The sequence below is a fragment of the Flavobacterium profundi genome, from assembly GCF_006491645.1.
Lineage (GTDB): Bacteria > Bacteroidota > Bacteroidia > Flavobacteriales > Flavobacteriaceae > Flavobacterium > Flavobacterium profundi.
The window spans coordinates 173,015-230,685 of record NZ_VDCZ01000003.1; the positions used below are offsets into that span (position 1 = coordinate 173,015).

Here is a 57,671-nt window from a genome sequence, read left to right on the forward strand (position 1 = left end):
TTACAGACAATTTAAATCATACTTTTTCCATTAGTATTCGTTATTTCATTGATTATAACCAAGCTAAAAACTGGATTAAAAAAAGCTAAAAATCCTTTAGAATTACTCAATCGTTTTCGCATTTTTATTGTGAAATTCAACTATCTTTTTTCTGTGCGAATTTGTCAAATAGCTATATTTGTAGAAACACATCCAAAATGAACAAGAAAGTAATTTTAATGATATTAGATGGTTGGGGAAAATCTCCTGACCCAAAAGTTTCAGCAATTGATAATGCACATACACCATTTATTGATAGTCTATATACAAAATACCCCAATGCACAATTAAGAACAGATGGCCTAAATGTAGGATTACCGGAAGGACAAATGGGTAATAGCGAAGTAGGTCATATGAACTTAGGTGCTGGAAGAATTGTATACCAAGATTTAGCAAAAATAAATTTGGCTGTAGCCAATAAAACCATGCATCAAGAAAAACCATTGACGGATGCATTTGAATATGCAAAGAAAAACAATAAAGCCGTTCATTTTTTAGGATTAGTCTCTGATGGCGGTGTTCACAGTCACACCTCTCATTTAAGAGGTTTAATTGATGTAGGACAAAGTTTAGGAGTTCAAGATATGTTTGTTCATGCTTTTACAGATGGTAGAGATGTAGATCCAAAATCTGGAGCGCAATATATTGAAAATCTTCAAAGTTATTTATCTCATACTAATGCGAAGTTAGCTTCTGTAATTGGAAGATATTATGCCATGGACCGAGACAAAAGATGGGAAAGAGTTAAACTTGCTTATGATTTAGTGGTAAATGGACAAGGTACTGCATCTAAAAATGCAACACAAAGTATCCTAAACAGTTACGAAAACAATATCACCGATGAATTTATTCAACCTATTGTAATGACGGACTCTAATGATCAACCCATTGCAACTATAAAGGAAGACGATGTTGTAATTTTCTTTAATTTTAGAACCGATAGAGGACGTGAATTAACAGAAGCATTATCGCAACAAGATTTTCATGAAGAAAACATGCACAAATTGAATTTGTATTATGTTACCATGACCAATTATGACGAAACGTATAAAAATGTACATGTGATTTATGACAAAGATAATATCACAGAAACCTTAGGAGAAGTTTTAGAAAAAGCGGGTAAAAAACAAATTCGTATAGCCGAGACTGAAAAATATCCACACGTAACTTTCTTCTTTTCTGGCGGTCGAGAAGAACCCTTTATAGGAGAAAGTCGTATTTTAAAAAACTCACCAAAAGTAGCTACTTACGATTTACAACCAGAAATGAGTGCTTACGAATTAAAAGACGCTTTAGTTCCTGAATTAAAAAACGGAGCAGTGGATTTTGTATGTCTTAATTTTGCGAATGGTGATATGGTTGGACACACTGGTGTAATGGAAGCAGCCATTAAAGCTTGTGAGGCTGTAGATGTTTGTGTAAAAGAAGTTGTAGAAACTGCTTTGGAAAATGGTTATACTACTTTACTTATTGCTGATCACGGGAATTGTGAAACCATGATTAATCCAGATGGCTCGCCTAATACAGCACACACTACGAATCCAGTACCGCTTATATTAATAGACAAAGAATTAAAAATCATTCATGATGGTGTGTTAGGCGATATTGCTCCAACGATTTTAGATTTGATGGGTATTCCACAGCCAAAAGCTATGAGTTGTAAATCGTTGTTGTAAATGAAAAAAACACTTGTATTAGTAACTTTTTTACTACTTCTTTTTAGTTGTTTTACATTATTTCAAAAAGTCTCTACAGAAAATTTTGTTACCTATAAAGTAAATCCAACTAAAGAAACGGTTTCTTTTTATTGGAAAAACGAGAACAATTTAAATTTTGGAAGTCTCGGTAGCTTAAAAAACTGGTTGGCATTAAAAGATAAAGAATTGATTTTTGCAACCAATGGAGGTATGTATACAAAAGAATTTTCACCTCAAGGTTTATTTATTGAAAATTATATCAAAAAGACACCATTAGACACTACTACAGGTAAAGGTAATTTTTATTTAAAGCCTAATGGTGTTTTTTATATTACGAAACTAAACAAAGCGTATATCTCTAAAACTGAAAACTTTGAATATTCAGAAAATATAAAGTATGCCACACAATCAGGCCCAATGCTTATAGCAAATGACAAAATACATAATGCTTTTACTAAAGGTTCGAAAAACCTAAACATTAGAAATGGCGTAGGCATATTAGATAATGGCGACATCATTTTTGTAATGTCAAAAAAAGAAATCAATTTTTATGATTTTGCAACTTATTTTAAAAATTTAGGATGTAAAAATGCCTTATATTTAGACGGTTTTGTATCTCGCACTTATTTTCCAAAAGAAAACTGGATACAAACTGATGGTAATTTTGGAGTTATAATTGGTGTTACAAAAAACAAATAAATTATGAAAAAAATTAGCTTATTCTTCCTTCTCCTAATTATCAACAGTTGTGCATTACATTCTAAAGGTGAAGACGGAAAACCTGGAACAAATGGAACAAATGAAAACAATGGAATAGATGGAGCAAACGGGAAAGATGGAAAAGCTACTCTTGGATTGAATTTGGCTAAAAAAGACAACCCAAAAGAAATTGTCGATGGAATTCTTGTTGGTAAAACCAAAAAAACTGACTTATTACAAGAACCTTTTAAGGAATGGTTTGAAAATGGTTTTACTGATTACCAACCTGATTCTGAAGCAATCAACTCCTTGAAAGAAATCAATATAAACTATACTATTACCATTTTTATGGGAACTTGGTGTGAAGATAGCCAGAATCAAGTACCCAAATTTTATAAAATTTTAAACAATATTCATTTTCCAGAAGACAAGGTAACATTAATTACCATGTTAAGAGATAAAACAACTCCTGAAACATTCGAAAAAGATTTAAACATAACAAATGTACCCACATTTATTTTCTTTGAAAACGGCAAGGAATTAAACAGAATTGTAGAATCTCCAGTTGAAAATTTAGAAAAAGACATGTTTACTATTCTATCCAAAAAGCCGTATCGTCATATTTACAGCGAATAAACTACGTTAAAAAACGATTTATGTAACAATAAGTCCTTGTTTTTTATATTTTTGTGACCAAGTTTATTATTGCTATGAAATCAATACATTTTACACTGATATTCAGTTTTTTAGTTAGCTTTTCAGTATTTGGTCAAGGAGGAGCTTCTTCTTGTGCAGAATTAGCTGCAAACCCTGAAGCCTATCAATCTTGCGCAACGAATGTTCCCTTTTCAAACTCAGTGGGTCAAAATGGTGAAAACTTTAATACTACTTGTATTGGAGAAAATTTCCAAGGTCCAACGTGGTTTTTTATAAAAATTCAAAATTCTGGTCCTATTACTTTACAAATTAGTCAAACCGATTTATCTGGCAATGGAACAGATGTGGACTTTGTACTTTGGGGACCCTTTACAACACTGAATAATGTTTGTAATCAATTAAATACTGGAACAGAAGTAGATTGTAGTTGGTCTGCAGCAAGTATCGAAAATATTAACATTCCAAATGCTACTACTGGACAATTATATGTTATGCTAATTGACAATTACTCTAATATAGCTGGTAACATAACTGTAACTCAAATTTCCGGTTCGGGATCTACAAATTGTGACTTTCTATCTCTAACGAAAATTACAAATACTGACGGAACAGATATTACTACTACCGATTATTGTAAACCCGCAACTAAAGACATAATGGCAACTGTTGATGTAACGAACTTTAGTGGTTTGGTCTCTAATTTAAGATTTAGCTATACTTGGTATAAAGACGGAGTTCAAATTGGAACTACAATAACAGATTCAACCAGCCCAACTAACACCATTACGGTAAGTGAAACTGGAAATTACAGGGTAGAAACAACTGCCTATGATATTACGAACCCTAGTATTGTACAAGATAGTAGCACAGACATTGATTTAAGCTTTCATGTTGTTCCAGATATTAGTATTCAAAATTCGAATACCGCTTGCTTGAATACAAATCCAGTGTTGAACACCACTATTACAAATAGCGCTTTATTAGATCCTATTGTAGATGTTTTAAGTTACCAATGGTATGTAAATGCTGCTCCAATAACTGGACAAACAAATGCTTCAATTACTCCAACTCTTCCAGGAGATTACTATGTTATTGTTTCTAACAATTCCTGTTCTAATGTACAATCCAATAGCATTAGAATAATCGCAAATCCTAATATTACGATTCAAAGCGACCAGACCATTTGTGAAGGAGATACTTTTACAATTACATCTAACAATACAAATGCATCATTAAATACGAATGTAACTTATGAATGGTATAAAGATGGTCTACCAACAGGAATTACAACACCAAGTTATGATGTAAATGCAAGTAATCAAACTGTAAACACAACAGCTACTTATTATTTGGTTGCAACCGAACAAAATACATGCACTTTTATATCCAATACAGTTTCTGTTACCATAAATGCTCTTCCTGTAGTAAACACTACACCTATTCTTTTTGAACAATGCGATTATATTCCTTCTACTTTAGATGGAATTGCTGAAATGAATTTAACCAGTTTATATGATATAATTACAAATGCAACTCCTGGATTAACACTTTATTATTATCAAGATGCAGGTTTAACTAATGCAATTACAAATCCAACCAATTATAGTAACACGAGCTCGCCATTTAACCAAACTATCTATGTAAAAGCAGTTAATGAAGCTATTACTCCAAACTGTACCTCATCTGGAACAGCGGTAATTACAATTCAGGTAAACCCAACAAACTTATCTAATTATCCAGATATGGCTCCGGTTTGCCCTGAAATAAATCAGACTTATGGTTTTGTTGATTTTGAAGCCCAAAGAACTTTTATAAAAAACACTTATTTTCCTTTATCAAATGTAATTATAACATTTCATGACAATACCTCAGACGCTTCTACTGGTTTAAATGGTTTAACCAATGCCAATCAAATGCCAATTGGAACCACAACAGTTTATGCAAGAGTTATTTCAGCAACTACAGCTAGTTGTCAAAGTGTAGGTACATTTGATGTCATTGTATCAACACCACCTTTACAAACTACAGTAAGCACAGCAATGATTTGCGTGTTAGATAATTATCTATTAAGTTCTAATGACACAGAAGCATTAACAGGACAAAATCCTACTGTAGTTACTTCCTATTTTAATTCTTTCTCAGAGGCTCTAAATAATCAAAACGCTATAAATAAAAACGCAGCATTACCTTTAGCACTTGGAACTAAAACTTATTATATTCGATTATTTGATACCGCTACGCAATGCATTTCAATAATTAATTTTGACATCAACGTATTTCCTAATCCAACGGTTATTCAACCTAATCCTATTACTCATTGTGGTGAAACTACAGCATTTTTTGATTTAGAATCTAGAATTAATCAAATCACAGCTGGAAATACAAATTATCAAGTTACCTTTTACGAAACACTTGCCGATTTAAATACAGGTAATGCAATTGCAACTCCTTCGAATTATGAAAGCGCAACTACTACTGTTTACATTAATGTAATCGATACTGCTAATAATAATTGTGCCGCAACAACCACTTTAGACCTTGCTGTACTACCAAACCCAGGTGCTTCGAATAACCCAACACCTTTAGAAATATGTAATGATACTGGGTTTGATGTTTTTGATTTAACCGTTAGTGAAAACGAAATGGCTGGTTCAACTCCCATAACAGATATCGTTTTTAGTTATTACATCGATTTAAATGACGCATTGAACAATACGAACACTTATATTTATAACCCAACCCTATTTACTAATACAGTTGCCAATTCACAGACAATATATGTTCGTTTGAACAGCAAAGTAAATAGAGATTCAGAACTTAATATCGCTTGTTTTAAAATTTTAGAATTAGATTTATATGTAAGACCTTATCCTGAAAATCTCATATCTAACGAACCATACATTATATGTATAGATCAAGAAACCAATACAATTACTCCCGTAGAAGTTAAAACTGGATTAGATACAACCAACTATAGTTTTACTTGGTATAATGGTTTTGATGCAATAACTGGCAATGAAATAAATAATGAAACAAACCCTTCTTTTGTAACCTCAACAGTTGGAGAATATTCAGTTATGGTTACTAATATTTCTAATGCAGCAATGTGTTCTAGCATTTTCAATTTTACAACAGCAACATCATTAGCTCCTAATTCCATAACAGCATCTCCGTCTGAATTAATTGCTTTTGATACAGAAAACACAATTACTGCTATTGCATTACCTAATTCTTCCGACTATTTATATAGTATTGACGGAACATCTTGGCAAGAAGACCCAATTTTCACAAATATTCTACCTGGAAAATACACTTTAAGCGTGAGAAGCAAATTTGGTTGCGGAGATGCGTATACCGAATTTATTATTGCTGATTTTCCACGTTTTTTCACACCTAATGGAGATGGTTTTAACGATACTTGGAATATACAAGGAAGTGAAACTATTGATGTTTTAACCATTTATATATTTGATAAATATGGAAAGCTTTTAAAACAATTAGCTCCTAATGGTACTGGCTGGGATGGAACATTTAATGGAAAGCCATTACCATCCACTGATTATTGGTTTAAATTAATCTATACAAAAGACAATATTACAAAAGAATTCAAAAGTCATTTTACTTTAAAACGATAAATAAAAATCATTTTTAATCCTGGTTCTTCCAGGATTTTTTTGTAACAATTCTAAAATAAAAGTTAAACTTTCAATAATTGATAGTATTACTATTATATTTGTAAGTATAAATATCAGTTATGACTAATTTACTTGCCAATCTTAGTATAAGTGTGAATGAGAAACTTTATGTTAAAAACCCTGAAACTTCAGATTTAGGAAAAAAAATTATTGAACATAGCATTTTATTAATTCACGAAATTGGATTTGAATCTTTTACGTTTAAAAAGTTAGGCGATAAAATTCAATCCAATGAAAGTTCGATTTACCGTTATTTTGAAAACAAACATAAGTTGCTTCTTTACTTATCTTCATGGTACTGGTCTTGGATTGAGTATCGATTGGTTTTTGCTACTACAAATGTTTCTGATCCTATGGAAAAATTAGCCAAAGCGATAGAGATTGTAACAGAAGAAATAAAAGATGACCTCTCTATAACACACATTAATGAGTCTATTTTAAATAAAATTATCATTGGGGAGTTTACCAAAACATTTTTAACGAAAGAAGTAGACGAAGAGAACAAAGAAGGCTATTTTTTAGTCTATAAAAGTGTAGTGAACCGTATTATTTTAATGATTGAAGAAGTGAATCCTGATTATAAATATGCAAAAACATTAGCTTCAACCCTAGTTCAAGGTGCATTGCATCAACATTATTTAAAAGAACATTTTAAAAACATCACCAATTTATCCGAATCCAATTGTTTAGCTGATTTCTATATCGACTTAATTAAAAAAACAGTACTATGACACCATTAGAAAGATTTAAAAACTTAATTCTAATTGATAAACGAGATATTTATCAAATTTTTCTTTATTCCATTTTTGGTGGTTTGATTAGTTTAACTTTACCATTAGGAATTCAATCGATTGTTAATTTTATTCAAGCGGGAAAAGTATCTACTTCTTGGGGAATTTTAGTTATTGTAGTGGTCATCGGGGTAATTTTAGTAGGCGTATTTAAAATTATGCAATACCGAATAACGGAGAATCTGCAACAAAAAATATTTGTGCGTTCTTCCTTTGATTTTTCATTCCGTTTCCCAAAAATAAAATTCAATCAACTATACAATCAATATCCACCAGAATTAGCGAATCGTTTTTTTGATACCTTGTCGGTTCAAAAAGGATTTTCAAAATTATTATTAGATATTTCTGCTGCCATTTTACAAATTCTCTTTGGCATTATACTCCTTTCTTTATACCATCCTTTTTTTATTCTTTTTGGAATACTTCTACTAGGATTACTCTATTTTATCTTTAAAGCTAATTTTAAAGTAGGATTAGAAACAAGTTTAAAAGAGTCTAAATACAAATATAAAGTAGCGCATTGGATACAAGAAATTGCACGAAATCATTTGAGTTTTAAAAATCAAAATCTATTTGAATTCTCTCTAAATAAAAATGATGATTTAGTAAATGATTATTTAAATTATAGAGAAAAACATTTTAAAATTTTAAAGCGTCAATTCATCCAATTGGTCGGATTTAAAACCATTATTACTGCTGGATTATTAATTATTGGAGGTATTTTGGTTTTAAGTCAACAAATGAACATTGGTCAATTTGTAGCGGCTGAAATTATTATTTTAACTATCATTACAGCCGTTGAAAAATTATTTGGTGGGTTAGAACTTTTTTATGATGTATTAACTTCATTAGAAAAATTAGGAGCTGTTTCTGATTTAGAAATTGAAAAGGAAAGCAATTCACAAAATTTCTTTTTAGACAATGAAGGCATAACCTTAGAAGTAAAAAATGTATATTATAAATACCCCCAAGCTGAAATTCCTATTTTAAACAACATTAACTTAACCATTCGCCCAAAAGAACGTGTTGTTATTAAAGGTGAAAACGGTTCAGGAAAAAGTACGCTTATTCGATTGTTAGCCAAAATAATAGATCCAAGTACAGGTACATTATTTGTAAACAATGTAAATATTGACAAGATCAACATAGGAAATTATCGATCCAAAATTGGTTTAATTACAAGGGATGATTCCACTTTTGAAGGAACTATTTTAGATAACATTACGTGTCAGAATGAAAACCTTAAAATAAATGAGATTAATACTGTTTTGGAGCAAGTCCAATTAATTGATTTCATTAAAACATTACCTTTAGGTTTAGACACTCCTTTATTTCCTGGCGGCAAACAAATAAATGCTTCTGTAGTACAGAAAATTATTTTAGCAAGGTGTATTTTATCTAAGCCAGAAATTATTTTATTGGAAGATCCTATTACTAAAATTGATAAGAAACAGTCTCAAAAAATCATTGCTTTTTTAATGGATAAAAATCATCCTTGGACAGTTGTGGTAAGCGCATCAAGTAAAGATTGGTTACCTCAAGCCACTCAAATTATTACATTAGAAAATGGTCAAATTGTTTAAAGTCTAAATTGAAAAAATAATGCTAAATATAACTAAGAATAGAGTAGATTCCTATCTTGATTTATCAAAATATAAATCCAATAGTGTTTTTGCAGAGAACAAAGGCTATTTATTTATTAAAAGACTTTTAGGTGCGATGGCCATTTTGGTCTTACTTTTCCTTTTTCTCCCTTGGACGCAAAACATATCGGGTTCTGGTTTTGTAACTACTTTAAAACCGAATCAAAGACCACAAAACATTCATTCAGCAATTGCAGGTCGAATTGAGAAATGGTATGTAAATGAAGGTGATTTCGTTAAAAAAGGAGACACCATTTTGTTTATTTCTGAAATTAAAGAAGATTATTTAGACCCTAATTTAGTAGAAAATACTGGAAATCAAGTAATTGCTAAAGAAAACGCAGTCAATTCTTATGCCAGCAAAGTAAAAGCTCTTGAGATGCAACTTGGTGCCATAGAAAGCGAAAAGAACTTAAAATACAAACAAGCAGAGAACAAATTAAAACAAGCGTATTTAAAAGTAAAAAGTGACAGTATTGATTTAGAAGCTGTAAAAACACAATTAAAAATTGCAGAAACACAATTCAATAGAGCTGTAAATTTAAACAAAGAAGGCTTAAAACCACTTACAGACGTTGAAGAGAAAAGAGTTAAATTACAAGAAATGCAGGCTAAAATAATCACCCAAGAAAACAAATATTTAGCCAGCCAAAATGAAATTTTAAATGCTTCTATGGAATTGAATCGTATTGCTGCAGAATATGCAGAAAAGAGAGCCAAAGCCAGTAGCGATAGACAAACCGCTTTGAGTTCGCAATACGATACTGAAGCCCAAGTGAACAAATTAAAAAATCAATACACCAATTATCAAATCAGAAATGGTTTATATTACATTACTGCACCTCAAGATGGTTATGTAAATAGAGCCATTCAATCAGGAATCGGTGAAACGATAAAAGAAGGCACATCTATAGTAAGTATCATGCCTGCCAATTTCGAAATTGCTGTAGAAACGTATATTGAACCTGTAGATTTTCCTCTGATAAACAAAGGTGAGAAAGTACGGGTTTGGTTTGATGGTTGGCCAACAATTGTCTTCAGCGGATGGCCAGGAGCTTCTTATGGTACTTTTGGAGGAATTGTAGTTGCAAAAGAAAATTTCATCAGTGAGAACGGCAAATACCGTGTTTTAATTGCCCCCGATCCAAATGATAAAAAATGGCCAGAACAATTGAGCATTGGTGCAGGAACACAATCCATCGCTTTATTAGAAGATGTGCCTATCTGGTTTGAAATTTGGAGAACCCTAAACGGCTTCCCACCTAACTTTTACCAACCAGAAAGCGTAAAAAATAAATCGGAAAAAAAATAAATGTATGAAATCAAAAATTTGTATTCTTTTCTGGTTTTTAAGCGGCATTATAGTAGCTCAAGAACCTTCAAGAGAATTTACTTTTGAAGAGTTTCTAGGTTATGTAAAGAAATACCATCCTTTGGTCAAACAAGCTGATTTAAAAATCTCTGAAGCTCAAGCAAAGCTAATGAAAGCAAGAGGTGCCTTTGATCCAAAAATTGAAGCCGATTTCTTAAAAAAACAATATTCCGATAAAACCTACTATTCATTATTTAATGGTAGTTTTAAAATACCAACTTGGTATGGTATCGAAATTAAAGCAGCCTTTGATAATAATGAAGGTATTTATCTAAATCCAGAAAATTCAGTTCCCAATTCAGGATTAACTTCATTAGGAATTACTATACCTATTGGACAAGGACTTTGGATTAATGAAAGAATGGCAGAATTAAGAAAAGCCAAATCGTATCAAAAATTAAATCAGGCTGAAAGAGATTTAGAAACTACAGCTATTCTTCACGCAGCAACTGTGAGCTATATTAATTGGAAAAGAAGTTATGATGAAAAGCAACTTTACACAACTTATTTAGAAAATGCAACGGAAAGATATAAAGGTATTCTCGTATTAATTGAACAAGGAGACAAAGCCGGTATCGATAGTATTGAAGCAGGAATAACTGTGAAATCTAGAAAGTTAAATTTGGAAAATGCTCAATTAAAATTAACCAAAGCGAAGCTCGAGTTGTCTAATTTTTTATGGACAGAAAACAATATTCCATTAGAATTAGAAGATGTTTTGTTTCCAGATTTAAATATTGAAAAAACGATTTTAACTACATTAAATATAGAAGATTATTTGTTACTCAATATGGATAACCATCCTAAATTGAATGCATTACAATCTAAAATTGACATTTTAAACACCGATCGACGATTACAAGCCAATCGCATTTTACCCAAATTAGATCTTAGTTATAATTATCTTTCTGAACCAAGTACATTTGAGAATTATCGTTTTGAAGATTATAAAATTGGAGTAAACTTTTCGTTCCCTTTATTTTTAAGAAAAGAAAGAGCCAATGTAAAGTTAGCTCAATTAAAAGTTCAGGATACTGAGTTGAGCTTGCAATTTGAAAAAGAGAATTTAACCAATAAAATAGAAGCTCAAAAACAAGAAATTGAATCCTATAAAAAGCAGCGCATTTTAAACACTAGTTTAGTAAATGATTACAACACCATGCTTGCAGCAGAAGAACGATTGTTCCAAATGGGTGAAAGTTCTTTATTTTTAATTAATTCGAGAGAAAACACTGTAGTAAGTTCGCAACTTTCAAACATTGCTTTGGAAAATGCTTATTTATTAGCTTCAGCAGGGCTATTTAAAACGATGGCCAAACTTAATTAAATAAAAAAATCCCGAAATAATCGGGATTTTTAATTTATAACACTACAGATAATTAGTAACGACCACCTCTATTGTTATCTCTGTTAGAAAAGTTTCCTCTTCCTCCTCCACCATTTCCATTACGGTTGAAAGATCTTCTTTCACCTTCAGGTTTTGGTTCAGATTTGTTTACAACGATAGTTCTGCCTTCAACAGTACCACCATTTAACTCATCGATAGCTTTTTGAGCTTCCGCATCATTTGGCATCTCAACGAATCCAAATCCTTTACTTCTTCCAGTAAATTTATCAGAGATAATCTTAACTGAATCAACAGTTCCATACTCTTCAAAAAAACCTCTTAAATCTGCTTCCTCAATACTAAAAGGAAGGCTTCCTACAAAAATGTTCATAAATATATATTATAATTAAAACAAAGGTAATCTTTTAATGCATACAAAAGTTTTTTATTTCATTTATTTTCAAATGTTTACATAAAAATAATATTTAAACTAGCAATGTATTGAGTTACAAACCATTTACTAAATCAAAATAGGCTTTTTCAATCCATTCTTGGTGGTTTGGATGCGCAATTTTTACCAACTCATTTACTCTTTGTTTTAAGGTTTTACCATATAAATCAGCAATTCCATTTTCTGTAATTACATAATGAATATGTGATCGAGTAGTAACTACTCCAGCACCTTGTTTTAAATAAGGAACAATTCTACTTTCTCCTTTTTTTGTAATTGATGGCAAAGCAATAATAGCTTTTCCTCCTTCACTTAAAGAAGCACCTCTAATAAAATCCATCTGACCTCCTACACCAGAATACATTTTAACACCAATTGAATCGGCGCAAACTTGCCCTGTAACATCTACTTCAATCGCTGAATTAATAGCAACCATTTTTGAATTTTTGCGAATGCGAGCGGTATCATTTACAATAGAAGATTCTTTCATCTCAATAAAAGGATTATCATTTACAAAATTATACAATCGTTTTGAACCTATTAAAAAAGTTGCCAAAGCTCTTCCTTTAAAAACACCTTTATAATTACAATTGATTACGTTTTTTTCAATTAAATCGATTACTCCATCCGAAAACATTTCAGTATGCAAGCCTAAATCTTTATGATGAATTAATTTTGATAAAGCGGCATTCGGGATAGACCCAATTCCCATTTGCAAGGTACTTTTATCCTCAATTAAAGAAGCCACAAAGGTTCCTATTTTTTCTTCTGCGGTTGTAAATGGAGCTACTTCATGAGCATGTATAGGCAAATTCACTTCAACCAAATAATCAATTTTTGAAATGTGAATGATACCATCTCCAAAAGTTCTAGGCATATTTGGATTTACCTGCGCTACCACTTTTTTGGCACTTTCAATAGCCGCAATTGATGCCTCAACAGAAACCCCTAAAGAACAATATCCATGTAAATCTGGTGGTGAAACTTGAATAAAAACCACATCTAACAACACTACTTTTTTTCTGAAAAGCAAAGGCAATTCACTTAAAAAAACAGGCGTATAAGAACCATTTCCCGCTTTTAATGTGTGTCTTACATTGGCCCCAATAAAAAAAGAGTTCACATGAAAACTTGCTGCTAAATCTGGGTTAGCGTAAGGAGCATCTCCTTCTGTATGCAAGTGACAAATTTCAACATTTTTAAGTTCAGAAGCTCTTTCGGAAAGCGCTTTTGTTAAAACCGTGGGTGTGGCAGCTGCTGCTTGAACATACACTCTATCTCCAGATTGTACAATTTTAACCGCTTCAGCTGCTGTTACAAACTGACTCATACCTTTTATATTTATTATACAAAATTAACATAGCTGAATTACACAAAACATGATTTTTCTCATCTTTTACTACCAAAAAGGAATCCAAAATAAGTCTGATAAAATGATTTAAAATTGTATTTTTGCTTTTTGAATTGGATTATTATGATTGTTATAAAAACGAAAGAAGAAATCGAATTAATGCGCGAAAGTGCCCTAATCGTTTCTAAAACATTAGGTATAATTGCCAAAGAAATTAAACCTGGTGTAACCACGCTATATTTAGATAAAATTGCAGAAGAATACATTAGAGATCATGGTGCAGAACCTGCATTTTTAGGCTTGTATGGCTTTCCTAATTCACTTTGTATGAGTCCAAATACGCAAGTAGTACACGGAATTCCAAATAACACTCCTTTACAAGAAGGTGATATTATTTCAGTTGATTGTGGTGCTTATAAAAATGGTTTCTATGGAGATCATGCTTATACATTTGAAGTGGGTGAAGTAGATGTGGCAACCAAAAAATTACTTCAAGTAACTAAAGAATCGCTTTATGAAGGAATTCGAGCTACTAAAGTGGGGAATCGAGTAGAAGACATTGGCTTTGCGATTCAACAATATTGTGAAAAACATGGTTATGGTGTAGTTCGTGAACTATGTGGTCATGGTTTAGGAAGAAAAATGCATGAAGATCCAGAGGTTCCTAATTATGGTAAACGTGGTAGAGGTAAAAAATTAGTTAACGGAATGGTAATTGCTATTGAACCGATGATAAATATGGGTACTAAAAACATTATTCAACATAGAGACGGTTGGACCATTACTACAGCTGATGGAAAACCTAGTGCTCATTTTGAACATGATGTGGCTATTGTTGACGGAAAACCCGAATTACTTTCTACTTTTGCGTATATCTATGATGCTTTAGGAATTACGAGTAATGAAGAAGAAGGATTAAGACAACAAACACTCGTATTATAATTATATATAGAAATCATTCTATTGCTTTCGTTATAAAACAAACATCATGAACTGTAAAACTTGTGACAACCTATTAGAGGATCAGGATAAATTTTGTTCTAATTGTGGGGCAAAAATTGTTCATGACCGATTGTCTTTTAAAGGAACTATGGAAGAATTTGTTGGCCCTTTTTTGAGCTGGGACAACAATTTCTGGAGAACTTTTATAGGTTTATTCAAACACCCCAAAGACGTTTTAGAAGCGTATATTAATGGTGCTAGAAAAAAATACTTTCAGCCCTTTTCATATTTGATTTTATATACTACAGTTGCAGTACTTTTTTATAAGTTATTTCCCTTGCCTGACATTTATGATTTTACAGCTAATTTTAACAAAGGTGCTACTGATCCTAATGTACCTCAAATAGATATGAAAAAGTTTTATAGTTCCTTCTATAATTACTATAATTTTATCATCATCTTAACAATTCCCATATATTCCTTATTAACCTATCTTACATTTAAAAGAAAAGGAAATAATTTCTTTGAGCATTTGGTATTCAATTCGTACATGCAAACCAATATTGGATATGTTTCCATATTTATACAAATTGTATTATTACACCTACTACACCAACCTTCACCGTTTTTTACCATACAAATTTTATTTTCGGTTTGTTTTAGTGTCTATGTTTTTAAGAAATTGTACCATTTAAATGCAAAACAAGTGGTTGTTTCTATTTTAAAATTTTGGGGCTTAGCCTTATTGGTATATATCATTTTATCAATTCTTATAGGAGGTATTGTAATTTTAACTATGCTTCTATCAAAGTAATTATATATGAAAAAGATATTCAAGTTTATCCTTAATACCATTCCAAGACCGCTACTCATTCGCTTGAGTATTGTTGTAAGACCTATTATTGCTTTTTTATTAAGAGGAAATAAATACACTGACCCTATTGATGGCAAAAGTTTTTCTATGTTCCTCCCATATGGTTATGGTACCCAAAGAAATAATGTGTTATCTCCAAGCACTTTATCTTTAGAAAGACATCGTTTACTTTGGTTATACCTTCAAAATGAAACCAATTTCTTCACCTCAGAAGAAAAACTAGAGGTTTTACATTTTGCTCCCGAACAAGAGTTTTACAAACGATTCAAAAAACAAAAAAACCTTCACTATACAACAACCGACCTACTTTCACCACTTGCCGATGTAAAAGCAGATATTTGTAATTTACCTTTTAAAGACAACACGTACGATATTATTTTTTGCAATCATGTTTTAGAGCACATTCCAGACGATACTAAAGCAATGCAAGAATTATATCGCGTTTTAAAACCTGGTGGAATGGGAATTTTTCAAATTCCTCAAGATTTATCTCGAGCCACTACTTTTTCAGACGATAGCATTACGGATCCAAAAGAACGTGCCAAAATTTTTGGACAATACGATCATGTAAGAGTTTATGGACGTGATTATTTTGATAAATTAAGGAGTATTGGCTTCCAAGTAAAAGAAGTAAATTACACCCAAACACTTTCTAATGATTTAGTAGAGAAATACTGTTTAGCCAAAGGAGAAATTATCCCAGTTTGCTTTAAATAATTAGATATGCCCATTTCAAAAGAGATAAATCATGCTTTAGTATTTGATTTATCTTATCATACCATTTTAGAAACCTACACTCCTTCTGCTTATATTGTTGAGCAAAATGAAGATGTATTATCTTATATCATTAAAATTGCTAATTCCAAAACGATTGCAGAATCAGAAATTGAATTAAATGCAACGGAACAACAATTATTAAGCATTTGTGACAAATTAACTCCAAAACAAATCCTTTCCAAATACAAGATTAAAAACAAAGAGGCAAAGAGTCTGGAATTACTTTTAAGTGATGTAAAAGTAAAAAAACTAGTCACTCATTTTGTCACTTTTTCCATGGAAAGCTTTTTTAAGCTCATATCATCCACAACTCTTCCTTTAAGTATTGATTTAAACAAAAAAGATGTTTTTAACAAACAACAAGTAGTATTTGCATCAACCCCATTGGAACCTAAATTTTATTTTTCCAAGACAACCGAAAACTTGATTTACCGTTTGAGTTTATTGGATAACCAAAATGAATTTTTCCCTTTTAAACAAGAGTTAAAAATTGTAATGAACGAGCCTTCATGGATTACTTTGAACGGTAAAATATATCATATCCAACATATTAATGGAAACAAACTAAAACCTTTTTTACAAAAGAAAGAAGTCATCATTCCTAATAAAAACAGCATTGAATACTTTAATAAGTTTATCAAGAATGTTATTAAGAAAGTTCCCATAGAAGCAGAAGGTTTTAGTGTTATAAAAGACACTTCTTGTAAAGGTTGTATTATAAAGCCTAGTTTATCAATTACACATAAAATATATCTGCTAGAAGTTTTTTTTGTTTATGAAGATTACACCTTCTCTATTACCGATGAAAAAAACTCGCATATTAGTTTGAATTATGACGAAAACAATGAGTTTACTGTGCTTCAAACCGTACGCAATAAAAAACAAGAAACTGCATTTGTAAAAGAGCTTGAAACAAACGGTTTGTTATTTTTAAATTCAAAGTTTGCTTCTTTTACCAATGCGATTCATGAAGTTTCAGAATATTACAATATAACAGCACTAATTGCTAAACAAGATAAAATTACAACTACAAATATTAGTATTGATTGGAATATAAATGACAAATTAATCAATACAGCAGCTTATAATATAGCATCTCATTTTGTAGAAAACAAAGATTGGTTTGATATTGAAATGACCATTGAAATTGGCAACTATTCTTTACCGTTTTCTGCAATTATTCCTTATTTAAAATCGGGTAATCGTTTGTATGAATTACCAGATGAGAGTATTTTTATAATCCCTGATGAATGGTTTAGTAAGTATAAGCCTTTGGCGGATTTTGGCAAACACCAAAATCAGAAAATCCAAATTCAGAAAAACCATTTTACCTTATTAGAAGAAACAGGAATTGCAACAGAAAATAATTCTTTCAACAAAGAAATTATACCTTATGAAAGCACTGGTAAGATTCAAGCTTCATTAAGAAACTATCAAATAGAAGGCGTGAATTGGTTGGTAAAAAATTACCAATTAGGGCTTGGTTCTTGTTTAGCAGATGACATGGGTTTGGGAAAAACCATTCAAACCCTAGCTTATTTGGATTTTGTTTTTACTCGCTTTGAAGAGGATTTTTCAATTGTACAAGAAGACGAATCTGCATTTGATTTATTTAGTACTTCGCTGAATAAAGAAAAAAAGTTAAAAGCACTAGTCGTTGCTCCAAGTTCTTTAACCTATAACTGGTTTAATGAAACCAAAAAATTCGCACCACATTTTACACGATTAAATTATACAGGTTTAGATCGAAAAATAAAACGTAAAAAAATAGACAAAGTAGACTTGGTTTTTACTTCTTACGGTTTATTACTTAAAGATATTGCGCTACTAAAAACGATACCGTTTCATTTTCTAATTATAGACGAAAGTCAGCAAATAAAAAACAGAAATTCTAAGATTTACAAAGCGATCAATACTATAAATGCGACTCATAAAGTATCTTTAAGCGGAACTCCCATAGAAAATTCTTTAAGTGATTTATGGAGTCAAATGCAATTTATAAATCCTAATTTATTAAACAGTTTTAGTTTTTTTGACACTCATTTTAAAAAACCAATTGAAAAACAAAAAGATGTTCAAAAAATTAAAGAATTAAAATCATTGATAAATCCTTATTTATTGAGGAGAACCAAAATGGAAGTGGCACAAGATTTACCTGAAATTTCAGAGCAACTATTTTATTCTGAAATGAGTGAACAACAAGCCAAACTATATGATAATGAAAAATCAATTATTAGAAACTATTTAATTGACAAAAAGATAAATGCTTTGGAAGCCCAACAAAATTCCAAAATTTCTATCCTTAATGCTTTATCCAAACTACGACAATTAGCGAATCATCCTATTTTAATTGGGGAACAAATGGATTCTGGAAAATTTTCAGATGTTACGGCTTATTTAGAAACATTGGTACAAGCCCAACAAAAAACATTAATTTTTAGCTCCTACACTTCTCATTTAAAAATCTATACCGATTGGTGTGAAAAACAAAAAATCAACTATTGTCTTTTAACAGGAAATACGCCTATAAAAGATCGAGAAAAACAAGTGACTGCTTTTCAAGAAGAAGACTCTCAATTACTTTTCTTTATTTCTTTAAAAGCAGGCGGAACGGGTTTAAACTTAACTAAAGCTTCCTACGTACTTCTTTTGGATCCTTGGTGGAATCCTTTTGCAGAATTACAAGCCATTGGAAGAGCACATCGCATTGGTCAAAAAAACCAAGTCAGTGTGGTTCGATTTATAGCGAAAGACACAATCGAAGAAAAAATAAACCTATTACAACAAAATAAAAAAGAAATTTCAGACTCTATTATTGAAAATACAATTCCAGAGGAAATTTTTGACAATATTAATTATATTTTAGAATAAAAAAACCCACTTTTTTAAGTGGGTTTTTATAAAAATCTATTTTTTAAATTTATTCTTCTGGCATTAACACCGCAACAACTTTATCTTTTGATAGATATTTTTTCGCGACAGCTTGTATATCCTTTGCAGTTATTTTAGATACTTGATCTAAATAATGCAACATTTCTTCAGGATTACTTCCGTTAAGTTGTGCTTTTGTTAAACTTGTCATCCAAAATCTATTTTCTTTTATTTTTTCCTTGTAATCTAACTTTTCTGTTTCTTTAAACTTATCTACATCCTTTTGTTCAGGACCTTTTTCAATAATTTTATTGACTTCTCTTAAAGCCGAAGCAATCAAAGTTTCAGCATTTTCTGGTCCACAAGGAAAATTAATTGAAAAACTATAGCTACCATATGGCATTTTACTCATAGAGCCTCTTGCACCTACACCATATACACCACTTTCATTTTCTCTAAGTTCTTCTACTAATTTAATAGTCAAGACATCACCTAATGCTTTTAAAGCAAATGCTTCTTCACTATCATACTTACAATCTCCATAAAACATAATATTAACTGTACTTTTTGGATCCTTTCCTTTATTAACTATTTTTTTATGTTCTCCCTTCAACATTCTATATCCTAAATCTACCATATTTTCTTTTTTATTTGAAGAAGGTAGCGAAGCAAGATAACGTTCTGAATAGTCCACTATTTTTGATTCATCTATATTTCCTACAAAATAAAATGTAAAATCTCCTGCATTAGCGAAGCGTTCTTTATAAATAGTATACGCTAAATCGTAGTCCGCATTATCATAATCTTCAGGCTTTGGAAAACCTTTGTATCTTGGATTTTCTTTATTTAAATAACTATATAATTCATTTGAAAAATACGTGGATGGTTGTGATAACAAATTACTCATAAACCCCTTTTGTTTAACTACAAAACCATTGTATGCCTCTTTATCTTTATTTAAATCCGTAAAATAGGCGTGAATCATTTGCATTAAATATTCAAAATCTTTAGGCGTAGAAGAACCATTCATGCCTTCTGTTGTTGAGCTTACATACGGATTTACTCTTGCAATTTTTCCAGTCATAAATTTATTAATATCGTTTTTATTCATTCCAGAAAAACCAGCTTCCGTTAACCCGCCCATTGCTAAAGACGCTTTCATATAATCGTCATTAGCAACTAAATTTGTACCCCCAAAACTAATAGCTTGAAATTGTATTTCGTCATTTTTGAAATCTGTTTTTTTGTATATTACCTTAGCACCATTAGAGAGCGTTAAAGTTGTAATATCCAATTTATCATTCTTTTCTGTAGTAACTACTTTTCCTTTTTCAGGTATTTTTTTTAATAAACTAGTAACCATTTCAGTATCTTGGTAAGGCTGCAAGGCATTTTCATCAACATTAATTGCTGCTAATACTTCTTTTTCAGTTGGTAAAACTAAACCTTCTTTTTCAGGTCCTGTTAAGATGACTACCCTATTTTCATCTTGTATATATTTTGCAATCAAATCATTTGTTTCTTTCAATGAAATCGTTGGCAAAAGCTGTTTCATGGTTACAAAAGTCCATTCTATACTTGGAACAGGCTCTTGATCTAGAAAATTACGCTGTAATTCATTTACAAATCGATCTGATTCCGTTTTATCTCTTTCATTATATTGTCTTTCAATTTGGTTTAAGAATTCTGATTTTGCTCTCTCCAATTCTCCATCTGTAAAACCAAACTTCTTTACTCTTTCATTTTCTTCAACTAGAACTTTTAAAGCATCTAACTGTTTATCTTGACCTACCATTGCAAAAGATTGAAAAGCTTCTTTGGTTCTAGCCCAAGTTCCACCATGATAGGTGTAACCAAAAGTGAAAGGTGGAGTAGGTGAATTTTGCTTTTCTTCTAGTCTATTATTCAACATGGTTGTAAACAAACCTTCAATTAATTCGTCTCTAAAATCTTTTATAGTTATTGTTTTTTTAGGTTCCGTTTTATCTTTATATAATAATTGAACTTGAGTAAAAGCAGCTTCTTTATCACTTTCGATTGCTACAAATGTTTCTTTATGATTAGGAACATCAAAAACTTTTCTTGGCTTTTCATTTTTGGGGTTTTTATAAGCTGAAAAATGATCTTTAATTTTTTGTTCCATTTCAGCAACGTCAATATCTCCAACAACTACTACACTCATTAAGTTTGGACGATACCAATCTTTGTAAAAAGAGGTTAATTTATCATAGGTAAAATTTTCTAAAATTTCTTTTTGACCAATAGGCAATCGCTTTGCGTATTGAGAATTATACATCATTTTAGGAATAAAACGGTCTTCCATTCTTTTATCAGCACCTAAACCTAATCTGTATTCTTCTAAAACCACACCTCTTTCTTTATCTATTTCTTCTGGTGTAAGCGTGGTATTGAAAGCCCAATCTTCAATAATTTGAAATCCTTTTTCTACTTTCTCTTTATCGTCAGATGGAATTGGCAAAAAATATACGGTTTCATCAAAACTAGTATATGCATTAAGGTGTTGACCAAATTTAACTCCAATGCTTTGGAGATAATCTACTAATTTATTTTTTGGAAAACGTTTTGTTCCGTTAAAGCACATATGTTCCATAAAATGAGCTAATCCTTGTTGCTCATCAGTCTCTAAAATAGAACCCGCATTCACCATTAATCGCAATACCACTTTATTCTCTGGTTTACTGTTTTTCTTAATGTAATACGTTAAACCATTTTTTAATGTACCAGTTTTTACAGACGGATCCATAGGAATTGGACTGTCCATTTTTAATTCCTGTGCAACTAATAAAGAAGGTGTTGCCAGCAAAAAGTAAAAGAATTGTCTAAATTTTTTCATGAAGTTATATTTTTTTCAAATCTAAATATATAACCCTGAATAAGATAAATTATTATAATTAAATTAACTTTTATAATATCAATTTAGAAAAATTAGCGGTAGTAAATTGTTGCAATTGATTTTTGTCATCTGCATATAAAATCATGATATATAAATCAGCATGCTTTTCTGAAAAAGCTTGTATATCTTCCAAAGACATCAACATAAAAGCAGTGGCATAACCGTCTGCCATAATACATTTTGGAGCTAAAACCGTAGCACTTAAGATATTGTTTTTCTCTCTTTTACCTGTTTTAGGATTAATAATATGAACAAATTTTTCTCCAGTAATAGAATCTGTAATTACCTTTCGATAATTTCCTGAAGTTGCCATACCTAAATTTTCAATTCCAATGGTAACAATTAATTTTCTTTGATCGAGTTCTTGCAAAGGATCATCTATTCCTACAACCCATTTTTTATGGTCGATAGTATTACTGCCTATTGCTACCAATTCGCCACCTATTTCAACGATTGCATTTTTAATTCCTTTGGCTTTTAAAAAATCGACTACTACATCTACAGAATAACCTTGAGCAATAGCATTAAAATCGAAATAGGTTTGAGAATATTGCTTAGAAATAGTCAAATCTGATTCTAATTTTACTTTACTAAAACCTACATATTGTAGCAAACTATCCACTTCTTTTTGAGATAAATTTTGATGCTTTTTACTTGGACCAAAACCATATGCATTAATTAAAACGCCTATAGTGGGATCAAACAAACCGTCTGTTTCTTGATAGATTTGATTGGAAGCACGAAAGGTTTCAACAAATAAATCATCCACAATTATAGTTGAATCACCAGCATTCAGCTTCGTTATTTTAGAATCTGATCTGTAAGTAGACAAGGACAAGTCGAATACTTTCAGTAAGGAATCAATCTGACTTTTAACAACAATTTCTTCTGTTGCAATGTATTTTATACTATAGGTACTACCTTGCGCTTCCCCTTGAATTATAAAAAAATCGTTTCTAGCTTCATCTTTTTTATCTTGGCAAGAAAGTAAAATAAAAAGAAAGAATAGGCAACTATAAAAGGGTTTGATATCCATTGTAATTAATTATATAGTCAGAATTTCTGTATACTGGTTTTTCAAAATCATCTGCGTTAGCTATTCCCACACCAGCAAATAACACTTTGGCATTTTTAGCTTTCGCATGATTCATAAAAGTTTCTATAAATAAAATATTCGGTTCATCAGGGTTAATTGGATAAGGAACTGCTTGAACCATTACAAAGTGAAGTGTATTGGTTTTCTTATCAACACAAACAAATTGAGGGTGTTTTTTTAATTGACTATTAATCGCTATAAATTCAAAACCATTTTTTTCTAAGTCTTTCCCCACATGGCTCATGGCAATTTGATGCAATTCTTGTTCTGTTAATTCTTCCATACTACAAAAATACAAATTGATTGGGTAGAAATAAAAAAACCGTTCTAAAATAAGAACGGTTTTTATTTATTATTTTCAGATTATCCACCGAAGTCGTCGAATCTAATATTTTCAGGATCTAATCCAAAATCTTCTCCCATTTTTTGAACGGCTTTATTCATCATTGGAGGTCCACAGAAATACAATTCAATATCTTCTGGGTTTTCATGTTGAGATAAATAGTTATCAATTACCACATTATGAATAAATCCAACAAATCCATCTCCTTCCCCATTGATACCGTCTTTTACTTTCCAGTTATCTTCAGGTAATGGTTCAGACAAGGCAAGATAGAATTTAAAGTTAGGAAAATCTTTCTCTAAAGCTCTAAAGTGATCCGTGTAGAATAACTCTCTCTTAGAACGTCCACCATACCAATAGGTTACTTTTCTTCCTGTTTTCACTGTACGGAACAAGTGGTACAAGTGCGAACGCATTGGCGCCATTCCAGCTCCACCACCTACATATAACATTTCAGCATCGGATTCGTTAATGAAGAACTCTCCATAAGGACCAGAAACCACAACTGGGTCACCCGCTTTTCTTGAGAAAATATAAGATGATGCTACACCAGGATTAACTTTTGCCCATCCATTGATGTTTCTATCCCAAGGTGGAGTTGCCACACGTACATTCAACATAATTTTTCTTCCTTCAGCTGGGTAAGAAGCCATAGAATAAGCTCTTTCAACCAACTCATCATTTTTCATTACTAATGGCCATAAATTGAATTTATCCCATTCTGCTTGGAATTTATCTGGTTCACCAGGATGTTCAACTGGGTGAGCAGTAATATCTATATCCGAATATTTAACTTCACATTTAGGAATTTCAATTTGAATATATCCACCTGGTTCATAGTGCATATCATCTGGTAACTCCACAATGAATTCTTTAATAAAAGAAGCTACGTTGTAATTAGAATATACTTTTGCTTCAAATTTTTTGATACCAAATACTTCTTCTGGCACCTCAATTTTCATATCTCCTTTTACTTTCACCTGACATCCTAAACGCCAACCTTCTGCTAATTCTTTTCTATTGAAATGAGGAGTTTCAGTAGGCAAAGCTTCTCCTCCACCTTCTAAGACTTTACATTTACATTGAATACATGTTCCTCCACCTCCACAAGCAGATGGTAAAAATATTTTTGAACTTCCTAATGTAGATAATAAAGAACTTCCTGAATTTACTTCAATTTCTTCTTCACCATTGATTTTAATTTTAACAGGTCCTGAAGGAACTAATTTTGCTTTAGCAAACAAAATAACCGCTACTAAAACCAATAATAAAACCAAAAAGGCAACTACTGTTGTTAAAATTAAACCTGTAGTACTTACTTCTAATGCTATCATAATTAATTTTGTGCTATTTCGGTTAATGAATCTTTTACAGTTTCCACAGCAGTCGAGTCTGTTTTTACTTCTTCAACTGGAGTCACTTCTTTCATTTCGGTTGGAGGAATTGCTTCCACAACTTCTTTCTTAGGAGCTTCATCACCACCCGTTAACATTCCACCGAAAGACATAAATCCGATAGCCATTAAACCTGTCAAGATAAAAGTAATACCTAATCCTCTGAAAGCAGGTGGCACATTAGAATATCTGATTTTTTCACGAATGGCACCAATAGCTAAAATTGCTAAAAACCATCCAATACCAGAACCTACTCCATATACTGTTGCTTCCGTAATATTATTGAACTCTTTTTGTTGCATGAATAAAGATCCTCCTAAAATGGCACAGTTTACAGCAATTAAGGGTAAGAAAATACCTAATGAATTGTATAAAGCAGGCGCAAATTTCTCCACAATCATTTCTACTAATTGAACCATTGTAGCAATAGTCGCAATAAATAGAATAAACGTTAAAAAGCTTAAATCATAATCTACATACTCATCCCCTAACCATACTAAAGCTCCTGGTCTAAGTAAGTATTGATCTAATAAGTAGTTTAATGGTACCGTTACTAACATAACGAAGATTACCGCAGCTCCAAGTCCTACAGCAGTAGATACTTTTTTAGAAACCGCTAAGTAAGAACACATTCCTAAGAACGTGGCAAATACCATATTATCAATAAAAATTGACTTTAAAAATAATTGTAATAAATCCATTTCTTAGTGTGTTTCTTCAATTAAACTTTTATTTCTTGAACGTTGGAAACCAATAATTAGACCCAATGTAATTAAAGCCATTGGTGCTAATAACATGAATCCATTGTTTTCATATCCTAAGGCATATAAACCTGAAAGTTCGCCTTTAATTGGATTTCCTAGTAAAGGGTGTCCTAAATATGTTTTTCCTAAACCAAATAAGTCACCAGAACCTAATAATTCACGAAAAAAACCAACAATTACCAAGATAACTCCATATCCTAATCCGTTACCAATACCATCTAAAAAGGATTTCCAGGGTGTGTTACCCAAAGCGAATGCTTCAAATCGTCCCATGATAATACAGTTCGTAATAATTAATCCAATGAAAACCGATAATTTTTTTGCTAAATCGGGAACAAAAGCTTTCAACGTTAAATCTACCAAGATTACTAATGTTGCCGCTACCACTAATTGAGTAATAATACGAATAGAGTTAGGTATGATATTACGCATTAATGAAATCACTACGTTACCCATAGCCGTAACGAATATCACCGATAAAGCCATAATAACAGAAGCTTTTAATTCTGCTGTAATTGCCAAAGCAGAACAAATACCTAATACCTGAACTGTAATTGGGTTATTATCTGCTAAAGGATCTTTTACAAGTCCAAGATTCTTTTTTGAGAACAATGGCTCTTTTTCTTTTGTTTTAGTATCTGCCATAGTTTTATTTTTTAAGGGTTTCAAAGTAAGGTAAATACAAACCTAAACCTTTTTTCAACATTGCTGTTACACCGTTTCCAGTAATTGTAGCACCAGAAATTGCATCCACTTCGTTATCGGTTTTGTCTGTATTATTAGGATCTCCATTCGATTTAGAAACCGTTACCGATTTAAAATCTCCAGATGGGCCATAAATCATTTCTCCTTTAAAATCATCTTTAAAGAAAGGCTCTGTAATATTAGCTCCTAAACCTGGTGTTTCACCTTTGTGGTCAAAGAAAACACCATAAATTGATTTTAAATCATCATTAAGAGCAACATATCCCCAAATAGCATCCCATAAACCGTTACCTCTTACAGGAACAATGTAGATTGTTTTTCCGTCTTTTTCTGCTTCAAAAATAGGCAAACGTTGTGTTTTACCTTCTTTAGCAGCATTTTGCTCTTTTTTAACATCAATTAAATAAGCTTCTGCATCCTCTGTAGCAGTTGTTCCTTCAACAACAAATTGTTTTTTGATATATTGATTGAACATCTCTGTTGCATTCGCACGAGTTGCTTCTACTCCTATTGAACTTAAAATATCTAATTGCGTTTTAACTTTATCATTGTTAACACGCATGTCTTTTGTTGCATTTGCAAAGAATGCCAACAAAGAACCCACCACTACTACTAATATTACTGCGAATACAATAGTATATATGTTTGAATCTGTACGTTTTGTTGACATAATTAAGCAGTTTTAAGTTTTAATCGTTTCATTCTTCGCTTCACGTTTGCCTGAACAACATAATGATCAATTGTAGGAGCAAATACGTTCATTAATAAAATTGCCATCATAACCCCTTCTGGATAAGCAGGATTGAAAACACGAATTAATATAGAGAATAAACCGATTAAGAATCCATAAATGATTTTACCTGTATTCGTTTGCGATGCTGATACAGGGTCTGTTGCCATAAATACAATACCAAAAGCCAAACCACCTATTAATAAGTGTTGCCAAAATGGTAAGTGCATTAGACCATAGAACTTACTTCCTTCTACGATAGCTCCAGAATCTACTAATCCATTAAAGATTAATCCCATTACTGCAGCACCAATAACTGCAGAAATCATTATACGAGCACTTCCAATTCCTGTTAAAATCAAGAATAAACCCGCTAATACAATTAAAAACGTAGAAGTTTCTCCAACTGACCCAGGAATGAATCCAAAGAATGAGTTCATTGCATCCCAATGCTCAGGAAGTGGTTTATTTTGAGCTAAAGCTCCTAAAATAGTTTCTCCAGAAATAGCATCAACACCATTTGAAGCTTTTAAACCATCAACAGCACCATGCACCCAAACTTTATCTCCAGACATCCATGCTGCCCAGTTAAAGAATAAAAATGCACGAATTGTTAATGCTGGATTTAAGACATTCATACCCGTCCCTCCAAATAATTCTTTACCAATAATTACTCCGAATGCAACTGCAACAGCTAACATCCATAAAGGTAAATCAATAGGAACAATAAGAGGCACTAACATACCCGTTACTAAATATCCTTCTTCTACTTCGTGTTTTTTAACCGTAGCAAAGATAAATTCGATACCTAAACCAACTCCATAAGAAACTACTAATAATGGAAGTATTTTTTTCAATCCAACTAAAAAGTTGTCTAATGTGAAAAAATCAACAGCTTCAAAACCATTAATTTGTCCATTCATTTGGTAACCTGCATTAAACATTCCGAATAATAAAACAGGAACCATTGCCATAATAACCGTGTTCATTACACGTTTTAAGTCGGCAGCATCTCTAACATGTGAACCAGAATGTGTTGTTATGTTAGGCATATAAAGAAAAGTGTGCAATGCATTGAACGATTGTTCCATTTTAGTACCGCGATACTTTTCTTTTAAATTATGTAAATTTTGTTTCAAACTCATTTTTTGTGATTTTAAATTTCTTAAAGGGATTAACCTACTTCTTTAATCATTAAGTCTAATCCTTGTCTCACAATTCTCTGATGATCTTGTTTTGAAACATCAACAAATTCTGTTAAAGCAAAATCTTCAGGAGCGACTTCATAAATACCTAAGGCTTCCATTTGGTCAATATCTTTAACCAAAATAGCTTTCAATAATTGCATTGGGTAAATATCAAGCGGACAAACTTTTTCATACTCTCCAGTTAACACAAAACCTCTGTGCTCTCCGTTTGTATTTGTATTTAAGTCGTATTTTTTATTTGGTGTTAAAAACGAGAACATCATAGCTCTGTAAACACTAAATTTATTAGGTCTTGGAATATTCCAACCAAAGAAATCGTAATCGTCACCTTCTGGAATAACAGTAATTTGACTATGATAAAATCCTAAAGCATCTTCTTTAGTTTTCTTATCACCAGTTAAAACGTTTCCACTAATAATTCTGTAATTACCTTCTTTTAAATTTCCAGCAACAACATCACTAATTTGAGCACCTATTAAAGCTTTCACATAAGAAGGTCTTTCAAAACCAGTACCTGTTAATGCAACTATTCTTTCCGCATTAAACTTTCCTGTTAAGAACAATTCACCAATAACAGCTACATCTTCTATTTGAACAGTCCAAACTTTCTCACCTTTATTGATAGGATCAATTTTAGCAATTTGAGTAGATACTAATCCTACAGGATGTACACCTTGCCCTTTGTGCACCACAACTCCTTCTGTCGAAGGCATAAAATCAGTTTTTGAATCCACTGTTACATGAACTTTTCCTGAAGTTAACTTTGTTAAAACAGCAAAGCCAGCTTCTAAAGCGTCTTTTTTTCCATTTAAAACAAAATTTAAATCCCCTTCTAAAGGTGCCGAATGGATACCAGAAACAAAAATAGCTTTAGGTGTATCTGCCGAATTCGCAACAACATCATACGGACGTTGTTTAATGAATGGCCAACAACCAGAAGCTAACAAATGTTCTTTAACTTCAGAACGCGACGAAGATTTTGGATTTATTTTGCTATGCTCTACGTAGACATCTTGAGAATCAGCAAGTATTCTAATCTCTAGAATAACTCTTTTTTCTCCACGAATAATTTCTTGAATGGTTCCACTTACTGGCGATATAAACTTTACAGCTTCATCTTTCTTAGAAAAAAAGATAGCTTCACCAGCTTTTACAGTAGCTCCTTCCTTTAAAATCATTTTAGGAGTGACCCCATGAAAATCAGAAGGTTTAATAGCATAGACTTTCGATCGGGTAGCATTTGAAAGTTGTTTTTCCGCTTCACCCTTCAACTTAAGGTCTAAACCTTTTTTAATTCGAATGTCTTTTGACATGTTTATTGAAGATATGGTTAGTACTATTTTATAAAACGTGCAAATTTAATTAATTAAGAAACACTACTCCAAAAATATAGCAATTGATTTTCATTATTTATACTTATTCTAAATTACTAAAAAACATTCATTACAGCATAAATTTTGCATTACTATTTAGAGATTTACTATTTTTACAAAAAGAACAAAAAACATGTGGATTAAAAAAACCATACTACTCCTATATTTCCTTTCATTAACAGCTATTTATGCCCAAATTGAAAACGAATCTGAGCCTCCTTATAATATCAAAACCATTTCATTTGTTCAAAATAATAAAAACGTTTTACCTTTTTTTAGATTAGGTGAAACGTTTGAACTGCAATTTGATGATTTATTTGGAAATGAAGCAGATTACTATTACACCATTACTCAATATAATTATGATTGGACTCCCACCACTTTAGCCAAAGTGGAATACCTAACCGGATTGGACAACCAAAGAATAATTACCTATGAAAATTCTTTCAATACACTTCAATTGTATTCACATTATCGCCAACAATTTCCAAACAAATACAACCGCATAACCAAAAGCGGAAACTATATCATAAAAATTTTTAACGACGAACAAGAGTTGGTTTTTTCAAGAAAATTTATCATTTATGAAGAAGAAGTCAGAGTAGCAACTGAAGTACGAAGAGCACGTGATTTTGAGAGTTTAAATGAAAAACAAAACATTGAAATTGCCATCAATTATGGTGATTTATTACTTCAAAACCCAATTCAAAATGTAAAAATTACAATTTTTAAAAATGGCAATTGGAAAGAACAAATCTCAAATATAAAACCCCAATACACCATTGGCTCTGAATTAATTTACAAATACAACAAAGAAACTCAATTTTGGGCTGGAAATGAATTTTACACCTTAGATAATTCTCAAATTAGAGTAACCAACAATACGGTTTCTAGAGTAACAGCTGGCGATATTTACAACTCGCATCTCTATGTTAACAAAGCCAGAAAAAATGGCGTATATACCTATTTTCCAGACTTTAATGGCAACTTTATAGTCTTAAACAGTAATTCTGAAAACTCTGAAGTAGGAGCCGATTATTCTTGGGTCTATTTTACACTTGACGCACCGAATATGTTTCATGATGAATCTATTTATGTAACAGGAATGTTTAATAATTACGCTACAAACGAAGAGAATAAAATGTCCTACAATGAAGAATCTGGATTATTTGAAAAGGCAATTTTAATCAAACAAGGTTACACTAATTATCTGTATACTCTTTTAGACAAAAACAAAAAGATTGATTATCAAAATGCTATTGACGGAAACTATTATCAAACTGAAAATAATTACACCATAATAGTATATTACAAAGGAAATAATGATCGTTACCATCGTGTAATAGGCATCTCAAACACTAATAGTGAAGGAATAAGAAACTAATGATTCAGAGAAAATTCAAACAATATCGTGGTTACGAATGTTTAAACTGCGAAACACCATTAGATAGTAGCGAAAAATATTGCCATCATTGTGGTCAATTGAATTCTACTAAAAGACTCACTATATCCGATTTTATCGAAGAATTTCTATCTAATTTCTATGCGTATGATTCTAGATTAAGAAATTCCATTGTTTCCATGTTTACCAAACCTGGCATTTTAGCTAAAGAATTCAATGAAGGGAAAAGACAAAAATACGCGAATCCTTTTCGTTTGTTTTTAAGTGTTTCCATTTTACTGTTTTTAACCATAAGTTTAGCAGAAAAATTTTCTGATTCTCAATCCAAGACCAACAACACAATCAATATTAATGACCCAAAAAAAATAGCGGATGTAGTAAACGATAGTATCACCGTTACAAATGTTTCACAATTAAAAAATGAACTTGAAAAATATCAGAATCTTAATAAAGATTCTATTTACACCAAACAAGAACTTGACAAAAGTTCGGTAGGCTTCTATTATAAATTTAGCTCTTTTCGGAATTTCCACATTAAATATCCTAACAAAACAACCAGTCAAGCCCTAAAAGAATTAGGTTATGACGATTCGCAATTAAATCATTTTTTATACAGTAAATCTATTTTATTCAAAACTAATAATATTAAAAACGAATTAGCAGAATATTTCTATCAAAAACTACCCTTTTTAATCTTTTTATCTTTACCAATAATCACCATTATCTTTTGGATGGTCTTTTATTCTAAAAAAATAAATTACACGGAACACTTAATATTTTCTTATACCTTTTTTACATTCCTTTTTATTTGCCTCATATTATTCAATTTTATTGGTTTTTTTAGCGAAACTATTTCCGAATTTTTAATTGCTATAAGCACATTATTCATATTCCCATATTACCTTTATCGATCACTACGTAATTTTTATCAACAAAATCGTTGGAAAACCGTTTTAAAATTCATAATTTTGAACCCACTATTTGGTATATTTTTATTAATTTCATCATTGATAATGATATTCTTAGGAATACTTTTATTTTAAAATGGTAACACAAATAACAAAAGGCATTAAAATTTCTGTTCAGACTAGTTTTGAAGGCACTTACTTCAAAAACTACAAGATTCACTTTGCCTTCAGTTACGAAATAAAAATTGAAAACCATAGTAAAGATTCAGTACAATTAAACACTAGACATTGGGAAATTTACGATGCCCTTAACAACAAAGAAATTGTGGATGGCGAAGGAGTTGTTGGAAAAAAACCAGTTTTAAAGCCAGGTGAAACACACACGTATACCTCTGGCTGTTTGTTATCTTCTCCTATTGGAGCCATGAAAGGTTTTTACAACATGATTAACTTTACAACTACAAAAAGTTTTAGAGTTATCATTCCTACTTTTAAGTTTAGTGCTCCTTTTGCTTTAAATTAATTTTAGTACTCTTTTTTCTGCAACAATTGTTGCCTACTATCCATTATTTTTTTCTTAAATTTGCCCATCAACATATACTAATTCATTAAAAATAATATCTTATGTTAAAAGGATTTTTTAACGTTCCAAAAGCAGTAAATGAACCTGTTAAAGCATATGCAGTTGGCTCAAAAGAAAGAGAAGCAGTTGCAAATGCTTACAAAGAAATGTGGAATTCCAAAATTGAGGTTCCATTATACATTGGTGACCAAGAAATAAAAACAGGTAATACCCGTAACATGTCGGCTCCTCATGACCACCAACATATTGTAGGAACTTACCATTTAGCAGAAAAATCACATATTACACAAGCCATAGATAACGCTCTTGAAACCAGAAAAAAATGGGCAGCCATATCATGGGAAAACAGAGCAGCCATCTTTTTAAAAGCTGCCGAATTAATTGCTGGACCTTACCGCGCAAAAATTAATGCAGCAACGATGATTGCACAATCTAAAACGATTCATCAAGCAGAAATTGATGCAGCTTGTGAATTAATTGATTTCTTACGTTTCAATGTGGAATACATGACACAAATCTACAAAGAACAACCAAATTCTGATTCTTCAACTTGGAACAGATTAGAACATAGACCTTTAGAAGGTTTTATCTATGCAATTACTCCTTTTAACTTTACAGCTATTGCAGCCAACTTACCCGCTAGTGCGGCTATGATGGGGAATGTAGTCGTTTGGAAACCAAGTGATAGCCAAGTGTTTTCTGCAAAAGTAATTATTGATATTTTCAAAGAAGCAGGATTACCAAATGGCGTAATCAATGTAGTATTTGGTGATGCTATCATGATTACAGATACTATTTTAGCTAGTCCAGATTTTGCAGGCATTCATTTCACGGGTTCCACCCATGTATTCAAAGACATTTGGGCTAAAATTGGAAATAACATCGACACCTACAAAACTTATCCTAGAATTGTAGGCGAAACTGGTGGTAAAGATTTTATCATTGCACATCCATCTGCTAATGCAAAACAAGTAACTACTGGTATTACACGAGGCGCTTTTGAATTCCAAGGTCAAAAATGTAGTGCCGCTTCAAGAGTTTATATTCCACAAAGTTTGTGGCCTGCAGTGAAGAATCAATTGGAAACAGATTTAAAATCAATGAAAATGGGATCTCCAGAAGATATGTCAAATTTCATTACCGCTGTAATTCATGAAGGTTCTTTCGATAAATTAACCTCTTACATTGATCAAGCTAAAAAAGATGCCGATGCAGAAGTTATTTTTGGTGGAAACTATGACAAATCAAAAGGATATTTTATTGAACCGACGGTTATTTTGACTACAAATCCAAAATACACCACAATGGAAACTGAATTATTTGGCCCAGTAGTTACTATTTATGTATACGAAGATGCAAAATGGTCTGAAACCCTAAAATTAGTAGATGAAACTTCTGAATACGCTTTAACCGGAGCCGTGTTTAGTACCGATAGATTTGCCATTGAAGAAGCGACTGTAGCTTTACAAAATTGCGCAGGAAACTTCTACATTAATGACAAACCAACTGGTGCAGTTGTAGGTTGCCAACCTTTTGGAGGTGCTAGAGCATCTGGAACAAATGACAAAGCAGGTTCGGTATTGAACTTATTACGTTGGGTTTCTCCAAGAACAATTAAAGAAACCTTTGTTACACAAGAAGATTATAGATATCCTTTCTTAGGAAATTAAAAGAACTATTTTATATAAAAAACGCTATCGAAAAGATAGCGTTTTTTATACTATTCATTTAAAAGCAAATCTTTTTAAAAAAAGCATCCATTTAAATTAACAAAAAAATAACTATTCGAAATCTATGATAAAAAGGAATTTAAAATTATATTTGAAAATGTCAGGAACTCAACTGACAATAAATACTTGAGAATTTTTGTTTATTTTAATCTTAAATTATGAAAAAATCGATTCTAAATTTAGAAAGTGTTAAAATACTTTCTAAAAATCAAATGAAAAAAATAAACGGTTCTGAAAGAACATGTTACAAAGAATTCGGGACCATGGTAGACGCTAATGGTAATTCATCAAACGACATTATTATTACATGCTTTAATGACAATGGAACAGTAACACACTACAATGTTTTAGGAAAAGAAGTCTATTGTCCATAATTTTAAAAAACACAAACATTAATCAAATTAAGTTGTTTATAATACAATAAACAACTTAGTTTTCTGAAATTTTAATTCAAAATTTTTAGTAGAATATTAAAATCATGATACGAATAACTATATTTTTTATTTTATTAACAATACTTTCATGTAACAAAAAAACAAAAAATAAGATTGAAATTGAATTTAAAAAACCAATGACTATTAACTTTATAAGTTATGATTCACTTGATTTATTAAAGGATGAAGTAGTCTATAATGATTATAATACTTTAAATGCAAGATTTAATTTTGAAAATGATACTATTTCGCTTTTTTTAATTGATTCTAACCATAATAAAGTATTTAATGATTCTACAGATATACTATTTATAAGCCCTAGTTGTCATGACAAACCGAAAAATATAAATTTCAACAATAAATTAGGAATAAAAAGTTCAAGATTATTTTCTAATAATGGTATTGCTTTTTCTGTTGAAAATATTATAAAAACCAAGACTAGTTACAAAGCTAAAATTAAGAAACTAGATTCTAATTATAAAATTCCTAATGAAAATAAAATGATTAGTAGAATTCCGAATTTAAATTTTACAAATTTAGAAAATAAGAGTTTAAAATTTATTGATTTCAAAGATCAAGACAAATTGATATATGTTGAGTTTTGGGCAACTTGGTGTACTCCTTGTATTGCAATGATACCTGAAATAAAAAAAATGAAGAATGAGTATTCTAATGATTTAGAAATAATTACTATTCATGCCGAAAGAAGATTTGATTTAAAAAAAATAAATGAATTTGTAGAAAAATATCAAATGAATTGGACTAATGGAATATCAACTGTTGAAATAAATAACAGTTTTAATTGTGGAGCATATCCAAAAGGATTTCTTTTTAATCAAAATGGAAAATTACTAATTTATGATGCAACACCAATCCTTATAAAAGATTATTTAAAAAATAAAACTCCTTAATCTTTATCAAAAAGATATTATTTCTTATGTTTTAAAGGCAAATAGACTACTTTTTTAGTTTCAAAAAAATCTTCTTCAAAAAAATCAGCTAAATTATATTGAACCGCATTGGGAAAAGCTGTCAATTCATCTGCTAAATCACCGCCTTTTAAATATAAGATTCCATTTTTCAATTCGTGTTTCGAATCTTTAACGGTTCTATCAGCAACCCATTTCACAAAATCAGGCATATTAGTAACGGCACGACTTACAATAAAATCAAAATTCCATTTTACCAATTCGGCTCTTTTCTGTTCCGCAACTACATTTTTTAACTCTAAAGCCTTAGCTACTTCTTGAACAACTTTTATTTTCTTTGCAATTACATCAATAAGATAAAATTCAACTTCAGGATACATAATCGCTAATGGAATTCCTGGAAAGCCTCCTCCTGTTCCCACATCCATAATCTTACTCCCTTTTTTAAATTCTAAAATTTTAGTTATCCCTAAAGAATGCAGTACATGTCTCACATACAATTCTTCAATATCTTTTCTTGAAATTACATTTATTTTGGCATTCCAATCTTCATACAGCTCTTTTAACATCTCAAATTGCTTCATTTGATGCTCGGTAAGATTAGGGAAATATTTTAAAATTAACTCCATTGCTTTTTTTTGTTGCAAAAATACATTTTTTAACAAACAATTAGGTTAAAATACGAAGTCTAATAGAGATAATTATTATCTTTGGTCACAAACAAAGCTTTAGATTAAAAAAAATGAATACAAAAACCCCTATTTTCTCAAAAACAGATAACGCTAAGTTTTTCAGAACTTTAAATAAACGAGTTAACGATTATTTTAAGGAAAGAAACTTAAAAAGAACGGGCAACTGGAAGTTGCATTTAAAAACAATTATAATGTTTACTTTATTTTTAGCACCCTATTTCTTTTTAATTTCTTTAGAAATGCCTTTTTGGGTTTATTTACTTTTAAGCATCACTATTGGTGTAGGAATGGCAGGAGTTGGGATGAATGTAATGCACGATGGTAATCATGGATCGTATTCAACCAAATCTTGGGTAAATAAATTTATGGGAGGAAGTATCTACATTTTAGCTGGAAATGTATACAACTGGCAAGTACAACATAATGTTTTACATCACACTTATACGAACATACCAGGTCATGATGAAGATTTAGATGCAGGAAGAATTATTCGTTTTACCAATGAAGCGAAGTGGTATAAATTCCATAGGTTCCAACATTATTATTCTGTGTTTTTATACGGATTATTAACATTCAATTGGGCTTTAACAACTGATTTTAAACAAATGAGCGGGTATTTAAAAAGAAATCTCTCATATGGTACATTAAAAAGTCCAAAAATCTTATGGACTACTTTAGTTATTACTAAAATTATTTATTTTTCCATTTGGATAGTAATTCCAATGGTAATGGGAATTGTATGGTGGAAAGTATTAATTGGTTTCTTCGTGATGCATTATACAGCTGGATTAATCTTAAGTATTATTTTTCAGTTAGCTCATGTTGTAGAGGAAACTACGAATCCAATTCCTTCAGCTGAAACCGGAGAAATTGAAAACACTTGGGCAATTCATCAATTATTTACTACTACAAACTTTGCTCCAAAAAATTGGATTGTAAATTGGTATACTGGTGGATTAAATCATCAAATTGAACATCATATTTTTCCAAATATTAGTCATATTCATTATGGTAAAATTGCAGAAATAGTAAAACAAACTGCTAAAGAATGCAACCTACCTTATTACGAATACAAGACAACTAGAAGCGCTATTATTGCACATTTCAAGCATCTCAAACAACTAGGTCAACAACCACAATTAACATAAAATTGAGACGCGAGCAATCGCGTCTTTTCTATAAACTATAATTAACAAACTACACAATGAACGCATTATCAGATAGAATTAACAATTTATCTACATCGCAAACACTAGCAATGGCCGCTTTAGCTAGAGAATTAAAAGCACAAGGAAAAGATATTATTAGCTTAAGTTTAGGTGAACCCGATTTTAACACACCTGATTTCATTAAAGAGGCTGCCAAAAAAGCAATTGATGAAAATTACAGCACCTACAGTCCTGTTGACGGTTATGTTGAATTAAAAGAAGCGATTTGTGAAAAATTCAAACGTGATAATGATTTAGATTATAAACCTGCAAACATTGTGGTTTCAACAGGAGCAAAACAATCCTTATATAATATTGCTCAGGTAATGTTAAACGAAGGAGACGAAGTTATTTTACCCGCTCCTTATTGGGTATCGTATTTTGAAATTATTAAACTTTCGGGTGGTACACCAGTTGAAGTACCCACTTCAGTCGAAAGTGATTTTAAAATAACTCCAGAACAATTGGAGAAAGCAATTACTCCGAAAACAAAAATGATGTGGTTTAGTTCTCCTTGTAACCCAAGTGGTTCTGTTTATAACAAAGAAGAATTAACCGCCATTTGTAAGGTTTTAGAAAAACATCCTAATATTTATGTAGTTTCTGACGAAATTTACGAACATATTAATTTCTCTGGAACATTTTGTAGTATTGGTTCCATTCCAGGAATGCAAGAAAGAACAATTACTGTTAATGGTGTAGCAAAAGCATTTGCGATGACAGGATGGAGAATTGGATACATTGGTGCTCCTGAATTTATAGCAAAAGCATGTACTAAAATTCAAGGACAAGTAACCAGTGGTGCTAATAGTATTGCGCAAAGAGCTACTATTACAGCTGTGGAAGCAGATCCAAAAGTATTAAACCATATGGTAGATGCCTTTCACAAAAGAAGAGATTTAGTAGTGGGATTAATTCGAGAAATCCCAGGTTTAAAAATTAATGTTCCTGAAGGTGCATTTTACGTATTTCCAGATGTGTCTGAATTCTTTGGTAAAACATTAAAAGGAACTAAAATTGAAAACGCAACCGATTTCTCTATGTATCTTTTAGCAGAAGCTAATGTTGCGACTGTAACGGGTGAAGCATTTGGAAATCCAAATTGTATTCGTTTTTCTTATGCTACTAGCGAAGATTTATTAAAAGAAGCATTACGTAGAATAAAAGAAGCTTTATCTTAATATTATAATAGATAATAAATATATAAAAAGGAAACCTAAAACGGTTTCCTTTTTTCATTTAAGAAGAATTAATTTCTATATAAAGAAGCAATATCTTTCACAATTGTTGTAGGAGAATGACAATCACAATTACTTAACCCTACTACATATATTTTTTTTTCAGGCAAATATATTGCCATCGACTTAAAACCAAAAATACTGCCACCATGCTCATAAGTAAGACTTTCTCCTCTTTTAATAATATGCCAACCATATCCATACGCTATTGCTTCTCCGTTATTTAAGGTATAATTTTTAAAAATCATCTCTTTTGTTTTTTGTTTTACCAATGTATTTGCCTCAAGAGCTATTTGCCATTTTAATAAATCATCAACAGTAGACAATAAAGATCCTGAAGCATATGGCAAACTAAAACTAATGAATCTATTATTGATAAATTCTTCTTTTAAATGATAACCTGAAACTCTTTTTTTAATTATTTTTTCATGACTCGCATACGAGGAAGAACTCATATTTAAAGGCTTAAAAATGTTTTCTTGAATAAATTCAGCATAGGATTGACCCGAAACAATTTCAATAATAGAACCTAAAATGACATAGCCTGAGTTATTGTATTTGTACATTTCTCCTGATTTAAAATCCATGGGGTCTTCTTTAAAAAAGGCAATCAATTCTTGAGGTGTTACTTCTTTTTTAGCAATCTCATTAATGGTTTTTATCTTTGTAAAATCTTTAATTCCTGAAGTATGCGTTAACAAATGATGAATCGTAATTTTGTTACCTTGAGTGGGGTAATCTGGAAGATATTGTACAATTTCATCTTCAAACTCTAATTTTTCCTGTTCCTCTAGCATGGCAATTGCTACTGCAGTAAACTGTTTTGTCATGGAACCGATTTCAAAAACAAAATCAGGTTGCATCCTAACATCTAATTCTAAATTGGCTTTACCAAAAGCTTTTCTATAGAGAATTTCTTGACCTTTTGCTACCAAAAAAACACCTCCAGGTTCATTTTCTTTAAATGTTTGACCAATAATACTATCCATTTTAGATGCAGCAATTTGCGAATAACTATTAACCTGAAAAGCTAAAAAAGCAATTAGAAAAAGGCTTGTAACTGTTCTCATATAATTTTGATTGATGATGAATACTTTTTTAGACTTTAAAAAGACTACTATGGTTACAAAAAAAGCGAACTATTAGTTCGCTTTCATTTATTATCGAATTGTTTTGCATTATAATTTTGTCTTTCGATTAAAATAAGACGTAATGAAAAACATTTGTAAAAGACTACATATAAAAAATAGGACTAGAGAAAAAGTAAGGGTTTTTGAAAATCTAATGCTCAAAAATAATTTATCCCAGCTATTTTGAAATACATTTTGAAAAAGGGATGCAGTTGTATTTTTAGTTTCTAGATTTCCTAAAAAATAAAAGGCTATACTTAAGAAAAAGGCAAATAAAACAGTAATTATTAGCCACATTTTCTTAGTTATTAATGGCGTGTACAATTTTCGAACAACTACCTCTTTTTCAATTTGTTGCATCACTTGTAATGTAAATCCTTCAGATGGTGATTCTAAATGGGATTTACGCATCAATTCCTTGATAAAATCTTCGTTATTTATTTCTTCTTTCATAATTCTCGATAATTTCAGTTGGTAATTGCATTCTTAAAATTGTCTCCAATTTTTTTCTACTTCTGAATAGTTTCACTTTAGCGTTATTCGAACTAATGTTTAGTACTCTTGCTATTTCTTCTAAAGATTGCTCCTCATAATAATATAAAGTTAACAATATACTTTCTTCATAAGGCAATATCGCAAGACATTTTTGAATTAGTTCTTGCTGTTCTTGTTGGACTAATACATGAAACACACTTTCCAATTCTGACACTTCATTTCCTTTATAATTTTCCAAGGAAACGGCTAATGTTTCTTTTTTATATTTTTTTAAAACATCCAAACAAGTATGGTAAGCAATTTTATATACCCAAGTGGAAAATTTAGAATTGCCTTGAAATTTTGGTAACGATTTATACACTTTTATAAAAATATCTTGGGCTGCTTCTTCTGCTTCATCTCTGTTTTTAAGCATCCTCATAGCAATAGTAAATACCAAATCTTTATACTTGTCTACTAAAACAGTAAAAGATTGTGTATCACCTTGTAATACTTTTTGTATATAAATTTGATCTTCCGTATGAATCATATTTAGGTAAGACTGCTATTTGCTTATTTTGGTTACACCATTTTAAAAAAAACAAAAAAAGTGTAACCTGAATTTAACTCTTGTCGTCATAGACTAAAAACACATTCAATTTAATCAATTAAAAAACGAAAAGTTATGGGATCAGAAATTATTATTGTGCCAGTTATGTTTTTATCCATTTTTGGAATCTTTTATTTGTTCTTAAACACGCGCAACAAAGAACGATTAGCACTTATTGAAAAAGGAGTTGATGCCAACATCTTTTTTTCAAATAGCACTTCAGGTGTGCCTATTTGGAAAATCATTGTTATTAATCTGGCTTGTTTAATGATTGGTATTGGTACGGGAATACTATTAGCTTTAGTAGCTGATAATATGTTTAAAATTGAAAACGGACCTATTTACCCAAGTTTCATTTTTATTTGTGCTGGTTTAGGATTGTTAGCTGGTTTTAAAATCGCTAAAAATCTAGAATAATTTCAATAAAGCTTCTAAAAAATTGAACCCTTTTAAAAAAAGTGGTTCAATTTTTTTTTACGTTTTAAAAACTTAATTTTGTTTCAACTTAAACTGAAACACACACTACAATGACTAAAAAAATTTTACTTCTTGGTTCTGGAGAACTTGGAAAAGAGTTTGTAATTGCCGCTCAACGCATTGGACAGCATGTAATAGCAGTGGATAATTATGAAAATGCACCCGCAATGCAAGTGGCACACCAATTTGAAGTAATAAATATGTTAGATGGAACTGAATTAGATCGAATTGTTGCCAAACACCAACCTGATTTTATTGTCCCAGAAATAGAAGCCATTCGCACCGAACGCTTTTACGATTATGAAAAACAAGGTATTACAGTAGTTCCTTCAGCAAAAGCCGCTAATTTTACGATGAACCGAAAAGCCATTCGTGATTTAGCTGCTAAAGAATTAGGCCTGCGTACTGCCAATTATCGTTATGCTACAACCGCAAAAGAATTAGAAGAAGCCGTAAAAGAAGTTGGCATTCCTTGTGTGGTAAAACCTTTGATGAGTTCATCTGGTAAAGGACAATCTACCATAAAATCAACAGAAGATATTGAAAAAGCTTGGAATTATGCGGTTGAAGGTTCTCGTGGAGATGTTGTTGAAGTAATTGTTGAAGCCTTTGTAACCTTTGATTCAGAAATTACACTTTTAACTGTAACTCAAAATGACGGTTTGCCTACTTTATTTTGTGCGCCCATTGGTCACAGACAAGAAAGAGGTGATTATCAGGAAAGTTGGCAACCTGCAACTATTTCTGAAGTAGCACTTACTGAAGCACAAGACATGGCAAGAAAAGTTACCGAAGCATTGGGTGGCGCTGGTCTTTTTGGAGTGGAATTTTTTCTAACTAAAGAAGGTGTGTATTTCTCTGAATTATCACCAAGACCACATGATACAGGCATGGTAACTTTAGCCAACACGCAAAATTTCAACGAATTTGAATTACATCTGCGTGCCATTTTAAGCTTACCTATTGCTGAAATTACTTTGGAAAGAAACGGTGCTAGCGCAGTTATTTTGGCTTCTGAAAATTCAAGTCAACCCACCTATAGCGGTATTGAAAAAGTAGCGGCATTATCCAAAACCGATTTTAGAATTTTTGGAAAACCCACCTCTAGACCCTATCGAAGAATGGGTGTGGTTTTAACCCATGACACAATAGAAACTCCTATTGAAACGATTACAGAAAGAGCCAAAGAAACAGCAAAATTAGTCTCTGTAAATTCTTAATGAAATAACATAAAAAAAGCCCAAAAATTAATTTGGGCTTTTCTATTTTATTATTGTTTGATAATTTTCAGAGTTTCTTCATATCCGTTATGGGTTACTTTTAAGAAGTAAATTCCTTTTTGAAAACTTGAAATGTCTATTCTAGAAAAAGTAGCCTTTACAACTTCTTGATAGATTGTTTTTCCTAAAACATCAACCAAAACTACAGCTTCAATAGCATCATTTGTCTTAGAATGTATAAATAACTCATTCGTGGCAGGATTTGGGTAAACCACAAAAGCATTTTTCTTAAAATCGGATATTCCTAAAGTCTCAACAAATTCAGTCGTAAAAGTATTGGTTACAATGGCCGGATTAAAATCAAAATAAATCTCAGCTGTATTTGGAATTATATCGCCGATTGCATAACCAGACATGGGTTTAATTTGAAAAACAATATAACCTTTACCAATGGTTGTATTTGCAACAGATGGTGGTAAATCGATACCATCAAATTTCCAACTCAAATTATTGCCTTCTTTGATTAAGTTATAGTTATGACTCGCATCTATCATTTTAAGGGTTGCAACATCTAACATAGCATCTAAAGCATCATCTACTTTTACATTTATAGCATTCGCTGTTCCTGTATTTTCAAACTGAATGGTATAGGTTAAATAATCAGAAGAAGTAAAATCGGCATAGACAATTTTTCCACCATGTACTTCTGTTTTATCGTTTGGATCATAGGAACCAACCACAACTTGCGATAACGTAGCTTCATTATTATTAGGATTAATATCTCCTGTAGGAAGTGTTATAGTAACCGAATTGGTTATAATATCTCCTAATGCTACAGTTGGAATCGTTGGTGTTTGCATTCTAACATAAATATAACGCGTTTCATTAGGCAATAAATTAGTAAAGTTATAACTAAACCCATTGGCATTGGTAACAAATCCAGGTTCAGAAACATTGGTTATTGATACGATGGCATCGTTGGTAAAAGTAATCGTTCCATTCATTACCATATTACCATTATTTCTGTACATAATTTTCTCTTGGTAAACAAACCCTGGCCTAGGAGGCGCCCCATACTGGTTGAGAAACACTTGTAAATCTGGGCTATAATCACCTAAAATAGGAAAATTATAAGTTGTAACACCTGAATTTACAGGGACAGTAATATTCGTATAATTATTTTGTGTTACTGTAAAATTCTGATAGGCTGCATCAAGAGTATAACTCAAATTATAAGTATTGGAAGCATTCGTTTCATATAAATAATATATCCCGTTTGAGGATTCAACATGTATGGTATTGCCATTATTAATTTGGTATTCAAATGAACCTACATTAATATTTCGTTCACCATTATCTTGTATATTATTTCCGTTACTATCTAAAAAAGCATTTAGTTGTATTCCATCTGTTATAGCTAACGGGGTTATTTCTACAACCCAATTAGAAGTTGAATTTCCATCGTAAGTTCCATTAAATAAAAAATCACGCGTAACATAGCCTGCATTAATGTCTTCTTGTGTTAACACATAAGTAGCCGTAAAAGTAGTAGTATCGGTAGCACCACCAGATAATGCAGCCAAAGTAGCGCCATTAGTTGACAAACCAAAAGCATCTAATGTAATATTAGTAAGGGCTAAGGGTTGCGTGTTTGTAAGTGAAAAAGTATAGGTAATCACATCGCCTATATTTACAAAACCATCATTGTTGTAATCTTGATAGATCCCATTAGATTCTATATCAAAAATAGGATCAATAGTTACACATTCTGTAAAAAGACAACCAAAGCTATCAGTAACTTCAAAACAATGATTGCCCGAAGAGACATAAGAAAACTCTGGACTTAAACTTGAAATACCATCTATAGAATAAAAATAAGGAGGACTACCACCCATAACATTTATAATATGCACTGTATTCCCCACTATTTGAAGTGTTGCTGTAATAGGGTTGGGTTGTACAATTTGGATACTATTAGTAATAGCGGTGCATCCATTGCTATCCATTACAGCTATAAAATAAGTTCCTTCTGGTAAATTTGTAAAAGTAGGGCTAGTTTGATGCGCTACACCACCATCAATTGAATATTGATAGATACCACTTCCTCCAGTTGCTTGAACCGTAATGGTTCCGTTAGACATACAATCATAAGATTCTAGAAATGCAGTAGCTATAATAGGTTCAGGAGAAGGAACCGTAATTAACACATAACCAACACATCCCAAAAAATCAGTTGCAGAAATATAATAATCACCAGGTGGTAAACCTACTATTTGATTTCCAAATACTGGGCCAGCTGGAATTACAGAGGTATAATCATAGATATATTCTCCCGAACCTCCAACAGCACTTACTCTTATTGTAGCACCAGTTGCACAACCGTTAGACTCAATAAAAGCAGTTACCACTATCTCATAATTCTCAATCAAATTAAATGTTTCATAAACCACCGATGTTGTATTGGTATTTTCAACTCTAACATAAATGGCTTCAGGACTAGGAACACTTGTATAAGAAGAAGGGTTTGCAATGGCATTTACATTATTTTGCGCATCTACAAGGCTAACATGATAGGTAATTATTAGGTCTTCTGGATTTTGGGATCCAATTAAAATGGCTTCTTGAGAAGTTAAATCAAATACATTATTTCCTGCACAATTATGCAAATCTGAAATTTGTGCAAAAAGTGAAATTTGAAATAAAATAAAAAATGATAGTAGTATTTTTTTCATATAGTATTCTAAAAAATTAATTCTCAAAGATATACAAATAACTTTTTTAAATTACTATGAAAAGAGTAAATTAGCCTTTCTAAACATACTAATCATGAAAAAAATCCTGCTATTGTTAGCTTTGTTTTTACTAAATATTGCGGTTGCACAAGAGAAAAAACCAACTAATAAAAAACAAATTGTAGAAGCGTCTTGTGGGCAATGCCAATTTGGAATGAAAGGTAACGGTTGTGATTTAGCCGTTAGAATAGACGGAAAAGCGTATTTTGTTGAAGGCACACATATCGACAAACACGGAGACGCTCATGCCGAAGATGGTTTTTGTCAAGCGATTCGCAAAGCGGAAGTTATAGGTACCATTAAAGATACGGTGTTTGTTGTGACTCATTTTAAATTACTTCCAAAAAGAACAAAATAATGGCTTTAATTTTAGACAATATTTCCAAAATAACGCCACTTACCGATAGTGAGAAAGAGTTCATTCTTTCCAAAACAGAAGTCAAAGAATTTAAAGCAAAGACATTGTTACATAGTGCTGGTGAAATATGCAAACATTCTTATTTTGTTAATTCGGGTATTGTAAGAAGTTTCAATATTAATGATCATATTGTAGAACATGTGTTGCATTTTGCCTGCGAAGGTTGGTGGATTGGTGACATGTACAGTTTACTTTCTCAAAAGCCAGGGAATTTATTTATTGAAGTATTGGAAGATGCAGAAGTAGTTGTATTATCCAAAGAAAATCAGGAAATTTTATATCATGAAATTCCAAAATTAGAACGTTTTTTTCGCATTTTAATGGAAAAATCATTGGTTGCCCACCAAGAGCGATTAATGGATAATTTGAGTCTGTCTGCAGAAGAACGATTCGAAAAATTTTGCAATCGCTATCCGGGTTTAATTCTAAAGGTTCCTCAGAAACAAATTGCTTCTTATATTGGTGTAACCCCTGAATTCTTTAGTAAAATGAAATCGAAAATGTTGCGAAAATAATTTTACCAATTTCCAAAAAGAATCTAAAAGTTTCTTTCTAATACCTAAAAGCTATTAATTACTACCTTAGAGCTTCTTTTTAATAGCTCAAAGCTTTTAATTACCACCTGAAAGCTTCTTCTTAATACCAAAAAGCTTCTTTTTAATAGCTTATAGCTTTTAATTACTACCTAAAAGCTCCTTCTTAATATCTAATAGCTTCTTTATAATACCAAAAAGGTTTAAATTACTACCACAAAGCCTCTTTCTAATACCTTATAGGTTTTAATTCATAACAATAGGCTGTTTTTGATACCTTTGAAAACCAAGCGCATTCAATTATAATTAAAAAATTTACCAATTTGCAAAAGAAATTCCAATTCCTAAAGTCGTTTGACGTACATTATAATCGATTAAGGTTTCCCCATACCCATGAAACACTTGTGCATGCCCTCTCAAATGGCCTCGAATAGGAAAAACATAATTCAATTGAATATTCCCTTTTTTTAGAGTCGAAAAAGAATGCGACATAATCGTATAAAATTCATGCTTGCCAAAATTTGCTCCTACTTCTAGTTCCGCATCTCCAATAAATTGTGTAATTCCTGGATTTTCATCTTCTTCATCTGGCATACGATACCAAGGTCTGAAATTAACATTCCAATTTTTATATTCGTAACCAATATTAAAAATGATCCGATTCCAACTCCTAGAAGTAGGAATATCTTTACCATTAGACTGATGATTTAAAATAAAACCAAAATTTCTAATTTTTCCTCCCCATAAATCGACGTGCATAGGGAAATTAAAAATAATTTCAGGTTCATAATTTAATTCTCTAAAAGCACGAGATAGTTTTTTATTGTATACTTGCCAATGTGCTTTTTGGGTATAAGCCACCCACAAATCTCCTTTTCCAAAAAATAAACCTTCCACTACTTTTGTCTTAAAACTAATTTGAAATTTTGCTTCTATATTATCAAATATATTGGTATCATCTGTTGCAAATTCGCCACTTTCATTAAACGGTGCTTCATTTTTTTTTGTAGACCATCGGGCAGCGGCAAAATAGATAGGTCTATACGATACCAAACGAAAAGTTCCTTTTCTATCGATACTATCTAATTCCCATTGTTGAGAAATCGTTTTCTTAATAATGGGGTTGTGAAAAGTTTGTTGTGCAAAAGTTTTAGAAACGAACAACATCATTACAATCAATAACTTATTAAAGTGTGGCATTAGAGGTTTATTTAATGTATTAGTCATCCACGAAATTAGCCTTTCGCCAAGCGTTTCGGTTTCAATACTTTCGAAATCTTTTACATAATTACTAGGTCTTCCTCTAACTTAGAAACATTTTATATAAATTTGAATACTAGAGTTGGTTTACATTATAAAAAGTAAATCAATTGTACATTTCTATTCCTTTAATTATTTATTGAAAACAAATGGATATCAAAAAAATTTCTGATTTAATTTCTGAAAAATTAACCTATTGGTTAGAAAGTTTAATTAAATTATTACCCAATATCTTTTTGGCAGTTGTTGTGTTAGTTTTAGGCTTATTTATAGCAAAATTCATTCGCAAAATTGCACACAAACTCTTTGCTAAGGTTTCTAAAAACATTACTTTAAATAACTTGTTCAGTTCTATTGTCTACTTAACGGTAATAGGAATCGTGATTTTTACGGTTTTGAGTATTTTAAAACTCGACAAAGCGGTGACTTCTATTTTAGCGGGTGCTGGTATTTTAGGTTTAGCATTGGCTTTTGCCTTCCAAGATATCGCAGCAAATTTTATGTCGGGTATTTTTATTTCTTTCCGAAAACCTTTACGGGTAGGTGATATTGTTGAAGTGAAAGATTATATGGGTAAAATAACGGAAGTCAACCTTAGAGACACCGTTATGGAAACTTTTAAAGGACAGGTGGTTATTATTCCTAATAAAGAAGTATTTCAAAATCCCATTGAAAATTATTCACACATTAGAAAAAGACGCTTTGATTTGACTGTTGGAGTGTCTTATGGTGAAGACTTAGAAAAGGTTCAAAAAATTACGTATGATGCTGTTAAAGATATACCCGATTTATCGGAAGAAGATGAAGTAAAAGTTTTTTTTACCGAATTTGGTGATAGCTCCATCAATTTATCAGTTCGCATGTGGGTAAATACACCAGAACAATCGGTTTACAATAAAGTAGGTAGCGAGGCCATCATCAGAATTAAGAAAGCATATGATGCAAATGAAATTGTGATTCCGTTCCCAATTCGCACCTTAGATTTTGGAATTAAAGGCGGTTTACCACTCAATGAAGTACCCATTCAAATTAGCAACGGGACTGAAAAAAAACAATAATTTTTTTCTTAATCTAGGTTAAGGAAAAAAGAGACGTGTTGGTCGTAAATTTGTATAAATAAGTTGAAAATCAACAATGAAGCAGTAAAGAAATCGTTCAGACTGTTTCATTTTATCCTAACAAAAAATCTTACAAATGAAAAATTCAGTAATTCATAGAGCAAACACCAGAGGAAATGCAAATCATGGTTGGTTAAACGCATGGCATAGTTTTAGTTTCGCAAATTGGTACAATCCAGAACGAGTACACTTTGGAGCATTACGTGTATTAAATGATGACACCATAGCTGCTGGAATGGGTTTTGGAACGCACCCTCACGATAATATGGAAATTATTACGATTCCATTAGAAGGCGATTTGGCACATAAAGATAGTATGGGAAATGCCGCTACGATTAAAACAGGTGACGTTCAAGTAATGAGTGCAGGAAGTGGCATCAGACATAGTGAATTTAATCCTAATTCGGACCAACAAACAAAATTGTTTCAAATTTGGTTATTTCCTAATCAAGAAAATGTTACACCTCGTTACCAACAAATAACATTAGACCAATCGTTACAAAAAAATAACTTCGCTCAAATATTGTCACCTAATCCTGAAGATGAAGGCGTTTGGATTCATCAAGACGCGTGGTTTTATTTAAGTAATTTTGATAAAGATTTTTCAAAAGAATTAGCATTAAAAAAAGAAGGTAATGGTTTTTATATCATGACAATTGAAGGAGAAATAGAAGTAAATGGAGAAAAGCTTACTACAAGAGATGCTATAGGAATTTGGAATACCAATACACTCGAAATTAAAGCCGTAACTGCAGCTAAATTTTTAGTAATGGAAATTCCAATGGAACATTAATTCAACAAATTATGACACCAACAGTTCAATTAGAAACCAACGATAAAAACGGATACTTCTACATTGAAGTAGACGAAAAATTAGCTGCAAAAATGACTTTCGTATATGCTGGAAATGACAAAATAATAATCGATCACACCGAAGTGAATGAGGCATACAATGGAAAAGGGTTTGGAAAACAAATGGTAGCTCAAGCAGTTGCATTTGCTCGAGAGAAAAACTTAAAAATTATTCCTTTGTGTCCTTTTGCGAAAAAAGTTTTTGAAAAAACACCAGAATATCAAGACGTATTGTAATTATGGAAAAATTATTAGAAAATGATGTATTAGGACATATTGGTTTACAAAAATACAAATGTACCATTTCATGGCGAAATGGTACATTTGTAATGGATGAACCCGAAAGTATTGAAGGTAAAGATCTAGGTCCAGATCCCTACTCTACTCTTTTAGCGTCTTTAGCGGGTTGTACTTTGTCTACTTTACGAATGTATATCGATAGAAAAGGCTGGAATATTCCAGAAATAAATATTTCCTTAAATTTATATCAGGAAAACATTCCTGAATTGACAACAACTATAACTCGCAGCATTAGTTTTTCAGAAAACATTGAAGAAGATATCAAAAACAGATTACTACTAATTGCAGAAAAATGTCCAGTCTCTAAAATTTTGAAAAACAAAGTCGTAATCGAAACCACAATTTAATTGTATTTTTAACAAACTAAATAACAATATATGAATCCGAAAGACATTACAAAAGAATACACTAATGGTGAAGTAACCATAGTATGGCAATCTGGAAAGTGCATTCATTCTGGAAATTGTGTACGAAACAATCCTGATGTTTTTAAACCAAAAGAAAAACCATGGATTACACCTGAAAATTCAACTACTGAAAAAATTATTGCAACTGTGGAAAAATGTCCATCAGGAGCATTAACCTATTATAAAAACAAATAAATAATGGCGAAAAAAATTATTGCTTTTGGTGCATCAAACAGTAAAAAATCAATTAATAAACAATTAGCCACTTATGCTGCAGGTCTTTTTACCAATGCTACAACAGAAGTTCTAGATTTAAATGATTTTCCTGTACCAACATATTCCATAGACATTGAAAAAGAAGAAGGTTTTCCTCAAGCGGCTCACGCTTTTTTAAACAAAATTGCAGAAGCTGATTTACTTGTGATTTCTATGGCAGAACATAATGGAAATTATACAGCCGCTTTCAAAAGTCTTTTCGATTGGATGTCTCGCATCAATGTAAAACTATTTCAAGGTAAAAGTATATTCCTTTTAGCAACTTCTCCAGGAGCTCGTGGCGGTAGTTCTGTTTTAGAAATTGCTGAAGGAAGGTTTCCAAGACATGATGGTATTATTGAAACTACTTTTTCATTGCCTAGTTTTAATGATAATTTTGATACTAAAAAAGGAGTAATTACTAATACTGATTTGGATAACGAATTAAAAGAAAAAGTAAAAAAAATAACATTTGAGTTACTTCTTAATCTAGGTTAAGTGACACTCTAACCTTCTGATTGTAAATTTGTAGTGTAATTAAAAACATAATTTAAAATAAAAAATATGGCAACTACAAAATGGACAATAGATTCCACACATTCAGAAATAGGTTTTAAAGTAAAACACATGATGTTTACAAATGTTTCAGGGAAGTTTGACTCTTATGAAGGCGTAATTGAAACAGAAGAAAATGATTTTTCAACGGCAAAAATTTCTTTCTCAGCAGCAATCAACTCTATTAACACCAGTAATGCAGATAGAGATAACCACCTTAAAAGCGGTGATTTTTTTGATGCTGAAAACTTCCCGAATTTAACGTTTACAAGCAACTCTTTTTCTAAAATATCCGATCATAATTATGAATTAACAGGTGTTTTAACGATTAAAGGAACATCCAAAGAAGTGAAATTACCAGTTGAATTTAGTGGATTGATGCAAGATCCTTGGGGAAATACAAAAGTAGGTTTAAACATAGAAGGTAAAATCAACCGAAAAGATTGGGGATTAAACTGGAATGCAGCATTAGAAACCGGTGGTGTATTAGTAGGAGAAGAAGTTAAACTAATCATCGAATTACAATTAGTTAAAGCCTAATTTAAACTTTCAAAAAAAATAAACCTTACAGATTTTAGGATTTGTAAGGTTTTTTTATGCTTAAAAAAGTCTATTTTTGTTACTGATTATGAATACATAAAAAAACATAACGCATTAAAAATTAAACGAAACAAATGAAAGCATACGTATTTCCAGGTCAGGGAGCCCAATTCACAGGAATGGGAAAAGACTTATATGAAAATTCAGCTATAGCCAAAGAATTATTTGAAAAAGCGAATGAAATTTTAGGTTTTAGAATTACCGATATCATGTTTGAAGGAACGGCAGAACAACTGAAAGAAACTAAAGTGACGCAGCCTGCTGTTTTCTTACATTCTGTAATTTTAGCAAAAACATTAGAAGACTTCAAACCAGAAATGGTTGCCGGACATTCTTTAGGTGAATTTTCAGCCTTAGTTGCTAATGGTGCTTTATCTTTTGAAGATGGTTTAAAATTAGTGTCTCAAAGAGCACAAGCCATGCAAAAAGCCTGCGAAATAACGCCTTCCACTATGGCTGCCGTTTTAAATTTAGAAGATAAAACAGTAGAAGATATTTGCGCTAGTGTCGATGGAGTTGTTGTAGCAGCCAATTACAATTGTCCTGGACAGTTAGTCATTTCTGGAGAATACAAAGCAGTTGAAGTGGCCTGTGAAAAAATGAAAGAAGCTGGTGCAAAAAGAGCTTTAATTTTACCCGTTGGAGGAGCTTTCCATTCTCCAATGATGGAACCTGCAAGAGAAGAGTTAGCAGCAGCAATTGAAGCTACTACTTTTTCAAAACCTGTTTGTCCTGTATACCAAAATGTAACAGCCAATGCCGTTTCAGATCCGGAAGAAATAAAGAAAAATTTAATCATCCAATTGACTGCTCCAGTAAAATGGACACAATCTGTTAATCAAATGATAGCGGATGGTGCCACTAGTTTTACTGAAGTAGGTCCAGGAAAAGTACTGGTTGGTTTAGTCAATAAAATCAATAAAGAAGTAGCTACTCATTCAGCTTAAAAAAACAAACCTAAAAAACTCTGATATTTTATCGGAGTTTTTTTTTAGCTACCTTTGTTTAAAAGTTTTTTAGTAATGAATTTAAAGTTACGAACTGTAAATGTTACCCGATACATTACTCCGCTTCGGGAAGGAGGTTCTTTACCTGCTTTAGCTGAAGCTGATGATGATTTTAAATATGTATTAAAATTTAGAGGTGCAGGACATGGAGTGAAGGCTTTAATCGCTGAATTTTTGGGTGGCCAAATTGCAAAAGTTCTCGGTTTACCTGTTCCAGAATTGGTTTTCGCGAATTTAGATGAAGCTTTTGGAAGAACAGAAGCCGATGAAGAAATTCAAGATTTATTAAAATTTAGTCAAGGCTTAAATTTAGGGTTGCATTTTTTATCAGGTGCTTTAACCTATGACGCAGCAGCAAACGATTGTGAAGCTTTATTGGCATCAAAAATTGTTTGGTTAGATGCTTTTATTACCAATGTAGATCGCACCTTCAAAAACACAAATCTACTCCTTTGGAAAAAAGAACTTTGGCTCATTGATCATGGTGCATCTTTTTATTTTCATCATTCTTGGACCCATTGGGAAACTACTGCTAAAACCCCTTTTGCTCTCATCAAAGATCATGTTTTGTTACCCAAAGCTACACAATTAGAGGTTGCTCATGAATTTTGTACTACTACTTTACATTCCGATATTTTAAAAGAAATTGTAAATCAAATTCCAGAAGATTGGTTACAATGGGAAGACCAATTGATTACACCTGATGAAATAAAAGACGTTTATTTTCAGTTTTTGACAATTCGTTTACAGCATGCAGAATTATTTTTAAAACAAGCTCAAGATGCACGAAAAACACTTATATGATTATACGATAATTCGTGTTGTACCAAGAGTAGAGCGCGAAGAATTTATCAATGTAGGTTTGATGCTATTTTGTAAACGTCAAAAATACCTGCGCATTCAATATCAAATTCCAAAGGAAAAAATAATTGCATTTTGTCCCAAATTTGACTTGGAACAATTACAAATAAATTTAGAAGCTTTGGTTACTATTTGTGAAGGCAAAAAAGAAGGGGGTCCTGTAGCTCAATTTGAAAAAGAGGAACGATTCAGATGGATTAGTGCTGTTAAAAGTTCCAGCATACAAACCTCTCGACCTCATGCAGGATTTAGTGCTAACTTAGACCTCACATTTGATAAATTGTATAATGAGTTAGTTATATAACTCTTCTTCTCTAATGAAACTCTTTTTAAAAGAATGTTAAAATCATTAATCAAAGATATTTTTCTTATAAATTCAACAACAATTTTGAATTAAAAACCAAATTCTAAATTAATAATTAATTACAAGCACAAACAAATTTTCAATTGATTTAAGTTTGAAGATATAAGTCTCTGTGTTTTCTACTTTTCTAATAAAATTAAATTATGAAAAAAACGTCTTATTTTCTACCATTAATTATACTATTCTTTTATAGTTGCAAAAGTTTAGTTGTAGAAAAAGTAGCTAATGAAATGATTACTGTAAATGATTTAAAGAAACAAAATTCCTATACCTTTTTGAATGAATCTTTAAAAAATAAAGAGATTGTTCTTTTAGGTGAAGCAACACACGGTGATGGAGATACATTTGAAATTAAATCGAATCTAGTTGAATTTTTAGTTAAAGAAAAAGGATATGATACTTTTGCTTTTGAAGCTAGAGATTTTTTTGAAATCGAATATCTTAATGGCAATCCTTCTTTACAAAACTTTATGCATGAATCCTTTAAATATAATTGGGTTAGAAAATGGAGTCCATGGGGACCATCTAAACAAATTCAACCATTAGTTGATCTCTTTGCAAATAATAAATTAAATTATGTTGGTTTAGAACCTTTTTATTTGGATTCTTACCAAAGTCAACAATCATTTCTTTATCTTCAAAACAGCTTTGAAAAATTAAATTTAAAATCTTACAGCACTAAAATTTGGGAAGTTTTATCAGCAACTCGAGAAAGATTAATCGCATCAAATGAAGGTGTTTCTGAAGAAGAATTTGATGCATATATAAAAGCTTTAGAGTATTTATATGAAGAAATTTCAAATATTGCTTATGAAGAAAATCTATTTTTATTACAAACAATAGAAAATACCATTACAGCTACAAAAATTCACAAATTTAAATCCCCTATTACAGATGATGATGAACTTAATATATTTACTAATTTACGAGATGCTCAAATGGCAAAAAATCTTATTTGGTTTAAAAAGAGATATCCTAAAGCAAAAATTGTAGGTTGGATGGCAAATTTTCATGCTGCCAATAAGTTAAAAGATGTAGAATATGCTGATGAAGATGTTTATAGATATAGTAAATTTACAGTTTTTGGTGAGCATATTAAAAAAGAATATGGTAATTTAGTATTTAGTTTAGCATTTACTTCCTCGAGAGGAGTTTCCAAAATGCCTTATAATATGGAAACCATTGAAGAAGTTATTATTAAAGCACCTAAAAATTGCCTTGAAGAAAGACTTGACAAAAAAAATATTTCTTATGGGTATATTAATTTTGACAAAATCAACAGACAAAATCCTAAATTAAAAGAAAATAAATTCAATAGTATAATGCTTGGATATACGAATCAATATGGAAAGTGGCTTAATGTTTTTGATGGTTTAATTTATATTAGAGAAAATAGTAAAGCAATATCTATTTATTAATAATAAAAATAAATTAAAAGCCATAAAAAATGAATCAATTAGAAACTATTCTCCAAAATCAAAAAAACATTAAAGTTGTTGATGCATCCATTGATTACACTCTGTATGCTCCTATTAATCTTTCAGCTTCAAACACACATTTAATTCCTGAAGTTCTAAAAGATGCTGAAGCTTTTGAACAATACATTGAAAATCATTTAGCCAAAAATAAAGCCAAAGTCGCTTATGGAGGTTATTTAGAAACACGCAATCTCTATAAAAGGAGTACCGTTTTCAATGATACTGTTACAGAGGAACGAAATATTCATATTGGTTTGGATTTATGGATTAAAGCAGGAACAGCTGTTTTAGCAGCTTTAGATGGAACGATACACAGTTTTCAAAACAATACTGCATTAGGAGATTATGGCCCCACTCTTATTTTGAAACATCAAATTGAAGGAGTTACATTTTATACCTTATACGGTCATCTTAGCTTAGAAAGCCTCAACGACAAAAGTATTGGTCAAACCGTAAAAAAAGGAGACTGCATTGCTACACTTGGGGCGCCACAAATTAATGGAGATTATGCACCGCATTTGCATTTTCAAATCATCCTTGATATGGAAGAAAAAAAAGGAGATTATCCTGGAGTTTGCAGTAGTAAAGACCTATCTTTTTATAAGTCCAATTGCCCTGATCCAAATTTCTTGCTAAAGATTTAAATTTTAGTTACATTTGAAAGGATAATATTTAAAATAAACAAAATGAAAAAATTATTTGTAACATGCGCATGTGTAGCAACTTTACTAGTAGTTTCCTGTAAAGAGTCTACACAAGACAAAGTAGAAGATGCAACTGAAGCTGTAGGCGAAGATATTAAAGAAACTACTCAAGATGCAGTAGAAACTATAGACACCGCCATGACAGAAGTGGGTAACGATATCGAAAATGGAGTAGATAATGTAAAAGAAGAAATTAATGAACACGTTGAAAAATAATTTTCAACTTTATAGTAGTAAAAAGCTCCATTTCTGGAGCTTTTTCTTTTTTATTTATCTTGCTAATAAAGCGGTATCTGTAAAATCGGTAAACAGACCATCCAAACCTAAATTATAAAAAGCTTGGTATTCTAAAATAGGATTATTATGATAATTACTTAACAACCTTCTACTTTCATTTCTAAAAGTATATGCATGCACTTGTAAACCTTTAGCATGTGCTCTTTCAATTAAATCGCTAGGATCTAAAGCTGTTTTATCAGCATCATTTATTTTTCCATCTGCATTCATATCATCAGCAAAGGTATCTTGGTTTGCATCTGTTCCTTTGTAAGAGATGATAAAAGGTTTCCAAGGTCCAATTCCGTCTGCATAAGTTTTCACAAAATTCAATCCAGCTTCTGTAGTAAAATAACTGTAATCTCTTGAATCTCCTTGCAAATGCCAATCATAAGGCTTTCCATAAGAAACGGTTTCTCCATTAGGAACTTCAAAAATTAAATCTCCATTTAAAGCAACATCATAACAACTGAGTAATTGAATAATTTTAACGGTAGATTTAGATCGAATATATTGCAGATTACTCACTTCAAAAGATTGCACAAATACTGGAGCTGATTTATCATTCCAACCCGCAGTTGTTAATACTTCCAACAATTTATCAGAGATTGGTAAATTAAGCGCTTCATGAAAAGCAGGGTGTTTGGTTTCGGGATAAATACCAATCGTTTTTCCTAACTGTGCTGATTTTTCCTTCACCAAAGCAATCACTTCATTAAAGGTAGGGATTTCATACAAATTATTGTATGCTTGGGAGCGTTCTGAAAAAGCTTGTTTGGCACGCAATTGTTTAATTTCTGCCAAAGTAAAATCGGAAACAAACCAATCTTCAACAAGTACACCGTCAATATCTTTGGTCGTTTTTTTTGAAGCAAATGCTGCAATTTCTGCAACATTGGTAGTTCCAGATAACATAGGTAAATGTCTAACTACTAATACCCCATCTTGGGTTATAACTAAATCGGGTTCGATAAAATCGGCACCTAATTCAATTGCTTTGGTGTAAGCGGCTAAAGTATGTTCTGGTAAATATCCTGAAGCGCCACGATGAGCCACAATTAAAGGATTTTTTCCCGTTAAAGTAGGATACTTAGAAGTAGGCGTTACTTCTGAAGCGCTGTCATCTTGGTTACATCCCATAAC

56 protein-coding genes (2 of these 56 running past the window's edge) are annotated in these 57,671 nt (G+C 31.4%); 38 read left to right on the top strand and 18 right to left on the bottom strand.

Features of this window, described 5'->3' with window-relative positions:
* From FHG05_RS05930 to FHG05_RS05970, 9 genes are all read left to right on the top strand, one after another.
* A protein-coding gene (locus FHG05_RS05930) for a DUF5916 domain-containing protein (RefSeq protein ID WP_140997097.1) crosses the window boundary here: on the top strand, positions 1-89 show its 3' end. Its footprint begins 2,344 nt before the window's first position; 89 of the gene's 2,433 nt are visible here — the last part of the coding sequence; the start codon falls outside the window, past its left edge; the stop codon is at positions 87-89.
* 108 nt (positions 90-197) lie between these two features.
* A complete protein-coding gene (gene gpmI / locus FHG05_RS05935; protein WP_140997098.1) occupies positions 198-1,715 on the top strand; it encodes a 2,3-bisphosphoglycerate-independent phosphoglycerate mutase in 1,518 nt (505 codons plus the stop codon).
* Positions 1,716-2,435 carry a phosphodiester glycosidase family protein gene (locus FHG05_RS05940; protein WP_140997099.1) on the top strand — a complete coding sequence of 240 codons (720 nt, stop codon included), beginning with the start codon at positions 1,716-1,718 and terminating at the stop codon, positions 2,433-2,435. It begins immediately after the preceding gene.
* A gap of 3 nt (positions 2,436-2,438) precedes the next feature.
* On the top strand, positions 2,439-3,071 hold the full coding sequence (locus tag FHG05_RS05945) for a thioredoxin family protein (protein WP_140997100.1): 633 nt from the start codon (positions 2,439-2,441) through the stop codon (positions 3,069-3,071).
* A gap of 74 nt (positions 3,072-3,145) precedes the next feature.
* Entirely contained in the window at positions 3,146-6,727 is a 3,582-nt protein-coding gene (locus FHG05_RS05950) for a T9SS type B sorting domain-containing protein (protein ID WP_140997101.1), read from the top strand.
* Between the two features lie 119 nt (positions 6,728-6,846).
* Positions 6,847-7,518: a TetR/AcrR family transcriptional regulator gene (locus FHG05_RS05955; protein WP_140997102.1), complete on the top strand. Its 672-nt coding sequence runs from the start codon at positions 6,847-6,849 to the stop codon at positions 7,516-7,518.
* Positions 7,515-9,161 (top strand): peptidase domain-containing ABC transporter, encoded by a 1,647-nt coding sequence (locus FHG05_RS05960; protein ID WP_140997103.1) that lies wholly within the window; start codon positions 7,515-7,517, stop codon positions 9,159-9,161. The genes FHG05_RS05955 and FHG05_RS05960 overlap by 4 nt, the downstream gene beginning before the upstream one ends.
* A 19-nt stretch (positions 9,162-9,180) precedes the next feature.
* Positions 9,181-10,533, top strand: a complete 1,353-nt coding sequence (locus FHG05_RS05965; protein ID WP_140997104.1) for an HlyD family secretion protein — start codon at positions 9,181-9,183, stop codon at positions 10,531-10,533.
* Positions 10,534-10,537: 4 nt separating this feature from the next.
* Positions 10,538-11,920 (top strand): TolC family protein, encoded by a 1,383-nt coding sequence (locus FHG05_RS05970; protein ID WP_140997105.1) that lies wholly within the window; start codon positions 10,538-10,540, stop codon positions 11,918-11,920.
* A 52-nt stretch (positions 11,921-11,972) separates the two neighbouring features.
* Here FHG05_RS05970 and FHG05_RS05975 read toward each other — a convergent pair whose 3' ends face one another.
* Positions 11,973-12,311 (bottom strand): RNA recognition motif domain-containing protein, encoded by a 339-nt coding sequence (locus tag FHG05_RS05975; protein WP_140997106.1) that lies wholly within the window; start codon positions 12,309-12,311, stop codon positions 11,973-11,975.
* Positions 12,312-12,426: 115 nt separating this feature from the next.
* Positions 12,427-13,701, bottom strand: a complete 1,275-nt coding sequence (locus FHG05_RS05980) for an acetyl-CoA hydrolase/transferase family protein (protein ID WP_140997107.1) — start codon at positions 13,699-13,701, stop codon at positions 12,427-12,429.
* Positions 13,702-13,845: 144 nt separating this feature from the next.
* Between FHG05_RS05980 and map the strand changes: the two genes are divergently transcribed.
* From map to FHG05_RS06000, 4 genes are read left to right on the top strand one after another with little or no spacing between them, the layout of a single operon-like run.
* Positions 13,846-14,664 (top strand): type I methionyl aminopeptidase, encoded by an 819-nt coding sequence (gene map, locus FHG05_RS05985; protein ID WP_140997108.1) that lies wholly within the window; start codon positions 13,846-13,848, stop codon positions 14,662-14,664.
* Positions 14,665-14,710: 46 nt separating this feature from the next.
* Positions 14,711-15,478, top strand: a complete 768-nt coding sequence (locus FHG05_RS05990) for a DUF3667 domain-containing protein (protein ID WP_140997109.1) — start codon at positions 14,711-14,713, stop codon at positions 15,476-15,478.
* A gap of 6 nt (positions 15,479-15,484) precedes the next feature.
* The gene (locus tag FHG05_RS05995) at positions 15,485-16,255 is read left to right on the top strand and encodes a class I SAM-dependent methyltransferase (protein ID WP_140997110.1); all 771 of its coding nucleotides are present in this window, start codon (positions 15,485-15,487) and stop codon (positions 16,253-16,255) included.
* 6 nt (positions 16,256-16,261) lie between these two features.
* The gene (locus tag FHG05_RS06000; protein ID WP_140997111.1) at positions 16,262-19,186 is read left to right on the top strand and encodes a DEAD/DEAH box helicase; all 2,925 of its coding nucleotides are present in this window, start codon (positions 16,262-16,264) and stop codon (positions 19,184-19,186) included.
* Positions 19,187-19,235: 49 nt separating this feature from the next.
* Here FHG05_RS06000 and FHG05_RS06005 read toward each other — a convergent pair whose 3' ends face one another.
* The 9 genes from FHG05_RS06005 to FHG05_RS06045 all read right to left on the bottom strand — a co-directional run bounded on the left by FHG05_RS06005 (position 19,236) and on the right by FHG05_RS06045 (position 29,653).
* Positions 19,236-22,040, bottom strand: a complete 2,805-nt coding sequence (locus FHG05_RS06005; protein WP_140997112.1) for a M16 family metallopeptidase — start codon at positions 22,038-22,040, stop codon at positions 19,236-19,238.
* A 70-nt stretch (positions 22,041-22,110) separates the two neighbouring features.
* A complete protein-coding gene (locus FHG05_RS06010) occupies positions 22,111-23,136 on the bottom strand; it encodes an FAD:protein FMN transferase (protein ID WP_140997113.1) in 1,026 nt (341 codons plus the stop codon).
* Positions 23,114-23,479, bottom strand: a complete 366-nt coding sequence (locus FHG05_RS06015; protein WP_140997114.1) for a Na(+)-translocating NADH-quinone reductase subunit F — start codon at positions 23,477-23,479, stop codon at positions 23,114-23,116. The genes FHG05_RS06010 and FHG05_RS06015 overlap by 23 nt, the downstream gene beginning before the upstream one ends.
* 80 nt (positions 23,480-23,559) lie before the next feature.
* Complete coding sequence (gene nqrF / locus FHG05_RS06020) at positions 23,560-24,873, bottom strand: NADH:ubiquinone reductase (Na(+)-transporting) subunit F (protein ID WP_140997115.1); 1,314 nt, start codon at positions 24,871-24,873, stop codon at positions 23,560-23,562.
* Between the two features lie 2 nt (positions 24,874-24,875).
* A complete protein-coding gene (gene nqrE / locus FHG05_RS06025; RefSeq protein ID WP_140997116.1) occupies positions 24,876-25,634 on the bottom strand; it encodes an NADH:ubiquinone reductase (Na(+)-transporting) subunit E in 759 nt (252 codons plus the stop codon).
* 3 nt (positions 25,635-25,637) lie between these two features.
* Positions 25,638-26,342, bottom strand: a complete 705-nt coding sequence (locus tag FHG05_RS06030) for an NADH:ubiquinone reductase (Na(+)-transporting) subunit D (RefSeq protein ID WP_140997117.1) — start codon at positions 26,340-26,342, stop codon at positions 25,638-25,640.
* 4 nt (positions 26,343-26,346) lie between these two features.
* Complete coding sequence (gene nqrC, locus FHG05_RS06035) at positions 26,347-27,072, bottom strand: NADH:ubiquinone reductase (Na(+)-transporting) subunit C (protein WP_140997118.1); 726 nt, start codon at positions 27,070-27,072, stop codon at positions 26,347-26,349.
* A gap of 2 nt (positions 27,073-27,074) precedes the next feature.
* Entirely contained in the window at positions 27,075-28,277 is a 1,203-nt protein-coding gene (locus tag FHG05_RS06040) for an NADH:ubiquinone reductase (Na(+)-transporting) subunit B (protein ID WP_140997119.1), read from the bottom strand.
* Positions 28,278-28,306: 29 nt separating this feature from the next.
* Complete coding sequence (locus FHG05_RS06045) at positions 28,307-29,653, bottom strand: Na(+)-translocating NADH-quinone reductase subunit A (protein WP_140997120.1); 1,347 nt, start codon at positions 29,651-29,653, stop codon at positions 28,307-28,309.
* A 193-nt stretch (positions 29,654-29,846) separates the two neighbouring features.
* Here FHG05_RS06045 and FHG05_RS06050 point away from each other — a divergent pair, with 193 nt between their 5' ends.
* The 6 genes from FHG05_RS06050 (at position 29,847) to FHG05_RS06075 (ending at position 35,681) form a co-directional block, all read left to right on the top strand.
* Entirely contained in the window at positions 29,847-31,097 is a 1,251-nt protein-coding gene (locus tag FHG05_RS06050) for a type IX secretion system plug protein (RefSeq protein WP_140997121.1), read from the top strand.
* Entirely contained in the window at positions 31,097-32,158 is a 1,062-nt protein-coding gene (locus FHG05_RS06055) for a DUF3667 domain-containing protein (protein ID WP_140997122.1), read from the top strand. Before FHG05_RS06050 ends, FHG05_RS06055 begins: the two co-directional genes overlap by 1 nt.
* A gap of 1 nt (position 32,159) precedes the next feature.
* Entirely contained in the window at positions 32,160-32,546 is a 387-nt protein-coding gene (gene apaG / locus FHG05_RS06060) for a Co2+/Mg2+ efflux protein ApaG (protein ID WP_140997123.1), read from the top strand.
* A 101-nt stretch (positions 32,547-32,647) separates the two neighbouring features.
* Complete coding sequence (pruA, locus tag FHG05_RS06065) at positions 32,648-34,276, top strand: L-glutamate gamma-semialdehyde dehydrogenase (protein WP_140997124.1); 1,629 nt, start codon at positions 32,648-32,650, stop codon at positions 34,274-34,276.
* Positions 34,277-34,494: 218 nt separating this feature from the next.
* Entirely contained in the window at positions 34,495-34,710 is a 216-nt protein-coding gene (locus tag FHG05_RS06070; protein ID WP_140997125.1) for a hypothetical protein, read from the top strand.
* A 104-nt stretch (positions 34,711-34,814) separates the two neighbouring features.
* Positions 34,815-35,681 carry a TlpA family protein disulfide reductase gene (locus FHG05_RS06075; RefSeq protein WP_140997126.1) on the top strand — a complete coding sequence of 289 codons (867 nt, stop codon included), beginning with the start codon at positions 34,815-34,817 and terminating at the stop codon, positions 35,679-35,681.
* A gap of 17 nt (positions 35,682-35,698) precedes the next feature.
* Here FHG05_RS06075 and rsmG read toward each other — a convergent pair whose 3' ends face one another.
* Positions 35,699-36,328, bottom strand: coding sequence for a 16S rRNA (guanine(527)-N(7))-methyltransferase RsmG (gene rsmG, locus FHG05_RS06080; protein WP_140997127.1), 630 nt, complete (start codon positions 36,326-36,328; stop codon positions 35,699-35,701).
* Between the two features lie 113 nt (positions 36,329-36,441).
* On the opposite strand from rsmG, the gene FHG05_RS06085 reads away from it, so the two are divergent.
* Together FHG05_RS06085 and FHG05_RS06090 are read left to right on the top strand one after the other, a co-directional pair.
* The gene (locus FHG05_RS06085) at positions 36,442-37,539 is read left to right on the top strand and encodes a fatty acid desaturase family protein (RefSeq protein WP_140997128.1); all 1,098 of its coding nucleotides are present in this window, start codon (positions 36,442-36,444) and stop codon (positions 37,537-37,539) included.
* Positions 37,540-37,595: 56 nt separating this feature from the next.
* Positions 37,596-38,780, top strand: a complete 1,185-nt coding sequence (locus FHG05_RS06090) for a pyridoxal phosphate-dependent aminotransferase (RefSeq protein ID WP_140997129.1) — start codon at positions 37,596-37,598, stop codon at positions 38,778-38,780.
* A 68-nt stretch (positions 38,781-38,848) separates the two neighbouring features.
* Here the strand turns inward: FHG05_RS06090 and FHG05_RS06095 are convergent, their stop codons facing one another.
* From FHG05_RS06095 to FHG05_RS06105, 3 genes are all read right to left on the bottom strand, one after another.
* Positions 38,849-39,907, bottom strand: a complete 1,059-nt coding sequence (locus tag FHG05_RS06095) for a serine hydrolase domain-containing protein (protein ID WP_140997130.1) — start codon at positions 39,905-39,907, stop codon at positions 38,849-38,851.
* Positions 39,908-40,015: 108 nt separating this feature from the next.
* Positions 40,016-40,420 (bottom strand): hypothetical protein, encoded by a 405-nt coding sequence (locus FHG05_RS06100; protein ID WP_140997131.1) that lies wholly within the window; start codon positions 40,418-40,420, stop codon positions 40,016-40,018.
* Positions 40,401-40,991: an RNA polymerase sigma factor gene (locus FHG05_RS06105; protein ID WP_140997132.1), complete on the bottom strand. Its 591-nt coding sequence runs from the start codon at positions 40,989-40,991 to the stop codon at positions 40,401-40,403. Before FHG05_RS06105 ends, FHG05_RS06100 begins: the two co-directional genes overlap by 20 nt.
* A 135-nt stretch (positions 40,992-41,126) precedes the next feature.
* On the opposite strand from FHG05_RS06105, the gene FHG05_RS06110 reads away from it, so the two are divergent.
* Both FHG05_RS06110 and purT read left to right on the top strand, forming a co-directional pair.
* The gene (locus FHG05_RS06110) at positions 41,127-41,468 is read left to right on the top strand and encodes a DUF6249 domain-containing protein (protein WP_140997133.1); all 342 of its coding nucleotides are present in this window, start codon (positions 41,127-41,129) and stop codon (positions 41,466-41,468) included.
* A gap of 110 nt (positions 41,469-41,578) precedes the next feature.
* A complete protein-coding gene (purT, locus tag FHG05_RS06115) occupies positions 41,579-42,748 on the top strand; it encodes a formate-dependent phosphoribosylglycinamide formyltransferase (RefSeq protein ID WP_140997134.1) in 1,170 nt (389 codons plus the stop codon).
* 50 nt (positions 42,749-42,798) lie between these two features.
* Here purT and FHG05_RS06120 read toward each other — a convergent pair whose 3' ends face one another.
* The gene (locus FHG05_RS06120; protein WP_140997135.1) at positions 42,799-45,480 is read right to left on the bottom strand and encodes a T9SS type A sorting domain-containing protein; all 2,682 of its coding nucleotides are present in this window, start codon (positions 45,478-45,480) and stop codon (positions 42,799-42,801) included.
* Positions 45,481-45,574: 94 nt separating this feature from the next.
* On the opposite strand from FHG05_RS06120, the gene FHG05_RS06125 reads away from it, so the two are divergent.
* Both FHG05_RS06125 and FHG05_RS06130 read left to right on the top strand, forming a co-directional pair.
* On the top strand, positions 45,575-45,898 hold the full coding sequence (locus tag FHG05_RS06125; RefSeq protein WP_140997136.1) for a DUF6370 family protein: 324 nt from the start codon (positions 45,575-45,577) through the stop codon (positions 45,896-45,898).
* Positions 45,898-46,473: a Crp/Fnr family transcriptional regulator gene (locus FHG05_RS06130; protein ID WP_140997137.1), complete on the top strand. Its 576-nt coding sequence runs from the start codon at positions 45,898-45,900 to the stop codon at positions 46,471-46,473. The genes FHG05_RS06125 and FHG05_RS06130 overlap by 1 nt, the downstream gene beginning before the upstream one ends.
* A gap of 333 nt (positions 46,474-46,806) precedes the next feature.
* On the opposite strand, the gene FHG05_RS06135 is transcribed toward FHG05_RS06130, so the two are convergent.
* Complete coding sequence (locus tag FHG05_RS06135; RefSeq protein ID WP_140997138.1) at positions 46,807-47,691, bottom strand: phospholipase A; 885 nt, start codon at positions 47,689-47,691, stop codon at positions 46,807-46,809.
* 209 nt (positions 47,692-47,900) lie between these two features.
* Here FHG05_RS06135 and FHG05_RS06140 point away from each other — a divergent pair, with 209 nt between their 5' ends.
* The 13 genes from FHG05_RS06140 to FHG05_RS18335 all read left to right on the top strand — a co-directional run bounded on the left by FHG05_RS06140 (position 47,901) and on the right by FHG05_RS18335 (position 56,468).
* Positions 47,901-48,809 carry a mechanosensitive ion channel family protein gene (locus FHG05_RS06140; RefSeq protein WP_140997139.1) on the top strand — a complete coding sequence of 303 codons (909 nt, stop codon included), beginning with the start codon at positions 47,901-47,903 and terminating at the stop codon, positions 48,807-48,809.
* Between the two features lie 136 nt (positions 48,810-48,945).
* Positions 48,946-49,662 (top strand): pirin family protein, encoded by a 717-nt coding sequence (locus FHG05_RS06145; protein WP_140997140.1) that lies wholly within the window; start codon positions 48,946-48,948, stop codon positions 49,660-49,662.
* 11 nt (positions 49,663-49,673) lie between these two features.
* On the top strand, positions 49,674-49,958 hold the full coding sequence (locus FHG05_RS06150) for a GNAT family N-acetyltransferase (RefSeq protein WP_140997141.1): 285 nt from the start codon (positions 49,674-49,676) through the stop codon (positions 49,956-49,958).
* A gap of 2 nt (positions 49,959-49,960) precedes the next feature.
* Positions 49,961-50,368 (top strand): OsmC family protein, encoded by a 408-nt coding sequence (locus FHG05_RS06155; protein ID WP_140997142.1) that lies wholly within the window; start codon positions 49,961-49,963, stop codon positions 50,366-50,368.
* A 30-nt stretch (positions 50,369-50,398) separates the two neighbouring features.
* The gene (locus tag FHG05_RS06160) at positions 50,399-50,623 is read left to right on the top strand and encodes a (4Fe-4S)-binding protein (protein ID WP_130735303.1); all 225 of its coding nucleotides are present in this window, start codon (positions 50,399-50,401) and stop codon (positions 50,621-50,623) included.
* Between the two features lie 3 nt (positions 50,624-50,626).
* A complete protein-coding gene (locus FHG05_RS06165) occupies positions 50,627-51,181 on the top strand; it encodes an NADPH-dependent FMN reductase (RefSeq protein WP_140997143.1) in 555 nt (184 codons plus the stop codon).
* A gap of 66 nt (positions 51,182-51,247) precedes the next feature.
* Positions 51,248-51,778 (top strand): YceI family protein, encoded by a 531-nt coding sequence (locus FHG05_RS06170; protein WP_140997144.1) that lies wholly within the window; start codon positions 51,248-51,250, stop codon positions 51,776-51,778.
* A gap of 134 nt (positions 51,779-51,912) precedes the next feature.
* Entirely contained in the window at positions 51,913-52,785 is an 873-nt protein-coding gene (gene fabD / locus FHG05_RS06175; protein ID WP_140997145.1) for an ACP S-malonyltransferase, read from the top strand.
* A 75-nt stretch (positions 52,786-52,860) separates the two neighbouring features.
* The gene (locus FHG05_RS06180; RefSeq protein ID WP_140997146.1) at positions 52,861-53,649 is read left to right on the top strand and encodes a HipA family kinase; all 789 of its coding nucleotides are present in this window, start codon (positions 52,861-52,863) and stop codon (positions 53,647-53,649) included.
* Complete coding sequence (locus FHG05_RS06185; RefSeq protein WP_140997147.1) at positions 53,627-54,010, top strand: DUF3037 domain-containing protein; 384 nt, start codon at positions 53,627-53,629, stop codon at positions 54,008-54,010. Before FHG05_RS06180 ends, FHG05_RS06185 begins: the two co-directional genes overlap by 23 nt.
* Before the next feature lie 203 nt (positions 54,011-54,213).
* Positions 54,214-55,488: an erythromycin esterase family protein gene (locus tag FHG05_RS06190; RefSeq protein WP_140997148.1), complete on the top strand. Its 1,275-nt coding sequence runs from the start codon at positions 54,214-54,216 to the stop codon at positions 55,486-55,488.
* Between the two features lie 29 nt (positions 55,489-55,517).
* Entirely contained in the window at positions 55,518-56,192 is a 675-nt protein-coding gene (locus FHG05_RS06195; RefSeq protein WP_140997149.1) for a peptidoglycan DD-metalloendopeptidase family protein, read from the top strand.
* Between the two features lie 42 nt (positions 56,193-56,234).
* On the top strand, positions 56,235-56,468 hold the full coding sequence (locus tag FHG05_RS18335) for a hypothetical protein (RefSeq protein WP_157504183.1): 234 nt from the start codon (positions 56,235-56,237) through the stop codon (positions 56,466-56,468).
* A 54-nt stretch (positions 56,469-56,522) separates the two neighbouring features.
* Here FHG05_RS18335 and FHG05_RS06205 read toward each other — a convergent pair whose 3' ends face one another.
* On the bottom strand, positions 56,523-57,671 hold the 3' portion of the coding sequence (locus FHG05_RS06205; protein ID WP_232338059.1) for a glycerophosphodiester phosphodiesterase. It continues 42 nt past the right edge of the window; 1,149 of the gene's 1,191 nt are visible here — the last part of the coding sequence; its start codon lies beyond the right edge, outside the window; it ends in the stop codon at positions 56,523-56,525.

Coding starts and splice junctions, on each gene's coding strand:
- gpmI (WP_140997098.1), top strand. CDS start 198: ATGAACAAGAAAGTAATTTTAATGATATTAGATGGTTGGGGAAAATCT.
- FHG05_RS05940 (WP_140997099.1), top strand. CDS start 1,716: ATGAAAAAAACACTTGTATTAGTAACTTTTTTACTACTTCTTTTTAGT.
- FHG05_RS05945 (WP_140997100.1), top strand. CDS start 2,439: ATGAAAAAAATTAGCTTATTCTTCCTTCTCCTAATTATCAACAGTTGT.
- FHG05_RS05950 (WP_140997101.1), top strand. CDS start 3,146: ATGAAATCAATACATTTTACACTGATATTCAGTTTTTTAGTTAGCTTT.
- FHG05_RS05955 (WP_140997102.1), top strand. CDS start 6,847: ATGACTAATTTACTTGCCAATCTTAGTATAAGTGTGAATGAGAAACTT.
- FHG05_RS05960 (WP_140997103.1), top strand. CDS start 7,515: ATGACACCATTAGAAAGATTTAAAAACTTAATTCTAATTGATAAACGA.
- FHG05_RS05965 (WP_140997104.1), top strand. CDS start 9,181: ATGCTAAATATAACTAAGAATAGAGTAGATTCCTATCTTGATTTATCA.
- FHG05_RS05970 (WP_140997105.1), top strand. CDS start 10,538: ATGAAATCAAAAATTTGTATTCTTTTCTGGTTTTTAAGCGGCATTATA.
- FHG05_RS05975 (WP_140997106.1), bottom strand. CDS start 12,311: ATGAACATTTTTGTAGGAAGCCTTCCTTTTAGTATTGAGGAAGCAGAT.
- FHG05_RS05980 (WP_140997107.1), bottom strand. CDS start 13,701: ATGAGTCAGTTTGTAACAGCAGCTGAAGCGGTTAAAATTGTACAATCT.
- map (WP_140997108.1), top strand. CDS start 13,846: ATGATTGTTATAAAAACGAAAGAAGAAATCGAATTAATGCGCGAAAGT.
- FHG05_RS05990 (WP_140997109.1), top strand. CDS start 14,711: ATGAACTGTAAAACTTGTGACAACCTATTAGAGGATCAGGATAAATTT.
- FHG05_RS05995 (WP_140997110.1), top strand. CDS start 15,485: ATGAAAAAGATATTCAAGTTTATCCTTAATACCATTCCAAGACCGCTA.
- FHG05_RS06000 (WP_140997111.1), top strand. CDS start 16,262: ATGCCCATTTCAAAAGAGATAAATCATGCTTTAGTATTTGATTTATCT.
- FHG05_RS06005 (WP_140997112.1), bottom strand. CDS start 22,040: ATGAAAAAATTTAGACAATTCTTTTACTTTTTGCTGGCAACACCTTCT.
- FHG05_RS06010 (WP_140997113.1), bottom strand. CDS start 23,136: ATGGATATCAAACCCTTTTATAGTTGCCTATTCTTTCTTTTTATTTTA.
- FHG05_RS06015 (WP_140997114.1), bottom strand. CDS start 23,479: ATGGAAGAATTAACAGAACAAGAATTGCATCAAATTGCCATGAGCCAT.
- nqrF (WP_140997115.1), bottom strand. CDS start 24,873: ATGATAGCATTAGAAGTAAGTACTACAGGTTTAATTTTAACAACAGTA.
- nqrE (WP_140997116.1), bottom strand. CDS start 25,634: ATGGATTTATTACAATTATTTTTAAAGTCAATTTTTATTGATAATATG.
- FHG05_RS06030 (WP_140997117.1), bottom strand. CDS start 26,342: ATGGCAGATACTAAAACAAAAGAAAAAGAGCCATTGTTCTCAAAAAAG.
- nqrC (WP_140997118.1), bottom strand. CDS start 27,072: ATGTCAACAAAACGTACAGATTCAAACATATATACTATTGTATTCGCA.
- FHG05_RS06040 (WP_140997119.1), bottom strand. CDS start 28,277: ATGAGTTTGAAACAAAATTTACATAATTTAAAAGAAAAGTATCGCGGT.
- FHG05_RS06045 (WP_140997120.1), bottom strand. CDS start 29,653: ATGTCAAAAGACATTCGAATTAAAAAAGGTTTAGACCTTAAGTTGAAG.
- FHG05_RS06050 (WP_140997121.1), top strand. CDS start 29,847: ATGTGGATTAAAAAAACCATACTACTCCTATATTTCCTTTCATTAACA.
- FHG05_RS06055 (WP_140997122.1), top strand. CDS start 31,097: ATGATTCAGAGAAAATTCAAACAATATCGTGGTTACGAATGTTTAAAC.
- apaG (WP_140997123.1), top strand. CDS start 32,160: ATGGTAACACAAATAACAAAAGGCATTAAAATTTCTGTTCAGACTAGT.
- pruA (WP_140997124.1), top strand. CDS start 32,648: ATGTTAAAAGGATTTTTTAACGTTCCAAAAGCAGTAAATGAACCTGTT.
- FHG05_RS06070 (WP_140997125.1), top strand. CDS start 34,495: ATGAAAAAATCGATTCTAAATTTAGAAAGTGTTAAAATACTTTCTAAA.
- FHG05_RS06075 (WP_140997126.1), top strand. CDS start 34,815: ATGATACGAATAACTATATTTTTTATTTTATTAACAATACTTTCATGT.
- rsmG (WP_140997127.1), bottom strand. CDS start 36,328: ATGGAGTTAATTTTAAAATATTTCCCTAATCTTACCGAGCATCAAATG.
- FHG05_RS06085 (WP_140997128.1), top strand. CDS start 36,442: ATGAATACAAAAACCCCTATTTTCTCAAAAACAGATAACGCTAAGTTT.
- FHG05_RS06090 (WP_140997129.1), top strand. CDS start 37,596: ATGAACGCATTATCAGATAGAATTAACAATTTATCTACATCGCAAACA.
- FHG05_RS06095 (WP_140997130.1), bottom strand. CDS start 39,907: ATGAGAACAGTTACAAGCCTTTTTCTAATTGCTTTTTTAGCTTTTCAG.
- FHG05_RS06100 (WP_140997131.1), bottom strand. CDS start 40,420: ATGAAAGAAGAAATAAATAACGAAGATTTTATCAAGGAATTGATGCGT.
- FHG05_RS06105 (WP_140997132.1), bottom strand. CDS start 40,991: ATGATTCATACGGAAGATCAAATTTATATACAAAAAGTATTACAAGGT.
- FHG05_RS06110 (WP_140997133.1), top strand. CDS start 41,127: ATGGGATCAGAAATTATTATTGTGCCAGTTATGTTTTTATCCATTTTT.
- purT (WP_140997134.1), top strand. CDS start 41,579: ATGACTAAAAAAATTTTACTTCTTGGTTCTGGAGAACTTGGAAAAGAG.
- FHG05_RS06120 (WP_140997135.1), bottom strand. CDS start 45,480: ATGAAAAAAATACTACTATCATTTTTTATTTTATTTCAAATTTCACTT.
- FHG05_RS06125 (WP_140997136.1), top strand. CDS start 45,575: ATGAAAAAAATCCTGCTATTGTTAGCTTTGTTTTTACTAAATATTGCG.
- FHG05_RS06130 (WP_140997137.1), top strand. CDS start 45,898: ATGGCTTTAATTTTAGACAATATTTCCAAAATAACGCCACTTACCGAT.
- FHG05_RS06135 (WP_140997138.1), bottom strand. CDS start 47,691: ATGCCACACTTTAATAAGTTATTGATTGTAATGATGTTGTTCGTTTCT.
- FHG05_RS06140 (WP_140997139.1), top strand. CDS start 47,901: ATGGATATCAAAAAAATTTCTGATTTAATTTCTGAAAAATTAACCTAT.
- FHG05_RS06145 (WP_140997140.1), top strand. CDS start 48,946: ATGAAAAATTCAGTAATTCATAGAGCAAACACCAGAGGAAATGCAAAT.
- FHG05_RS06150 (WP_140997141.1), top strand. CDS start 49,674: ATGACACCAACAGTTCAATTAGAAACCAACGATAAAAACGGATACTTC.
- FHG05_RS06155 (WP_140997142.1), top strand. CDS start 49,961: ATGGAAAAATTATTAGAAAATGATGTATTAGGACATATTGGTTTACAA.
- FHG05_RS06160 (WP_130735303.1), top strand. CDS start 50,399: ATGAATCCGAAAGACATTACAAAAGAATACACTAATGGTGAAGTAACC.
- FHG05_RS06165 (WP_140997143.1), top strand. CDS start 50,627: ATGGCGAAAAAAATTATTGCTTTTGGTGCATCAAACAGTAAAAAATCA.
- FHG05_RS06170 (WP_140997144.1), top strand. CDS start 51,248: ATGGCAACTACAAAATGGACAATAGATTCCACACATTCAGAAATAGGT.
- fabD (WP_140997145.1), top strand. CDS start 51,913: ATGAAAGCATACGTATTTCCAGGTCAGGGAGCCCAATTCACAGGAATG.
- FHG05_RS06180 (WP_140997146.1), top strand. CDS start 52,861: ATGAATTTAAAGTTACGAACTGTAAATGTTACCCGATACATTACTCCG.
- FHG05_RS06185 (WP_140997147.1), top strand. CDS start 53,627: ATGCACGAAAAACACTTATATGATTATACGATAATTCGTGTTGTACCA.
- FHG05_RS06190 (WP_140997148.1), top strand. CDS start 54,214: ATGAAAAAAACGTCTTATTTTCTACCATTAATTATACTATTCTTTTAT.
- FHG05_RS06195 (WP_140997149.1), top strand. CDS start 55,518: ATGAATCAATTAGAAACTATTCTCCAAAATCAAAAAAACATTAAAGTT.
- FHG05_RS18335 (WP_157504183.1), top strand. CDS start 56,235: ATGAAAAAATTATTTGTAACATGCGCATGTGTAGCAACTTTACTAGTA.